Genomic DNA, 57,671 nt, shown 5'->3' with positions numbered 1-57,671 from the left:
AGGTCGTTTATCTGATTTGCGGCAATTTTATGGGCAACCATTTTTCTGTATCTATCCATCTGATCTATGTAAGAAGAACATAGGTCGGCAAAGATGCTGACATACTCCTCTTTTGTCTTATTTGCTTTGTGCAAATCGGCATTAAGCTCGGTTAATTGAGTATTCAGTTTTCGCAGTTCGTCTTGTTTACTGTTTAATACCTTCACTTGTCCATAGATGTATATAATGGTTGCAACAGTCAATAAAGCAAGAAGTGAAATGATAACTAAAGATATCTTTAATTTGCCATTTTCCGCATCTACCTTATCCTGAAAGGCAGATACAATAATAGGTAGCTTCTGCCCTATTTGCACAGCCCTTACTCGATTATTGTAAAATTGAGCGTCACTCATCGAAAACTGGATATATCTATGTGCTCTATCCAGATCCTCTGGGCTATATTGATATAGGTAAAAAGCTAATGATTGTAAGGCTAAGTTCTCTTTTAAGGCGCATTCTTGATCTGATATTGCTGACCTGATCAGAAATTCTTCATATTTATCTATATTCCCCTTTTTCATATAGATGGTGGATAAGTAGTAAGTAATAATAGCGTATATACGGGTATTTACCGCTGTTTTATTATACACTTCCAGTAAGGCCTCCTCTGCTTCATCTATTTCGTTTCTTTCCATTAAAATGTATCCTTTAAGATAGATTGATTCGATTGTATTGGGAGGTGTATGTATATAGGCCGAATCAGTATATAATTGTCCAGTCTTTAGATAGCTTGGAGCAAAAATAGAGTCATTTGCATAGGTGCTTGCTTTTCTGTAAACCCAGGATAGAGTCTCATAGTATTTGGAGAGCATATCTTCCGAAACATCAGCACGATTGATTGTTACGATTACATCCATCGCTTCCTTTATGAGCCCTGAGGTGGAAAGCAATTCGGCATAACATAGTTTATTATCTACCAGCAGAGCAGGACTGTTTAGAGAATCGGTAAGAATTTTATTCTTAAAAATATATTGAGAAGCGAGCTCTGCATTGTAATTTGCATATTCGTCATATATTTTTCTATTTATTCTGTATTGTTCAATCAAAGGCAAAGAATGAGAAAGCATGTTTTTGAGACTGTCTACTCTTTTTTCCTTCAGGTTCATATAGTATTCTCTATTCGAAAGCTTCGAATCCAGTTCTTTAAGCAAGAGTTCAGTATTATTTGCTTGAACTGCATTTGAACAGAAAAGGATAATAAATAAGGTAGTAATGTGCTTCATTTTCTCGTGCTTTTAATGTTAAATAAATCTACTTAAGAGATGACGACTAGCAGGTGTAAGTTATAGATATATAATTATTTATAATTTATTGTGTGTATTACAAGCTACTTTGATTGCCTCCCGATCGTTTATCGTATTATATAAGTTTTAACTTCGCAAAGAAAGGAAATAGTTTTCTTAAAAGCTAAAACTTGTAGAAAATACTGTCTACTTACTATGAAAACGGAAACGCGACTTTTTTATATGTACCTAAAATCACTGAATATATGAAACCTCTCTTTGCTATAAGACCAAAGACATTGAAAGTAAAAGCTCTTCTTCTTGCCTTCTTATCTATCTTTTTACTTCTAACAACACAATGTGTAAAGAAAGACGACTCCAAAATTTTTTATGAAGATTTTAGTTCCGATACTGAACAAATAGCTAAATGGAAAATAAACGAAGAGGAGTTTAAAGATAATTTTTCTTTGTTGACAGACGGAGGAGTTGATAACTCAGGTTGCTATAAAATAACCAATACAGAAAGAGGAGAATTGTATATTAGTCAGGTTGTCGAAAACTTAGAGCCGGGCACTCTCTATCGCATGAAGGCTAAGATAAAAACCGAAAATGTAGAGGAGGGTAGAGGGGCGATATTAACAGTCAATATGGAGAATTCGAACCAGATATGGAATGCTTCGAAGTTTATACATGGGACTAATGATTGGCAAGAGGTTTATATTGACTTTATAGCGAATGAAACAGGCAAAGCCGAGTTGTGCTGTAGATTGGGCTTTCATGGAGGAACAACTAATGGAGGTACAGCCAAAGGCACAGCATGGTTTGATGATGTAATATTGGAGAAAACTCCGGCAGATCAGATTCAGGTTTTCGAAGGTGAACATGTTCGTTTCATGGTAGATGTAGATAAAAAGAGTATTTCTGATGAAGAAATACAGTCTTGGGTTACCAAGCTGGATCTTATCTATAAATCGTATGAGAAATTAATTGGAGGAGTTCCTTACCAAGGCAAAAAGCTGGATATATTAACAACACCGGGAGTAGAGAAAGGCTATTGGGCACTAGCTGGAAATCCTATTCTTTGGAATAATAATGTGAAAATAGCAGAATCTCTTGAAAAATATAGAGACAATGATGATTGGTCTTTTGGCATTTTACATGAGATTGGACATGTTTTTTCAGTAGGAACTGCAATGGGATGTAATTATTGGAATTGGAATGATGAGATTTTTGCTAACTTTAGGATGTCATATGCTATAGAGGATTGTGGTGGTACTGTAAGCCAGCGAGATGTTCTATATAAAGGTCGTGATATAATTGATTATTACAAGATCTTTTACGATGAAACCTTAGGTCAGAAAATTGCGAAAAACAATGGAGATGCCCTGCATTATACATTCCTTCGTATAAAGGAAAAGTATGGATGGGAAGTTTATGAGAAAGCCTTTAAAAAGCTATATGACTGTAATAATATGCCCGAAAAAGAGTTAAAAACCTCATATGAAAAATTGCTCTATTTCTTAAGTCATGTGTCTGAAGCTGCCGGAGAAGATGTTGTTATTACATGTTATACGCCGGAGGAGATGAAATTGATAGAGCAATCATTAGCAGAAAAATAGTTTTGTTTTCTTAAATCTTATTGTATGAAAAAATTAATGTTATTGTTTGCCTGTTTGCTAGCTGTATCTTCAGTTTTTGCAAAGATCGAATTACCCCTACTTGTTGGAGACCATATGGTGTTGCAACGTAATACCGAAGTGAAGCTTTGGGGAAGTACCACACTGAAAAAAGATGTAACCATTACAACTTCATGGAACAATCAAACTTACAAGGCTAAGTCCGATAAGGATGGTAACTGGATTGCTACCGTTTCTACGGGCGATGCCGGAGGACCTTATACGATTACGATTAGTGACGGAGAAGAACTTGTCCTCAGAGATATTCTTTTAGGCGAGGTTTGGATCTGTTCTGGTCAGTCAAACATGGAGTTTCCTATGTGTGGCTTCATCAATCAACCTAATAAAGGAGGACTTGAAGCAATTCTTGAAGCACCGAAATACCCAAATATCAGAATGTTTACAGTGCAAAGAAATTCTGTAGATGAACCTCAGACTGACTGTAAAGGAGGAAAATGGCTGGTATCTAACTACGAATCGGTTAGTTCGTTCTCTGCTGTTGCATATTATTTCGGACGTGTGTTGAATCAAGCATTAGATATTCCTATCGGCCTTATTACTACCAATTGGGGAGGTTCTAAAATAGAAGCATGGATGTCCGAAGAGAGCATAAAGAATACAGCGGGTATCAGACAAGACTTAGCTTTTTCGGGCAAAGGAGATGAATCCAAGCCTGCACGTCTGTTCAATGGAATGGTTCTTCCTTTGATAAACTATACAGCTAAAGGATTTATCTGGTATCAGGGAGAATCTAACAGAGAAGCTTATTTTGATTACAAAGAATTACATAAATCGATGATTTCTCTATGGAGAAAATTGTGGGGTGATGAGAAAATGCCATTTTACATGGTACAACTTGCGCCTTTCAACTACGATGGTCCAAACTACCGCTCATTGGCATTGACGATTGAAGCTCAGACTCAGGTAGTATCTGAAGTACCATATACAGGTATCGCCGGCTCTACAGACATAGGACATCCCACAAATATACATCCTCCTTTCAAAGAAGAAGTAGGACAGAGATTGGCATTCTTGGCTTTGAGCAGAGATTATAATATATCTGGACTTCCTCTTGGATCACCTACCTATAAGAGCATGGAGAAAACAGAAAAAGGCATATTGCTTTCTTTCAATAATGTATCTACTTCGGGCGATGCTATGGAACCTAACAGCTTGGCAGGATTTACTGATACTGGGGTAATGGCTATTAAAGGTTTTGAAATAGCAGGAGAAGACCAAAAATTCTATCCGGCAAAAGCCAGATTTCTTTGGTGGAAAAACCAGATAGAAGTTTCGTCCGATCAGGTTTCTGATCCGGTTGCGGTTCGATATGCTTTTACAAACTTTTCGGAAGCTAATGTAGTAACAACATTTGGCATTCCATTATTACCATTCAGAACAGATAATTGGGAGATTCCCCAAGAAGAAATATTTAAACCTAAATAGTAAATAATAGATTTAACCGTTCGAAAATGAAAAGATTAACATTCATCTCTTTCTTCCTTTTGTGCATTACAACAAACTTTATATTTGCTCAAAAAAACTACTCGCTGAAATCACCTGATGGTCAGATTGAAGTCAAAGTAGAAGTTGATAAAGAGAAAATACAGTATGCAGTATCTCACGAAGGAAGTGAAATGATTGCTAATTCTCCTATTGCCCTGCTGTTTCAGGGAGGAGGTGGATTTGGTATAAATCCTAAAATAGCAAAAGCTAAAACGAAATCGGTAGATGAAAAAATAACTACGGCTATTTATAAGAAAAAAGAAATTGAGAATCGTTATAACGAACTAACAATACAATTCAAAGGAGGTTATGATGTGATTTTCAGAGCTTATGAAGATGGTGTGGCCTATCGTTTCGTATATACACAAAATAAGCCTTTAGTTATTCAGGATGAGATTGCTAAATTTAATCTTCCTTCCGATCAGAAGGTATATATTTCATACTCCAAAGCCAGAAGAAAGGATGGATCTATTGAGTCTCAATTTTACAGTGCTTTCCAAAACACATACACGCATTTGAATGTTTCGGAATGGGATAACAAGCGAATATCTTATGCACCTGTTGTGGTTGAGGCTAATAATGGGAAAAAACTTTGCATTACAGAAGCCGATTTGATGGACTATCCTGGAATGTATCTGTGGAATTCGGATAATTCCCTTTCTATAAAAGGCGTTTTTGCAACTTATCCCAAAGCAGAGAAAATTGCCGTAAGGGGTCTTTCGGGTGAAGTTACAGAAAGAGAATCTTTTATTGCAAAGGTTGATGGACCTACAGAGTTTCCTTGGCGAACAGTCATTATTGCTGAAGAAGATCATGAATTAGCAAATAGCGACATAGTGTACAAGCTGGCTTCGGCATCAAAAGTAGATGATACGTCTTGGATAAAACCAGGGAAGGTAGCTTGGGACTGGTGGAATAACTGGAATCTGTATGGAGTTGACTTCGAAACGGGGATCAATAATGAAACATATAAATACTATATCGATTTCGCTTCCAAAAACGGGATTGAATATGTCATTTTAGACGAAGGTTGGTCTGTTCCTAATATTGCTGATCTGTATCAGGTTGTTCCTGAAATAGACTTGGATGGTTTAATTGCTTATGCTAAAGAACGCAATGTAGGGATCATTTTATGGGCTGGATATTATGGATTTAATAAAGATATTGAAGGGATTTGTAAGCACTACTCGGCAAAAGGAGTCAAAGGGTTTAAGCTTGACTTTATGGATCGGGACGATCAAAAAATGGTGAAGTTTCATAGAGATGCTGCTGCTATAGCTGCAAAATATAATCTATTGGTCAATTTTCATGGAAGCTATAAACCTACCGGTTTGCAGCGAACTTACCCTAATGTCTTGAATTTTGAAGGAGTGCATGGACTCGAGGAAATGAAATGGGCAGTGGATACTACCGATCAGGTGGTATATGATGTAACTATACCATTCATCAGAATGGTGGCAGGACCTTTAGATTATACGCAAGGAGCGATGCGTAACGCGATAAAGAAGAACTATAAGCCCATATATACCGAACCGATGAGTCAGGGTACACGATGCCGACAATTGGCTCTTTATGTGATATTAGAGTCTCCTCTAAATATGCTTTGCGACAGTCCTAGCAACTATGAGAAAGAGCAAGAGTGTACCGATTTTATCACATCTATTCCTACTGTTTGGGATGAGACGGTTGCGCTGAACGGAAAAATAGGCGAATATATCTCTATTGCCCGCCGCAGTGGCGATGTGTGGTATGTGGCTTCGCTTACCGACTGGAATAGCAGAGAACTGAATCTTGATTTGTCGTTTTTGTCTGACGGGGAATATGAGGTAGAAATATTCGAGGATGGGGTAAATGCAGATAAGGTAGCTTCTGATTATAAAAAAACATCTCTAAAATTAAGCTCTTCGAAGAAATTGTCAGCTAAGATGACTAAAGGAGGAGGGTATATCGCTAAACTAACGAGAACTAAATAACTAAAATAGGATGAAAAAAATAATATTTGTACTGATTACCTTATGTTGTATGTTATTTAATACTTCTTGCGAACAAATAGTAAAGGAAGTAAATATGGCAGACTACATAGAGGCAGACTCTCTCAAGTCGTCAACCTTTGATGCAACTTTGGCTATCAGGGATGCTTTAGAATATTGTAAGAAAAATAAGGTCAGCAAGCTTGTCTTTCCTAAAGCTACCTATCGAGTTACACCTTCTTATGCATCCGAAAAATATGTATTTGTGAGTAATAATGATGCCGGGTTAAAAGCTTTCCTTTTCGATCTTACGGGTGTCGATGGTCTCGAAATAGAAGGAAATGATTCTGAATTCATATTAGAGGGTTTTGTTTGTCCATTCTTACTTGATAATTCTAAGTCGGTTACAATACGCAATCTTAAGATTGACTATAAGCGACCATTCCACTCGGAAGGGGTTATTGTTGGCAGCGGAAAAGGTTATGTAGACCTTACCTTTAGTGACGAGTTTCCTTATGAAGTAAGAAGTGAAGCTCTACGTTTCAAGGACGCCAACGGAACAGTTTATCCTTATGGCAGTTTGCTTGAATTTAATACAGAAAAGAGAGAAACAGAATTTAAGGCTTTCGACCGCTGGTTGTGGAAAGGAGCTTTGCAAGCTGAAAAATTAAGCGATGATGTAGTCAGAGTATATGAGGAAGGTGTAGTAGGGCGCAATGGCAATATCATCGTATTTGGTGCGGCCAACAGATTGATTCCTGCGTTTACCATATCAGATTCAGAGAATGTACTTCTTGAAAATATTAATATCTACCATTGTGGAGGAATGGGCGTTATTGCACAACGAACAAAAGACATTGAACTGAATAAGGTGTTTGTTTCTCCTCGTCCTGATGGAGGTCGCATGATTAGTGCTACAGCTGATGCTACTCATTTTGTGAACTGCTCGGGATACTTAAGAATGATTGATTGTTTATTCGAAAATCAAAAAGACGATGCTACAAATATACATGGTATCTATGCTGTGATTGACAAAATCGTTTCACCTACCGAGATTATTGTAAGATTGAAACATCGTCAGCAACATGGATTCGATTTTATAAAGAAAGGAATGACTTTAGAGTTCGAAGACTCTAGGAGCTTAATCTCTATGGGTACACGTACAGTTGCTGATGTGAGACGTCTTAATAAGGAAACAACGCTTGTTACATTTACTGAGGCAATACCTGCCGAAGCCAAATTAAAAGACCCTGTAGCTAATGTAGATTTCTTTCCTGAAGTTCTGATTCAAGGATGTACTATTCAAAATAACAGAGCCAGAGGATTATTGTTAGGGTCGAGAGGTAAAATAGTAATTGATAAGAACTATTTCCACACTCCGGGTTCTGCAATCCTATTCGAAGGTGATGGCTATTACTGGTACGAACAATCGGGGGTACGTGATGTGACAATCACTAATAATGTCTTTGATAACTGTAATTTTGGAAATGACACATGGGGTATTGGCTGTATCGGAGTAGGTACACGTATAGATAAAGACAGAGAAACAAGTCGTTATCATAGAAATATTAAGGTCGAAAATAATACATTCAAAATCTTTGATCCTTGTATTGCATACTTATACTGTGTTGACGGATTCACTTTTAAAAATAATAAAGTAGAAATGTCAGATAAGTATGAATATGTTAGAGACGAAACGAGGCGGTTTGCAATAACAACAAGCGATAATATAACAATCGAAGAATAGTTCTTTAAAGTTAATAGTTTGATTAGAAGTGGTGAAGCCCAAGTCGTTCTTTTATGACTTGGGTTTTACTTAATAAAAAGCTCAGACTATAACCATAGTCTGAGCTTTTTAGATATATTAGTAGGGGAAATTATCCCATGTATCCTCTGACAATTCCTCGTGGAGAATTCTTAACAAAATCAACAATGATTTTCATCTCTGGAGTTTCTTCAAAATCTTTCTCAATTTTATTCATTGCATCAGAAACATTAAATCCTGATTGATAAATAGTCCTGTATATTTCTTGGATCTCATTGATTTTCTCATTTGAGAAAGCATGTCTTCTTAGCCCAATAAGGTTTACCCCTGAATAGCAAACCGGCTCGCGTCCTGCAATAATATATGGAGGGATATCTTTGCCCAAGCGGGTTCCTCCTTGTATCATTACATGTGCTCCGATTCGGGTAAATTGGTGAACTAAAGTTCCTCCACTCAAAATAGCGTGGTGATCTACTTCTACTTCTCCAGCCAGTTGTGTTGCATTTCCTAAGATAACAAAGTCGTTTACTTCGCAATCGTGCGCTACGTGGCTATATGCCATTAACAAACAGTTGTTACCTACTGTGGTATGACCTTTAGATGCAGTACCCCTATTTATAGTGACGCATTCTCTTATAGTGGTATTATCTCCTACGATTGCAAGAGTTTCCTCTCCTTTAAATTTCAGGTCTTGAGGGATTCCGGCTACTACAGCTCCGGGAAAAACACGACAGTTTTTGCCCATACGAGATCCGGATCTTATATTCGCTCCAGACATTATATGACAACCATCGCCTATCTCAACATTTCTGTCAATAAAAGCAAAAGCTTCAACAATAACATTTTCTCCTAATTTAGCTTCAGGATGAATGAATGCTTGGTTAGATATATTTGACATATATAATAAAACTGATAGTTTATTTATTCTTAATGATTTGAGCCGTAAACTCTGCTTCAGATACTAATTTATCTCCGATGAAAGCATAGCCTTTCATGATTGCTATACCTCTTCGTATTTCAGAAATTAAGTTTAGTCTGAACACCAGAGTATCACCAGGGACTACTTTATTTCTAAACTTGACATTGTCTATTTTTAGAAAATAAGTAGAATACTTTTCAGGTTCTTCTATTTGAGATAAAACAAGTAAACCTCCCACCTGAGCCATGGCTTCTACCTGAAGAACTCCGGGCATTACAGGTTCTTGCGGGAAATGCCCTTGGAAGAATGGTTCGTTAGTTGTTATATTTTTAATACCGACAATATACTTTTCTCCAATTTCAATAACCTTATCAACCATAAGGAATGGATATCTGTGAGGTAGTAATTCCTTGATACGATTGATGTCGAATACAGGTTCTTGGTTTGGGTTGTAGATAGGAGGCTGCACTTCGTTTAATTTTAATTGCTTACGAATTAAACGTGCCAGTTTGTTGTTTATTTTATGTCCAGGGCGTGTTGCAATGATACGTCCTTTGATTGGCTTGCCTATCAAAGCCATATCTCCGATGATATCAAGAAGCTTATGTCTTGCCGGTTCGTTAGGGTAATAAATTTGCTTATTGTTTAAATATCCTAACTCAGATGCATCCTTGTGTGGAACTCCAAGCAAGTCAGCTAAGCTGTCAAGATCTTCCTGAGATATTTGACGCTCGTATATTACAATCGCATTATCCAGGTCACCTCCTTTTATAAGTCCTGCATCTCTAAGCTTCTGTATTTCACGAACAAAAACAAACGTTCTTGAGTTTGCAATTTCGGTTTCGAAATCATCAAGATGTTCTAGTGTTGCCGATTGATTTGGGATGTATTTTGATTCAAACTCAATAAAAGAATTGATACAAAAACGATCGTCTGGTAATAATGTCAATTTCGATCCGGTTTCTTCGTCTACTACCTCCATTTTGTGGCGTACGATGAAATAGTCTCTTTCTTCCGTCTGTTCTTGTAATCCTACTCTTCTTATTTCATTTACGTATTGAATAGAACTACCGTCTAGAATAGGGAATTCAGGAGCATTTACTTCAATCAAACAATTGTCTACTCTCAATGCATAAAGAGCGGCCATTGCATGTTCGATTGTACTAATGAAAACATTATCTTTGATTAGTACTGTTCCTCGTTGGGTGTTTCCTACATTTTCAGCGATTGCATCGATGACAGGTTGCCCTTCAAGGTCTATTCTTTTTATTTTGTATCCGAAATTATCTGGTGCTGGATTGAATGTGATAGTGATAGGTAGTCCTGTATGTAAACCTTTTCCGTTTAGCGTGAAACTGCCTTTAAGCGTATGTTGTTTGCTCATTTCTATGCTTTACTATTTATTTTGGTTCGATTTGAGTTCCTCAATTTCTTTTTGTAATTGAGCTAATTGACGATATATTTCAGGTAGTTTTGGAAATACAACACTTGATCTGAAGAAATCTTTTACAGGAATCGCTGGTGATCCTAAAATTTTAGCATCAGGTTTTATATTACTAATGATGCCCGATTGTGCTCCAATATTGACATTATCTCCAATTGAAATATGTCCGCCCAATCCTACTTGACCTCCAATCATACACTGTTTCCCTACTTTTGTAGAACCCGATATCCCTACTTGGGCAGCCATCACAGTGTTTTCTCCAATTTCAACATTATGAGCAACCTGTATAAGATTATCTAGTTTAACCCCTTTACGGACAATTGTTGCATCCATAACAGCTCTGTCAATAGTTGTGTTAGCTCCTATTTCAACATCATCTTCTACAATAACAATACCCAACTGAGGTATTTTTTTATAGGTACCATCGTCTTGAGGAGCAAAACCAAAGCCATCGCTTCCGATTACAGTTCCCGCATGTATGATACAGTTGCTACCTAGTTTACAGCCGGAATAAATTTTTACTCCAGGATATATAGTTGTATTAGTTCCAATTTCAACATTTTCGCCAATATATACTTGTGGATATATTTTCGAATTATCTCCAATTTTCACATTATCAGCAATGTAGGCGAAGGACCCGATATAAACATTCTCCCCCAGTTTAGCACTTGATGCAATGTGAGACATTTGTTCTATTCCACTTTTCTGAGGTTTCGACTTTTCTACGAGATCTAACAAAATAGCCAAAGCTGCATACGCATTAAAACAACGAATTAAAGTAGCCTTTATAGGATGCTCTGCTTTAAAATCGTTATTCACTAGCACAATACTCGCTTCTGTAGTATATATGTAATGTGTATATTTCGGATTTGCTAGAAATGTTAAAGTGCCTGGCTTTCCTTCTTCTATCTTGGAAAAATTATTTACTACGACAGAAGAGTCGCCTTCTATCGTCCCGTTTAATACTGTAGCAATTTGCTCTGCAGTGAAGGATATATGCATAAAAATATTCAAAAAATATTTGGCTTTCCTTTTCAGGAATGCGAAATAAATAATAATTTTCCAAATATATGACTTTTATCCCTAAAAAACGGTGAAAGAATCTGAAATAATATTATTTATTCTATTTGCCCATAATAGGAAATAGATTGCCTTCTATTGTCTTGAACATTTAATGTAGCCTTCCCGCTATTGCCAATCTTTAAGAAAAGGCGATATTTTGATTGGCTGTCATTTATCTTGATTTTGATATTCCAAGTGCCATTTTTCTCAGGGCTGAGAGAATACTCGAAATCTGTACTAGTGAATTTTACTCCGGCATCATCATTAGATATAGGAGCTGTATATGCTCTTCCAAAATAAGGGAGATAGGCCGAGATAGTGTCTTTAGAAACTTTTAATTGATAGCTGTAGTTTATGTCAACAGAGCGTCCGGCTAAAGGTAGAGCCTTTTGTGCGTTGAAAATATATGCTTGACCCTCTATCTTTTCTGTCATTTGAGCAATTTTTTGCTCTTTAGATAGACCATCACTCGTTTTACAACTAAAAAGAAAAAAACTGAAGAGTGTAAAAATGAAAATGTTTCTCATGTTTGTGGTCCTTTCATTAAATTAGCGTAAAAGATTAATTATTAAACGCTACTGCCTATAAAATGTTCATCCTGTTATAAAAAAGGGAGAAAGACTTACTGCTAGATATAGTAATAAGACAAAATAAAAGAGGATGTTTCCGGTTCTCGTTTCCACCAATGCAAAAAAGTGTGAGAGCATAAAAGCACCGGCTGTGAAAATAGCAAATAGATGCAAATGCGAATTAATATTCAAAAAGAGGAATATGATAAAAGTATAAATAACTAATGTAAAAAGCAGATTAAAGTAGTTCCTAATCTTTATTCTATCCTTGTGGCGGTTGATATAGTAGTCACTGATTGTAATCAGCAATAATAATAGTCCGCAGGCTAGAATTACCCACTCATTAATATTATAAGAAAGGATAGGTATGGTGGAGAAATTAGATGCAAAAGTATTTGTAATAGGAGTGAGAAAGTCCTGCAGCTGGTCTGTTAGTAAGAACCAGGAAAAAGCAGGGAAATATATGATAAATATACCTAGTATAGAAGCAAGAAAAGCTCTGAAGTTAAATGATCTTATAACTGCCATTCCCACCCATAATATAGGAAGGTAAATAATAGCTGAGATAGAAAATAGACTAGACAAAGCTAGCATAAAGCTCGCTTGGAATGCTATATCTTGTTTGCGCTCGATATTGTATGATGCAAATAACATCGACAGGATAAACACTGTGATTAATGCACTGATAAATTCTCCCGACATGCATACGAACGAAGGCTGACTGCTGAAAAGCAGTATGATAAAAGCTGATGGTAATAATGTCTTTTGCCTTATCAGCAGGTATTTATTGTTGATGTGTGCAGCCAGAAATGCGATAATTGCAACAATGATAGAACTACAAGCCAGTGAGATATAACCATTATTAAACCAGTCAGCTATAGGATCCCATAGGTAATTCTCGCCATTGTTAGTTACCGGAGCACCAAAGTTTAGAAAATAGAAGCAGCGGATGAAAATGGCATAGAAAATGGCAAAGAACAGGAAGCCGTTTCCTGTAGCAATATATTTTCTATAAAATCGAGGTGCTGCTGCCATTTATTATTTTAGGTCGAATCCTATATCTTTTCTATAATATTTTTTATCGTATGTTATTTTTTCAGCATTTTTGAACGATAGGTTAAGGGCTTCTTCTTTTGTATTTCCATACGAACTGATAGCTATAACACGCCCTCCGTTTGTTAAAACTTTATCGTCAGATAATTTTGTGCCTGCATGGAAAAGAATACTGTCTGTAACAGACTGCAATCCTGTTATTTCTTTGCCTTTCTCATAATCACCAGGATAACCTCCTGAAACAAGCATAACAGTAACGGCATATCTGCTGTCAATCTCTAAGTCCTTTTCATGTAGAGTCTTAGTCGCAACCCCTTCTAGTAAATCAACAAAGTCAGATTTGATGCGTGGCATTACCACCTCAGTCTCGGGGTCTCCCATTCTCACATTGTATTCTATTACCATAGGTTCTCCTTTTACCTCAATCAGGCCAAGGAAGATGAACCCTTTATAGTCGATTTTATCTTTTTTCAGACCTTCTACAGTCGGGATAACAATGCGCTGCTCTACTTTTTGCATGAAAACATCATCAGCAAATGATACAGGAGAAACAGCTCCCATACCTCCCGTGTTTAGTCCTGTATCGCCTTCTCCTATTCGTTTATAGTCTTTGGCTACAGGAAGTATTTTATAAGATTCACCATCTGTAAGAACAAAAACAGAGCATTCGATACCCGAAAGAAACTCTTCTATTACAACAGTCTTGCTTGCATCTCCAAACATTCCGCTAAGCATTTCTTTCAGTTCTTTTTTAGCTTCGTCTAGGTCATTGATGATTAATACACCTTTTCCTGCGGCTAAACCGTCTGCTTTGAGTACGTAAGGTGCTTCCAGTTGTTCAAGAAAAGCATACGCATCGTTTAGTTGATCTAAAGTAAAGCTCTGGTACTTTGCTGTAGGGATAGAGTGACGAGCCATGAACTGTTTAGCGAAGTCTTTACTTCCTTCTAGTTGAGCGCCTTCTTTTGATGGACCTATAACCGGAATGTGTTTGATCGTTTCATCATTTATGAAAAAATCATAGATTCCTCTCACTAAAGGTTCTTCTGGTCCAACTACTACCATGTGAATATCATTGTTTAAAACGAAGTCTTTTATGGCAGGAAAATCTGTTGAAGAAAGGTCAATGTTTTGAGCAATCAGATGTGTTCCCGCATTTCCCGGTGCAACATAAAGATTGTCTACTTTCGAGCTTTGTTTGATCTTCCATGCTAAAGCATTTTCGCGTCCTCCGCTTCCTAATAATAAAATGTTCATATGGTAATGTTAGTATTTTGTTTAGTAAGCAAAGATACATGATTATTTTTTTGTAGGGACATTTTTTTTTGTAATTTGCACTGATCTTGTGTATGCTATTATCCATTGCGCAATAACAGGTTGCAAGCCCCTTGTCGCTTCTTTGGATAATATATACGTTTTTGATTTTATGTGAATGCCCTAAAATGTTATGATTAGTATAAATTCCAATATAACTCTAACCTAAAATCGTATTATGAAAAAGACTATCGTATCGCTTATTTTACTCTTTACTTCTTTTTCTTTCGTGATTCATGCTCAGGAAGAAAATGTTCCGTCGTGGGCAAAAGAAACAAAAGCTGAAAAGGAAAAACGGATGGAGTGGTGGACACACGACCGCTTTGGGATGTTTATTCATTGGGGCATATATGCATTACCTGCCCGCCACGAGTGGGTACAGAACCGTGAGCGTATCTCTAAATCAGAGTATAAAAAATATCAGGAACTTTTCAATCCGGATCTTTATGACCCGAAAGAATGGGCAGCAAAGGCTAAAGCTGCAGGAATGAAATATGTTGTATTGACGACAAAGCATCATGACGGTTTTTGTATGTGGGATACTAAGCATACGGACTATAAAATAACGAATACACCATACGGAAAAGATATTCTAAAACCTTTTGTAGATGCATTCAGAGCGGAGGGCATTCGGATCGGTTTTTATTATTCGTTGATCGATTGGCATCATCCGCACTTTACATACGATAATATGCATCCCGATAAACCGGAAAATTGGAAAGAGGAGAATAAAAATCGTGATATGACGAAGTATCGCCAATACATGAAAGATCAACTGACAGAGTTATTGACTGAGTTCGGGCAAATAGATGAACTCTTTCTCGATTTTTCGTATCCGGGAGAAGGCGGTAAAGGACATAAAGAATGGGACTCTGAGTCTTTGTTGAAACATGTGCGTAGCCTGATGCCTAATGTTATCGTAGACAATAGAATGGACCTGAACCATACGACATGGGGATGGGATTATTTTACGCCCGAACAATTTATGCCAAGCGAATGGCCTACGCTGAACGGAGAGAGAATCCCTTGGGAGACATGTCAGACATTTTCAGGTTCGTGGGGCTATTATCGTGACGAATATACATGGAAAAGCCCTCATCAGTTGATAACGATGTTGATAGAAACAGTTAGCAAAGGAGGTAATTTATTATTAAATGTAGGACCAACAGCAAGAGGTGTTTTTGATGATAGGGCAAACGAAAGACTTGATGCTATTGCTCAGTGGATGAAATTTCATAGCAGATCAATATATGGATGTACGCAAGCTCCCGACGAATTTTCTAGACCGCAGAACTGCTTCTTAACTTATAATCCTGAAAAGAAAAGACTGTATATTCATGTCTTAGAGTGGCCTTTCAAATCTCTTCAGCTAAAAGGCTATAAGGGGAAATTCAAATATGCCCAACTTCTCAATGATGATTCAGAGCTTAAGTTTAGCAGTCCTAAAGTGTCGGGTATAGAAGCCGGAGGAGGCAATATGACGGAGTTCGGTCAGAGTGACGATGTGTTTATTCAGCTTCCGGTAGAGCGTCCGAATGTAGAAATACCAGTGATTGAACTGGTACTAGAGTAAGGACTTCCAAGCTTCCGGCTCTATTGTTAATATTGATAGAAATATAACACAACCAAATGTGTTATAGCTAATTTGTTGTATTTTTGTCCCCCTGAAAAATAAAACATTTAATACAATTATGTATAGCGATATTTTTGATCGTACAGAAAGATTACTTGGACAAGATAAGATGAATGATCTCAGACAGGTACGAGTTATATTGTTTGGTGTAGGGGGAGTCGGAAGCTGGTGTGCCGAAAGTTTAATCAGGGTTGGAGTGAAACATCTGACTATTGTTGATGCCGATAAGGTATGTGAAACAAATATCAACAGACAGTTGATGGCTACTACTAAAACCATAGGGATAAATAAGGTAGATGCTCTGAAAGAAAGATTATTGGATATTAATCCTGAAGCCGAAATTACAGCTATAGCAGATGTGTATAACGAAGATACATACGAGTCGTATCAACTCGACTCGTATGATTATATAATCGATGCAATAGACAGTCTTAAATATAAAGTCCATTTGATCCGTACAGCAACACGCACCAAAGCGAAGCTTTTTTCCTCGATGGGTGCAGCCCTTAAGATGGATCCTACGCGAATCAAAGTTGCAGAATTTTGGAAGGTACAAGGTTGTCCTTTGGCAGCAGCTCTTAGACGAAAGATGAAAGAAGGAACTAAGCCTTCCAAGAAGTTCTTGTGTGTCTATAGTGACGAATTGTTGGAAAATAAAGGTGATGTTTACGAGACAGACGAATCGAAACGATCTGCTTTGTTGAAACTAGACAATCCTAGTAAAAAAGCTCAAATCAACGGCACGTTAGTTCATATAACTGCCATTTTTGGTTTTACTCTAGCGGGCTTGGTTATTAAAGATATTTGTAAATAGACGAGGTCTTTAAATTTTATATTCTTTAATGCTTTTGTATTAATAATAGGGGAGAAAATATTTTAAGGTTTGTATCTTTGAGAAAATGCTCAATGTAACTAACCTTAATATTTTATACCATGAAAGAGTCTGGCTATAAACGAGAAAAATTAGTAAAAAGAATAGTTTATAAATTCTCGCTTGTTATATTACTCCTATTTATAGGCACTACTGTCGTTTGTGCTCAAAAGAAAGCTTCCTCCACGCCAAAGAAAAAATATGATATAGCAGCTTTTTTGTATCCAGCCTATGCGTCGGATGATCCTCGTCTGCGCCCGTTTTGGCCTATGGGAATAGGCGAATGGGAAACTGTTGCAACTGTTCAACAGCGTTACCCTGGACATTACTGGAATCGTAAACCTCTGTGGGGATATATCAATGAAGCAGATCCTTCTGTTATGGAAATGGAAATTGAGGCAGCAACTAAGCATGGAGTAAATGTTTTTATTTTTGATTGGTATTGGTACGATGGGCGCCCCTTTATGGAGACAACCCTTAATAATGGTTTTTTGAAAGCTGCTAATGTCGATAAAATGAAGTTTTATCTGATGTGGGCTAATCACGAAGTTGTGAACACATGGGATACCCGCATTTCAAGACTTGATGAGCATAACGTCATATGGACGGGAAAAGTTGACAGGCAGGAATTTGAGAAAATATGCAAACGTAATATAGAAAAATACTTTAAGCATCCTCAATATTATACCATAGATGGTAAGCCCGTTTTTATGATTTATGATGTTCCTCAATTAATAGAGGGCTTGGGTGGAATAGATGAAACGATTGATGCACTGAAGTGGTTCGAATCGGAAACTAAAAAAGCTGGATTTCCGGGTTTGGATTTACAGCTGACAATGTGGAGTGTAAATGTAAACTATAGTGGTTTTGATGGAAGTAAAACCACAAACCCTCAAAATGATTTTGTTAAAAAACTAGGGTTTACGAGTGCAACGCATTACCAATTTGCTCACTTTACCAATGTAAATGAGGATTACATGACCATAATGGACGCAGTGAAAAAAGAATGGACTCATATTGATAATACTTTCGATCTAAAATATTATCCACACATCAGTGTGGGATGGGATAATAGTCCGCGAATAGAAAAGAGTGCTGTTGTGAAAAATAATACTCCCGAGAACTTCGAAAAAGCACTCCGAATGGCAAAAGAATATGCGGATAATCATCCAGATCAGGTGCCTCTGATTACGATTAATAGCTGGAACGAATGGACAGAAACAAGTTATCTGCAACCATGCAATGTGTTTGGTTATGGATATTTGGAAGCAATTAAAAAGGTTTTTGTAGAGTGAAAAAGGTTGATTTTATAAACTTATTGAATAAAGAAAGTATAGAATATCTCTGTATTTTTGCATCTTTGTATAAAAAGAAACAATTATGGAAGAATTAACTATAAATTACGAAATATCTAAAAAAGGAAGAGTTGCTAATATTATTATCTTCTCATACTTTGCCGCTTACGGGCTTTATAACTGTGTGAAAGAAGGGCTAGCAGACAATTTCAATGTCCTGTTTTATTTAGGGCTTCTCTGCTTTGTGGCAGGAGCGATTCTTATCCTTAAGAATACGGTTTGGCAGCCTGCTCCAATATTGAGTATGAGTAATAACTCTATAACATCTAATATTCCGGGTAAGAAAAGTTTTGCTATCGATTGGGTGAATGTCAGCAGAGTGAATATAGGACCGGGATACATTACCTTTCAGCTAAATGGAGGACAAAAGCAACAAAAACTGGATTTGCTACCGTTAAAATATGAAGATCTTCTTGCTGTAAAAGCAAAAGTGATGGAATTGTGCGAATTTAAAAATATCCCATATCACAACGATTAAGAAGAAAAGTTTAGAAATATATAGGAAGCCATCTTAGGATGGCTTTTTTCTTTTCAAGAAAAAACGTAGTTTTGTGTTTCTCTAAAAGTGAACCAATTGTATCAAAATCAATTAATCTTAATAAAATAGCTAACGAGTGAAAACAGAGAATGAAGAGAAAGTAGCCGGATTGCCGGAAAATGCTTTCCGCGAACTGAAAGAAGGGGAAGAGTATCAGCCGATAATGTCTCCCAATAAAGTATATAAAGAAGTAACGCCGTGGTCTGTGTTTTGGGGACTGGTAATGGCTGTGATATTTAGTGCAGCTGCGGCCTATCTGGGGCTGAAAGTAGGACAGGTGTTCGAAGCAGCGATTCCTATTGCCATCATTGCCGTAGGTCTTTCAACAGCCACTAAGCGTAAAAATGCTTTAGGTGAAAATGTGATTATCCAATCTATTGGAGCCAGTAGTGGTGTGATAGTAGCAGGAGCTATATTTACATTGCCGGCTCTTTATATATTACAGGCAAAATATCCGGAAATATCTGTGCAATTTTTTCAGGTATTTTTCAGCTCTCTGCTTGGAGGGATATTAGGTATACTGTTTCTGATACCTTTCCGTAAATACTTTGTATCAGAGATGCATGGGAAGTATCCATTCCCAGAGGCAACAGCTACAACTCAAGTATTGGTTTCGGGTGAAAAAGGAGGCGATCAGGCAAAGCCACTTATTTTTGCAGGTTTGATAGGAGGTCTTTACGATTTTATTATTGCCACCTTTGGAACATGGTCCGAAGTGTTTACTTCCAGAGTATTACCTTTTGGTGAGACTTTAGCAAATAAAGCCAAAGTTTTATTCAGTGTAAACGTAGGTGCTGCGGTGCTTGGTCTTGGTTATATTGTAGGATTGAAATATGCAGCTATTATCTGTGCGGGTTCTGCACTTGTATGGTTTGTGTTGGTTCCTCTATTCCCATTCTTAGGTGATACACTATTAGAGACAATTAATCCTGCTCCGTATTTAGCAGGAGGAGATCTTGTTGGAGGAATTGCAGGAGCTAGTCCAGAAGTGATCTTTGCTACTATGGCTCGTCATATTGGTATCGGAGGTATAGCGATGGCGGGTATAATTGGTATCGTTAAATCGTGGCCAATCATTAAGAGTGCTGTAGGTTTGGCATCTAAGGAACTAAAAGGAAATAAAAAAGAATTGACGAAAGAAGAGAAACGCACCCAGCGTGATATTTCTATGAAGATTATCTCTATTGGAGTAATCTTGGCGTTGATAGCTACATTTATATTCTTTTGGTTAGGGGTTATTCATAATCTGTTCTTTGCAATTATAGCGATATTGCTTGTTGCTATTATCGCATTCTTGTTTACTACAGTTGCAGCCAATGCAATTGCCATTGTAGGAAGTAATCCTGTTTCGGGGATGACGCTGATGACACTGATATTAGCTTCTGTTATTTTGGTGGCTGTAGGACTGAAAGGAACTACTGGAATGGTTGCAGCATTGATTATCGGAGGTGTAGTATGCACCGCGTTGTCGATGGCGGGAGGTTTTATTACGGATCTTAAAGTGGGCTACTGGATAGGGTCTACTCCGGCTAAACAGCAATCTTGGAAATTCTTGGGAACTCTGATTTCTGCTGCGACTGTTGGTGGAGTGATGATTGTTCTTAACGATACTTTTGGTTTTACAGGAGAGGGTGCTCTTGTTGCACCTCAGGCTAATGCTATGGCCGCAGTTATAGATCCTCTTATGTCCGGAACGCGTGCGCCTTGGGTGCTTTATGGAATTGGAGCCCTGATAGCTCTCGTTCTCAACTTCATGAAAGTTCCGGCTCTAGCTTTTGCTTTAGGTATGTTTATTCCTTTCCACTTAAATATTCCGTTATTGATCGGAGGTGCTATAAACTCATATGTAGGTAGTCGTAGTAAAGATCAGGATCTGAATGCGGCGCGTCTAGAAAGAGGAACTCTTATTGCCTCCGGCTTCATTGCCGGTGGAGCATTGATGGGTGTGATAAGTGCGTTGTTGCGTTATTTCGAGTTCAATTTCGTGAATGATGAATGGACAAATGGAAATTTAGCTCAAATTCTTTCATTGGTTATGTATGCTGCAATAATATTCTACTTTGGAAGTGCTGCGATGAAAGCAAAGAAAAACTAAGCATTGATTAAGTTTTATAATATAAGAAGAGGTGAGATTTCGCAATCTTGCCTCTTTTTTTGTTTTTATCCTTGTTACAAATTGCAATAGAAAAGTTATATTTGTAGATCTTTTTTTATGCAATACCATGAATCAGAATGAAGTTTTCTAGGACTACCAAGTCTGAATTTCATTTTATCCATATGTGGAAGATAAACTAATATCGAAACACTATAATCTAATTAATTAAAAATGAGAAAAATTCTTACATTACTCTTGGTCGTGTTTGCTGTTGGTACAGTAAATGCCCAAAAAGCCAATACTTTAACTGCTGAAGAAGTTAAAGAAGGCTGGAAATTATTATTTGATGGAAAAACATCCACAGGATGGCGTTCTTATAACGGCACCGGATTCCCTTCTGCATGGACTACAGATGGCGGGGAATTGAAATTTAAAAAAGCTGAAGGTAAAAAAGGCGGTGATATTGTAACAGAAGAAGAATTTGATAATTACGATCTTCGTATGGAATGGAAGATTAGTAAAGGAGGGAATAGCGGAATCTTTATAGGAGTAAAAGAGCAACCTGATTATAGATGGGCTTTTGTTACAGGTATCGAGATGCAGGTTCTGGATAATATAGATGCAGCAGACAGACACGATCCGAGCCACTTGGCAGGATCAATGTATGACCTGATTGACGCAAAAGAAACATCAAAACCAAAAGCAGTAGGCGAATGGAATGAAGTAAGAATATTGAAAAAAGACGGACAAGTTACTTTCTGGCTAAACGGTGTTGTTACTGCAAATGTGCTTCTTGGTGGAGCTGAGTGGAAAGAGTTGGTTGATAACAGCAAATTCAAAGGTAGTGACTTTGGTAAATTCCAAAAAGGTAAAATTGCATTACAAGACCACGGTGATGAGGTTGCCTTCCGTAACATAAAGATTAAACCTATTACTAAGACAATAGGTTTGCAGCTTTATTCATTGAGAGATGATATTAAGAACAATTTTGACGGCGTGATTAAGGCTGTGGCAGATATGGGTTATAAACAAGTTGAGGCTGCTAGTTATGGCGATGGACGTTTTTATGGTATGTCGCCAGCAGAATACAAAGCTAAACTTGAAGCAGTAGGACTAGAGTCTTTGTCTTCTCATACTGGTAATATCCCTTCCAATCCGGATGAACTGTTTTCTGATGCAACAATGAAATGGTGGGATCAATGTATTGCTGCTCATAAAGAAGCTGGGATGAAATATCTGGTGGTTCCAGGCATGCATCATCCTAAGACTTTAGATCATCTAAAGAAAGTTTGCGATTTATTTAATATAATAGGAGAGAAATGTAAACAAGCCGGAATTAAATTCGGATATCACAACCATGCTTCGGAGTTTACTACTAAGCCTGAAGGAAAAGTAATGTATGACTTTATGTTAGAGAATACAGATCCGGAGTTGGTATTCTTCGAACTTGATATTTATTGGTCTGTGATGGCTCAACAAGGTCCGGTTGAATATTTCAAAAGATATCCTGGACGTTTTAAACTATTGCATGTGAAAGATCGTAAAGAACTTGGTGAAAGTGGTCTTGTAGATTTTGCAACAGTATTCAAAAATGCAGAGTTGGCTGGTGTTGAAAACCTTGTTGTAGAAGTAGAACAATATGATTATAAACCAATAGAAAGTGTAGAAATGAGTTTAGGCTATTTGCTAAATCATCCTTATGTGAAGGCTAAATTCTGATAAGCAGAATCTTTAAATAATGAAGCGAGGGCGTTATGCTCTCGCTTTTTCTTTATATTATTGCAGTAATTATCATTAACTCCTATTATAGAACAGAATATGCCTTTTACTCTTTCTCATCCTTCTCTCTTTTTGCCAATGCTCTATGTACAGCGAAAGTGGTTTTCTGTTACAGCTTTGGCTATTGGAAGTATGGCGCCTGATTTTGAGTACTTTATAAGGATGAGGATACAGAGTGACTATAGTCATACACTATTGGGTGTGTTTTGGTTCGATCTACCTCTGACAATTTTGATCGCATTTGTTTTTCACAGTTTGATTAGGAATAGTTTGTATAATAATATTCCTTATACTCTTCAGGCTAGGTTGAAGCCTTTTAACCGCTTTGATTGGAAGAACTATTTTATAAAGAATTGGCTTGTTGTTGTAACTTGTGCTTTGATTGGAATATTTTCTCATCTATTATGGGATAGTTTTACGCACGAAACGGGTTTCTTTGTAGAGAAAGCATCTTTTTTAAGCAGTGACATTTTAACTGTACCTGTCTACAAGGTTTTACAACATAGCAGTACCCTCTTGGGAGCTTTTGTTATTTGGAAGCTACCATGTAATGACTCGGTTAAGAAAACGGAAGTTAATCCTTATTACTGGATCTTTTTTGTATCCATCGTTTTGCTTATAGTCGCTCTAAGGTTATTGTTCGGATTGAATTATAGGCAATATGGGCATGTGATTGTAACAGCTATATCAGCCTCTTTCATAGCTCTTGTGATAACTCCAATCCTGATGAGGGTGTTCTGCTCTAGGAGTAGTTCATAGTGTATTTAACTTACAGAAGAAAAGAGACACCTGAATGGTATCTCTTTCTTTGGAGTATAATTAGTGGAATTTATTCAATAACTTTTATACAACGCACATTTGCTGCAGCGCCATTTTTCCTGAATTCATCGCCCCATCCCGAGATGTTTTTCTTCCCAGTTATCAACCCTATAGCTCCATTTTGTTTTTCTATTAAGGCGGCTTGAGCACCAAAGTTACAGTCTAATCCTCGTGGAGGAATACCTGCTCTATCTATGACATCCATTCTGAGAAGACCTGCCGGATAAATGTTCATTCCTGAATTATTCTTATCCCCTGTCGGATATCCCCCCATATTCGTCGGAACTCTTGTGTACGGAGAAGCATTTGCATCAGGATGAGGCATATCTAACTGCCCAAATGAGTTTAATTTGTCTGGTGCGAATGCTTCTCTTGCATCACTTGGCTCGTATAAATCATTGCTTTCAAACAAATAAGGGATAGCTATATTTGCTGAACCGCCACCAGAAACTCCGGTTATTTCTTCAAATAAGCCGACCCACTCCTCTATTCTGGGTACTTTCCAGCCTTCAGGACATAATCTTTCGCCATTTTCGGTAGCACCTGAACCAAAAACTGTAGTGTAGTTGTACTGTAATCCAAATTTAGAGACGAATGCATCTTCTGTAACTTTTATTTCTTGTCCATTTAGTAGATAGGACATCACCTTTGTTGTAGATATATCACTTTTACTTTTTACTCGATGAAGATTGGCTGTACTATTTTCATCGTAAGGATAATCCTCTACATAAGATATTGCTGCTGAGAAATATGCAGGATGTAGTAAAGATGAGCCATCGTTATATCTTGTTGTTCTCAAGTTGCTTGTAAACCAATATGTGCCTCGTTTACACCCTTTTTTATTGAAAAGCTTTGCCGTATAACTGTTCCCGTCGATATCTGTTACAGTGATAATATCGGGTATCCTCGAAGCATCTGTATTTAGTCCCTGCCATTCAGTGCCTGTCCATACATACACCCCTGGGCAACTGTTCTCAAATTCCTCCGGGACATAAATAGTTAGCCCAATGTGCTTGTCTACATCTAGTCCGGGATCTATATCCTCTAGTGTGTAGATAGTTGTTAATTGTACTCTGGGAAGCCCTAAGCCTTTAGTGGAATTAGCCTCAGATTTGTCATTTTCTTTCAGATCCAATAAAGCTCCTTTGTTGGGTTCTATTCCCGATCCGATAGTTACTTGTGCGTGTGCTTGCCCCATTATAAACAAAAAGGCAAAAAAAAGTAAAGTTTGTCTCATGTTGGAAAGTTTTATGATCACAAGGAACCCTACAATATAAAAACTCAGTTCCTTCTGAGACACGAAGGAAATATTATCAAATAAAACAAGTGTCTTATATCAGCAATCTATTTTTTCAAATAAGCAATCGTTTAATATACATGGCATTAGATGGGTCTGTATGCTCGTTTTTATTTAGCGTCAAAGCTACAAATCATCCATCTCTTCTTCTATTATTTCTTTTTGAAGAGATATGGAAGCTAGTTTAAGTTCATGTGGTGCCATCCCATAATATTCTTTAAATAGGCGATGGAATGTGGATCGAGAAGAATATCCACATTCTACAATGATGTCATCAATTGATATATCCTTATTTTCTAGTAGTAGTTTTCTGGCATTTTCGAGCCTGTACTTGTTGATGTATCCTGTAAAAGTTAGCCCTGTTTCTTCTTTGATAGCAGAGCCTAAATATTGTCTATTGGTGCCTAAGGTTGAAGCCAGATCCTCCCTGTTTATATTTGGGTCTTTATAGGCTTCTTCTTTAAGCATGTATTCTTCTAATTGTTGAAAAAGAGGGTTGATGTTAATAGAATTGGTGTTTGCCTTATCTATTATCATTTTTTTATAGTAATTTATATTCTTACTTAATTCCTCTTGCTGTTTAAAAAGGACATTGTTTTTAGTTTTTTGCTTTGCAAAGTTATTCCTAATAATCAGGGCAATAGTTAAAAGAAGAATAGCAACAACAATGAGTGCAATTATAATAGTTTGTGAAAACTTTAATTGAGTTCTAGTTCTTGCAATCTCAGCCTCTTTCAAATTAAGCTCGTATATGGTTGCTAACTCGTCTAGTTGTATGGCTGAATGACTATCATTTATTGAGTCGGCAAGATTTGTAGCTTTAAGAAGTTCATTATAAGCGAGCTTGTATTTCTGTTTGTCATATAATAAAGAAGCCTTTTCTTTAAAATAAGGAGGCAATACAAATATTCTTTGCTCTGCGCCGTATTGGTCAATATTTTGTTCTATATAATCCAATGCTTTGTCGTATTCATGCGTTGCAGAAAAATAAGAAGCAAGAATCTTGTTATAGTCAGGCTTTAGTGATTTTTTAATCTTATCGTCAGACTCTTGCGAAAAGTTTTTAATTAGTTCTTTCGCTTTTTTTAAATCTTTCAATCCAAGACTGATTTGTATATCAAGTATATCCGCAATGGCTTTTTGCGTTGAAACAAATTCGGGGGAAAATGTAGTTCCAAATTCATTTAGAATTTGTCTAATGGAATCATTATATTGTGTAGCCTCTTTATGATTATTGGATTGGCTGCTGCTATGTGCTATTAATGATAAAATTGCTACTTCGTTTAGTTTTTCGTTTTTACTCAGTCGGCTATATTTTAGAGCCTCTTTGAACTTTCTTTGAGCTTCTCCATATTTTTCCATTAGATAATATGTGTTACCTAGATTCATGTATATGCCGAGGTGTATTTTGGGGTCTACATCTCCTGCTTGCTCTACTCTTTCCAAATGTCGTTTTTGATTGATTAAAGCTAAGTCGTATAATCCTCTTAGCAGATAGGAAAGCGACTTATTGTATTCATAGCGATTTACCGCCTTATCGGTAAATGGCAATATTCTGGCTATTGGTTCTGATAATTTTATATAATGATTGATGCTGTCAGGATTGTACACCCGAAAATAATATCCCATCTTGTAGGTGTAAGCTGTCAGTAAATAGTGACTATCTTTTTGTTTCTTGGCTTCATTCTCTATGTCTTGTGCTCTGGATAGCAAATTTGGAGTAACAAATTCTATTCGTCCAAGTTCCGTTAACGCCTCCAGCTTTTCTTTTCCTGAAAGAGTTTCTACTCTTACTGTTAGACTATCAATTACTTTTTTTGAACCTTCTTGTGCTAAAAGGTTGTACGAAGTTAGGCATAGGGATAGAATGAGGATGATTTTTGTAACTGATTTCTTCGTATTTACTTTTTGTGTAGTTTGGGGTAAGTCTTTTGTCGGATTCATTGTAGTGTTATGTGTGAATGTGCTTTTGTTGTAAAGTTAACAAAATTTGCTCATAATTTTTGATATAGGGAAAAGAGACTATTAGTGATTCTCTTTTATTAAATAAAAAAGCAGCTAAGATATTTATCTTAACTGCTTCATATTGAGTGGTCCCACTTGGGCTTGAACCAAGGACCCCATGATTATGAGTCATGTGCTCTAACCAACTGAGCTATAGGACCTGATTTTTGGGTTTCCCTGAAATCGGATGCAATATTACTGTTTTTTGCCGATATAGACAAGCTTTTGGACGAAAAAATGATAATATTGTATGTAAAATATACTCTATTTACTGGTTGCCGGTTGAGTACGACTGTTTATTATTGACAAAGAAATGTATAATAAGATTCCTCCTGCGATACCTAAAATCCCTAAGAAATAGATAAGTACAATAAAGAATAGGGCTAGGAAATAACGTTGTTCGTTTCCTTTGAACTTTAAGCTCTTTATTTTGAGTGAAAACATCGGAATCTCAGATACCATCAGAGAGGAGAATACTAATATTGCCACTAGGACAAGATAAATTAGCATTGGTGATATAACGGGAACGGTGTTGACTAATCCGTAGCAAAAACTAATCCAGAACAAGGCATTTGCAGGAGTGTTTAATCCTATGAATGATTCTGTCTGTCGTTCGTCTATATTGAATTTGGCAAGTCTGAGAGCTGAAAAAATTGCTAACAGAAAAGCTATATATGGTAGATATTCCGTAATCAGTGGATTGTCAGTTATTATACTTAAATGCCCTCGAAGGAAAGTGAATACTGTTAAGCTGGGCGCAACACCAAAACTTACCATGTCGGCAAGAGAATCTAATTCCTTTCCCATCGGAGAGTATGCTTTTAATAAGCGAGCTGCGAAGCCATCAGAAAAGTCAAAAAGGGCTGCGATAATTACAAATACAACCACCCATAGATATTCTCCCTGAAAAGCCATAACTGAGGCGATGCATCCTGAGAATAGATTGAGAGAGGTTAGTAGATTTGGTATATGTTTTTTCATTATTCTTTGAATTTTGCAATCACCGTTTGGTTGCCGGTTACCTTCTGGTCCATTTCTACCAAGATCTCAGTTCCTAATGGTAGATATACATCGACACGTGAACCAAGTTTTATAAAACCTAAATGTTCATCAATATGTGCTACTGTTCCTTCCTGAGCATATGTAACAATACGGCGAGCCATTGCACCTGCTACTTGTCTTAGCAGCAATTGATGCTTCCCGTCTTCGGTTTCCATAACCACTGTCGAACGTTCATTTTCTGTACTCGACTTAGGTAGATATGCTGCCATGAAGCGTCCATCGTGGTGTTTCGACATGAGTACTTTCCCATTGATGGGGTACCAGTTAGCATGAACATTAAATGGCGACATAAAGATAGAAACGATAATTCTTTTGTCTTTAAAATATTCCCCCTCGTAAACTTCCTCAATCGCCACTATCTTTCCATCGGCAGAAGCTACAACTGTATTCTTAGTATCTCCTTTAAAGCGCCTGTATGGGCTTCTGTAAAAATTTAATACGACTAAAAATAGAGCAATAGAAACAGCTCCAATGATATATGATAGAGCATGAAGACGAAAGAAATACCACAATGCTCCATTCAGAAGCAGTAGTATGATAAAGTAAGTAACTAAAACGTCGCGTCCTTCGTGATGAACTTTCATTAGTTTGTTTTATGTAAGATATTTCATGTGACATGCAAAAATATCTTTAATTGCTGATATATACAAATTTGACAAATGAAAAAGAGAGGCTCAAGGCCTCTCTTCTATATTCATTCGTTTTTCTTTTTTTATAATACGTATAGCGAACTGATCGATTCGTTAGAAAGAACTCTACGGATAGAGTTAGCAAATACATCTGCTACAGAAAGAACAGTTACTTTTTCGCATTTCTTAGAGTAAGGAATACTGTCAGTAAATACCATTTCTGTCAATCCGGATAGATCTACACGTTCCGATGCAGGGTCAGACATAACGGCATGACTGGCAACTGCACGAACCGAACGAGCTCCGCTAGCCATCATCAGGTCAGCCGCTTTTGTTATAGTTCCCGCAGTATCAACGATGTCGTCAACAAGAAGTACATCCATTCCTGTAACATCTCCGATGATTTGCATCTCAGATATTTCGTTTGCTTTTTTTCTTAGTTTGTAGCAAATAACCATTGGTATTCCAAAATACTTAGCGTATGAGCTGGCACGTTTTGTTCCACCTACGTCTGGTGTTGCTATTACTAAATTTTCTTTGTCTAATGTATTAATGTAATCAACAAAAATAGCAGAAGCATAAAGATGGTCAACCGGAACATTGAAGAAGCCTTGGATCTGGTCTGCATGTAAGTCCATTGTGATAAGACGGTCGATGCCGGCTGCACTAAGCATGTCTGCAATAAGTTTTGCTCCTATAGATACACGAGGTTTATCTTTTCTATCTTGTCTCGCCCAACCAAAATAAGGGATAACAGCTACGATAGAATGAGCCGATGCTCTCTTTGCTGCATCTATCATTAGCAATAGTTCCATTAAGTTGTCTGACGATGGGAAGGTAGATTGTACCAAAAATACTTGAGCCCCTCTGATAGACTCTTCATAAGAAACAGAGAATTCTCCATCGGCAAAACGCTCAATGTTCATTTTCCCAAGAGGACATCCTAAACTAGCACAAATTTTTTCAGCTAAATAACGGGAATTTGTCCCCGAAAAAATCTTAAAAGGTACGTTACTTTCCATTCTAACAATAAGTCTTTTAGATATGAGTTTGATATGTATTTATATAAAGTGCAAAATTAGCAAAAACAAACCACTTAAGGGATGTTAATTTGCATAAAATTTAATGATTTTTCCCGAATAGGGTTCTAACTCTATTTGCAACTCTTTATTCCAGCCGGATTTTAGGGGAAATTTCTTCTTCGAGAATAACTCTTTTGCTTGATTAATTTGTTCCGGATCTATTTGCATATAATCGTATGCCTCCTCCGGAATTTGCACGGCTACATTCTCGGTTTGAGACGAAAAGTTAGCTATTACAAGTACAAATTCTTTACCTTCCGAGCGTAGGAATGCGTACTGCTTGGTTGAGTCAAAACTTGGGTTTTCATAATTCGCATACATCAGATCGAAGAACTTACCCGAAGTTATAGAAGCTTCTTCTTTTGCTATTTTTATAATTTGAAGATACTGTTCGCGTAGCTTTTTCTGGCTGTCAGATAATCCCGTATTTCCATATGCTCCATTGTTTCGCCATTGGCGTATTGTATCTACTGACCAATAATCGAAGATAGTTGTTCTACCATCAAGCCCACTAAAGCCTTCTTTGTCCATTCCTCTTTCTCCTAACTCTTGACCAAAATAGACCATTACAGGGCTTGTACTTATTGTGGCACTAATAAGCATTCCCGGTATAGCCTTGAACGGATCGCCTGCGAAAAAGTCCGAAGCAATTCGTTGTTCGTCATGGTTCTCTAGGAAATTGAGCATCTTGTCTTGCAGCCCATCTATGCGTTGCCAGCAAAAAGTAATATCCGAAGTTGGTTTGTATCCGCAGATCACATCTCGCAAGGTGTCGTATAGATCAACCTTGTCGTACAAATAGTCAAATAATCCCCAGTGAACATAGTTGTTGTATTGAGCAGGATTGTACACTTCGGCGATAAATATCAGGGACTTGTTCTTTGCCTTAACTTTAGGTATTACCCAATTCCAAAATTCAACGGGAACCATTTCTGCCATATCGCAACGGAAACCATCTACGCCTTTGGCTGTCCAGTATAATAAGATGTCTCTCATCTTAAGCCAGGTATCGGGGATGGGAGTAAAGGTAGTCGATCTATTGTTGTTGTAGTCTACTCCGTAATTTAGTTTGACTGTTTCGTACCAATCGTTTATCGTAGGCTTGTTGGTAAAACAGTCGTTTCCTGTCACTTTAGCGGGGAACTCCTTATATGCTTCTTCTCCTTGTAGCACAGGAAATTGAAGTTCTAACTGTTGATTGGGTATATAGTAGAAGTTGTTGTCCGGATCGAAGGATACATCTGTATTGTCTTTCTTCCCGAAATCATTTACTTTCTTAGGTTTTGCATCCGAATGATAATATCTGGCTACATGATTAGGAACAAAATCGATAATCACTTTCATTCCATTCTTATGTGTACGTTCCACCAATTGTTCAAATTCCTTGATGCGATGGTCTATATTGTCTGCTAAATCGGGAGAAATATCATAATAATCACGTATTGCATATGGTGAACCCGCAATTCCTTTTACCACATCGGGATGATCGGCAGGAATCCCATGAGCAGAATAGTCTGTTTTAGAAGCGTGTTCGAGCAAGCCTGTGTACCAGATATGAGAGAATCCCATCTTCTTGATCTCTTTCAGGGCTTTAGTATCAAAAGCCGAAAGTTTACCTACCCCGTTTTCTGCTAATGTCCCATTTTCTATGTTTGTGTTATTGTCGTTACCAAACAATCTGGGAAGAACTTGATATATAAATATTTTCTCTTTCATATTGTCTTAATTTGTAAAGTCTTATTTTATATAAATATATGAGGAAAATCTTTCTTAAACAAGGCTTCCTTTTCTTCAAGGAATTTTTTTGTAAGATCATAGCCAGTGAGGTAAATCTCTTCTACATGATCCAGATCGAACATTGAATATCCGAATAGGTCGGACGATTCTATCAGATAATCGCAGAGGTTTCTGTCCAGAAGGGTATTTGACCCCGACATGTAATGAAATGAACGCTCTGCCACATATTTAATAGAACTTTTGTATTCCGATTTAGTTAACGGACTAACATTGACTCCGATAATCTTCATGCACTCCTTTCGGATAGTAGAGACAGGGAAGTTCTTAAACAAGCCGCCATCTACATAGTAATGTCCCTTGATCTCAACCGGTCTGAAAATAATGGGAACAGAGCATGATGCTATGATTGTAGGAATTAAAGCTCCGGAAGAGAAGGTTTTACTTTCGCCAAACTCTATATCAGTAGCCGTAACGTATAAAGGGAGTTTCAGATCTTCGAAGGTTTTTGCTCTGAGGTGTTTTTTCAGAAAGGAGTGTAAGCCATCACTCTTGAAGAATCCTCCATGTGGAATTGAAAATCCAACAAATTCTCTGAAAGCTTTATTCTTGAAAAAATGAATGATTTCGTCAGGCGCATATCCGTCTGCATAAAAAACGCCGGCAAAGGCCCCGGCACTGGTTCCTGAAATAACCTCAGGGTAAAGCCCTCTGTCGTTTAGTGCCTTTAATGCTCCCAAGTGTGCAAATCCCTTTGCTCCTCCTCCGCTCAACGCAATACCTAACTTATATTTGTATTTCGTATCATTCATCTTGAAACGATGTCGTATAATTTGAGGCAAAGGTAATGATTATCTATCTGATAAAATATTTATAAAGAATTAAAAAGGGCTGTTTGTTACAGTTCTGTTATCTAAACATTTTGTCGATAGTTTCATCTTCCAGCAGCGAGATGATTGTCTTTCCGTCAGGAGTATATTTATGTGAAGGGGAAGCAAATAGCTGATCTACTACTTTATTCATTTCTTCATCAGACAACTTGTGCCCATAAGGAATAGAGGCCACAGTAGCCATAGACAAGGCTAATGTTTCTTGTATTTCTTCCTTTATATCGCTACCCGAATCTACACTTTTCCCAATCATGTTATGTATCAGTTGTACTGCATCGATATTTGAAATTTCGGATGGAACCCCATTGATGGCAAAAGCATTATTGCCAAGGTTGCTGAGATCGAATCCTACGGCTTCCAGATCTTCAATGAGATATGGTATCATGGCTGCTTCGGAAGGCGAAAGTTCTACTATTTCGGGAAACAGAGTACGTTGGGAAATGCCTCTTTTTTGTTTTATCTGAGCCAAAAACTGATCGAACAAGATGCGTATATGTGCACGGTGTTGATCTATCAGCATCAATCCCGATTTGACAGAGGTGAGTATATATTTACTCTTATATTGATAGTGAACGATAATGTCTGTAGATGTAGTTTCTACATTCTCTTCTTCTTGCTCACTATTTCCACTGCTGAAAATATCAATGTCTTCATCCGATGAGAAAATTGTACTTTGCGTTTTCTTTTCACTCTCAAATCCTTCATAAAATTGTTCCCAATCGAGTTTCGGACGTTGATAGCCTGTACTTGGCGCCGTACTTTTGAAAGGATTGTATGACGGGTCTACATTTACTCTGGGTTGTGCAACATTTTTAGATGGGTCGTGGATAGGAATATCGATAGCACCTTCCGTATCGAAGTCGATCGTCGGTACTTCATTAAACTTGCCGAGAGCTTCCTTTACAGCAGCGGATAATATCTGCCATATAGGTTGCTCATTTTCAAACTTAATTTCTGTCTTGGTAGGGTGTATATTGACATCTATCGTCGACGGGTCGACGGTTAAGTAGATGAAGTAGTTCGGGTTTTCGCCCGAAGGAATCAGTGGATCAAAAGCATTTGTTATGGCTTTGTTGAAATAAGGGTGACGCATATATCTCCCGTTTACAAAGAAGTATTGCAAAGCTCTTGTTTTGCGTGCCGACTCAGGCTTACCGACGAATCCTGTTATTTTAGCCAGAGATGTTTCTACATCAATGGAGATTAGTTGCTGGTTGAAATTTTTACCTACAACATTTACAACCCTCTGGCGTAAGTTGCATGCAGGGTATTTGAGCACCTCAATATCATTATCTATGAAAGAAAACTCTATTTGAGGATTGACCAATACAATACGTTCAAGTTCTGTGAGTATATTTCGGCGTTCGGTGTCGTTCGACTTTAAGAATTTGCGGCGAGCTGGTACATTGAAGAATATATTTTTGACAGAAAAATTGCTTCCTACCGGGCAGGCAATACTTTCCTGAGCCTCTACTCTTGAGCCTGCTATCTGAATGTAGGTGCCTAGCTCATCTTCTTCCCTGCGGGTTTTTAGCTCAATCTGCGCAATAGCCGAAATGGATGGAAGAGCTTCTCCTCTAAAGCCCATCGTTCTCAGTGCAAAAAGATCATCTGCTTGTCTGATCTTAGAGGTGGCATGACGCTCGAAAGCCATGCGAGCATCTGTAGCAGACATTCCTTTTCCGTTATCGATAACCTGAATAAGGGTTCTGCCGGCATCTTTTATTATCAGTTGTATGCTGTCGGCTCCGGCATCAATTGCGTTTTCAATTAGCTCTTTTACAACAGACGCAGGACGTTGGATAACTTCTCCGGCTGCAATCTGGTTAGCTATTGAATCGGGTAGAAGGTGTATTATATCGCTCATTTTGTATGTGTACTTAATCTTCTCTGTCGAAAATGGCAGAGCGTTTTGGTCTAACATCTGTACTCTTTCTGACAGACCTTCGGAAAATGTCGTCTTTGTTGAGAGGGCGAAGGTAGTCGTACCAGAAAAATTCTGTCAGTCTTAATTGATCGGGTGTGGCTAAGTGAAACGGTGTTGTTTTACCAACAGGCTTTGGCCAGGCTGCGAGACGTTCGAATTTACCATCTTTCATGTTGATGCGAAGATAGCTTCCCTCGAGCCAATTAAGCAAGCCACTTAGTTGCCCATCTTTCTCTTCGGGGTATGTGATTGTTTCTACATTTCCTTCAGCTAACACTTGATTTACTTTTTTATTCTTGAAGAATATTTTTAAAGATCTACTCTTTAACTGGTTAAAATGGATAGAGTCTTTTTCTTCTATAGAGAATGCATGGTTTTTTATATGCATGTAATCAATAGTGCTATCATTCATAAAGATATCAATAGTATCACCGGATAACTGTCTGTTGGTATTCCACAGAACGGGATCTTTATACATATGCAGGATAGAGTCTTTGGAGCTAAACTGCAAGGAGTCACAAATGCCTTGTATATCCGATCGATAGAATCGTACATTTCTATAAGCTTTCAGAATACGGTATGTCAATAGCGTTGTATCAGCCACAGCTAATGACGAGATAGAATCAAGTTCAGCAGGTTTTGTAGCCAAATCTTCTTGTAGTGGCGGAACGGAGTCTAAGCCTAGAGGGTTGGATATATCGAAGATCAACGAATCAGACGGACTCTCATTTATTGAAGCCGAATCTAAAGGTTTAGGCTGAATTTCCTTTTTTAACTCAAGTTTTCTTGGATAGATGCTATCTGTAACTGTTATTAGTTTCAAGGTGTCGGCATGAGCAAATAGGCTATCTCCTTGAGAATATTCGATGCAATAAGCAGAGTCTGTCGCCATTGCATAATTTTTTAGTTCATTGTAATAACCATAATTCCCTATTAGTATAACGCGGTCGGTTGTGTCTTGTAAAAACATATGACCAAATACTTCTCCATATCCTTCATTTTTATAATAAAAGATAGAGTCTCCGCTAAGGAAGCGATTTCCCTCTTTGTTTACTATTCGCGATTGGTCAAGCAGTAGAGATTCCTCTGTGGCTGTATTATACCATCCGTTGCTTGTGTATATTGTTCCACTGTCGGACACTATCGTAGTAGGAGTGGAGAATAAGGCAATTCTTTTGTCTGTATCGTACTTAAGTTCGTCAGAATATAATTTAAAATTGGGGTTCGTCAGAATTACACTATCTCTGAATGTTGCCATTTTGAAACTAGGCTCGTATTGTCCCCAAAAAGAAGTAAGATCATTTAGGGAATCGACTAGCATACCTCCATCAAAATAATAGCCAACATTTAATGTGCGGTCGTAATTGAGGCTATCCGTGAACAAGGTTACGGGATTGCTCTTGTCAGCCGGAGAGTGTTCCAGTCTAACGTTTTCTCTTACTTTAGCCAGTCTGGTATTACCATCGTAATGGATATAACTTCCATACAGGAATAAGGTGTCGCCTTGTTCCATCCTAACATTATCGAAAGCCTCGAATGTATTCATGTTTGAATAATAATAGGCGCTATCGCAATACAAAAAGGCTCCTTCGTGAAAGAGTACAACGTTATGTTTTAGTATCTGTAAACTTTGTCCTCTGTTCCAGAATCCAGAGTCCGCTTTTATTATTTCAATAACTTTTACGGGTGATTTCGGGTCGTCTTTCTTTTTCTGAGGGTTTTGAGGTGTTTGCTGTACGGGCAACTCTTCGAGATCGAATCTCGGAGAAATAGCTGTTTGAGCAGAAACATAAAGAGCAATGAGGCATAGAACACTCACAAGCGGTATTCTATGCCTTTGCAAAAAATATTTTAAGAATTTGTCTAGCACGTTTTTATGATCAATTGTTCTCTTCTTCGTCTTTTATCCAACCTGAATATTGAAAGTCGCAATTTCTCCAATCCTTGTCAATGTATATATATGTGTCTTTAATTTTGTCTTGTAGCCATTTAGCCAGAATTTCTTGTTGTTTCTTTTGTTCCACAATCTCCTTCAATATCTGATAGTCGTCGGAAACGTTAGCTATATGTCGGTCTACTCTGTTTTTGAGTTTAACGATGGCTATAACTTCTTTGTTGTTCTTTTCTAATCTTATTTTGAATGGGGCTGATACCTGTCCTACTTTCATTGTATCTACAACGAGTGCCATTTCTTTAGAAAGGTCTTCCATCTGGAAGCGAGGAGTACCGTAATTTGAACTTGTACCTTTGCGATTTACCATCAGCCCGTTATTGTTCCGTGTGTCTTTATCGAAAGAAAAAGGAGTTGCATCTTCGAATGTGATCTCTCCTTTGTGGATAAGGTCTACTATTGTATCCATTTTTGCAGTCGCTTTTTGGAAAGACTCTGCCGGAACTTTTGGTTGCAAAAGAATATGACGTGCATTGAGCAGGTCACCTCTACGCTCTATCAATTGGATGATGTGGAATCCGTATTCAGTCTCAACTATGTTCGAAACTTTTTTAGGGTCGGTAAGAGAGAATGCCATGTTGGAGAATTCAGGTACCCATTCGGCTCTACCTCTGAATCCTAATTCGCCTCCGGTTTGTGCTGCACCCGGTTCTTCTGAATACATAATAGCTAAAGAAGAAAAGCTTTGTCCGTTGTTTACTCTTTCAGTAAAGTCGCGCAGACGTTCTTTTACCTTGTCTATCTCAGACTGAGGTACAACAGGCTCATTCGTAATAATTTGCAGTTCTACTGTTGTTGGGATATAAGGTAAGCTGTCTTTTGGCAACTGAGCATAATATTTTCGTACTTCAGATGGAGTAAGAGCTCCTTTTTTGCCAACGATGTTTTTTTGAGCTTCTTCAACCATAAAGTTGTTCTTGATCTCTTCTCTCCATTCCTCTTTCAGTTGAGTCATTGTTGCATTAAGATATTCTTCTGCCTTTTCTTTCGAACCCAAATTATCTATAACGTTTTTCTCTTGCTGAGCAACGGCTCTGTTGACATTTGACATAGGTACAGTTATACTATCTATCTTTGCTTGGTCGAGGAATAGCTTTTGTACAGCCAACTGTTCAGGAATAAAACAGTATGGGTCTCCTTCGATGCGTCCACCTCTAGATAAAATAAGCATACGGGACTTCTCTATATCCGACTTAAGGATAGCTTCGTCGCCCACTATCCAAATTATTTTATCTACTACATTGTCATTACTGTCCTGAGCTTTGCCAAGAAGGCTTGAGCCAAGGAATAGAGTGAATAAAACAAGTTTTCCTGCTTTTCTTATCATGTTTATGTATTTCATTAAAAATTGCGTAAATATAGTGAATATGTCTCACTTTTTCTCTTAACGAAGAAAAAGAAGTTATATTCTATTTATTATAAAACTTAATCTCATCTTCTGCGATTGCTTTTTCGTAAAGATCCTTTTGAACCTGTTTTAAGAAATCTGCTTTTCGGTGTTCAATAAATATTTCTTTCAACTGCGTTTTTACATATTCATATGGAGCTTCATCTCCCCCCAGTTTGTATTCTTTGATATTCACTAGATAGACAAATGCAGAGTCTTTGGCTTCTACATTTTTATTTGTTTTTAGGAACTGTCCCCTATCTGCTATGTCGGAAGGGATGTTGTCCATTATGTCGTCAAAGTCTACCCATCTATCGTAAAAATATTCATAGGCAACAGCATTTTGCAATGTGTTTTTTTCAATGTTTTCGATTGCATCACTAGTCCCTTGTTTATACCATTTCTCAAAATTCTTTAACTGAGAAGATTCTACCGGAATTTTTAGAAACAACCCTTTTATGATATTATCTTCGAGCTTTATTTTATCTTTATTTTGTTCATAAAATGTTTTCAGTTCATTCTCACTGATTGATTGTGAGAGTTGTTGTTTCAATAGTTGTTCCTGATATGTATTGGATATTAATGATTTCCTATAATTTTCTACCAAGGTATTTATTTCGTCCTTGTTTGTAATGTTTTGCTGAGCTTTATCATACATCAGCTGCTCCCCGATCCACATATCGATATACGTAGAAGCATACTTGGTGCTGTCCTCTTTGGACAGACCTTTAGGGATGACTGTTTCTATGTCAGCCTTATATAGCGTGTTCTCGTTTACTGTAACTATAGGGGACTGGTTCATATCAACGCTTTCCCCCTTTTTTTCACTACATGAAAAAAGACAGAGCAGGATGGCTGTGATAACTATTGTAATTGTTTTTTTCATTTTATAGACTCTATTACAGATTTATTCATAGAGACTTTGTATTTGTTCGATAGATACGTATCCCATTCCTTTTCCAGCTCTTGTTGATAGTCTGCTTCAACTGCCGTTCTTACATCGCGATAATCTTCCGGAGTCTTTATTTCTTTGCCTACTACAGAAAAGAAGGGAAGGTCAGGTAAAGCTTTAGGCTTTTTACCTCCATATATTTTATAGTCTATATACTGATTCTCTCCTTTTTCCCATACTCCGGGTCCTATTTTTACCACGATAGAGTCTTTGTTTAGTCTTTTTATTTTATCTAAAATCTTCTCTATGGTCTTTTCTTTTGTCGCAATTTTTTCAGCATCAGCTAAGCTTTTTTCATCCTTTGCGAAAATTATTATCCCTTTGTATTTAGGGTTGTCTAGTTTGTATTTTTTCTTGTTCGCTTTGAAACATCTATCGAGACCCTCTTCGTCCGTTTTGCTACGCGACCATATGTTTTTGTCCTTTACGGCATATAATAAAAGCCCATCGGAGAATTCATCCATTATCTGTTTTACTTCGGGCTGAGTATCTTCTAACGAATCTTCTATATAATCCAGCGTTACTATGCTTAAGAAATTGTTGAAATATTCTTGAAGAATATCGGTAGACAGATTGTGAGGGAGAGTTTCTGTAACACTCATCATTTCAATGTCATCCTTGTTTTTCTTCAACAGGTTTTGTCTGTAATCTATATATCGGGCAAATTCTCTTACCGGAACATCTCTTTTTCCCTCTATAACTATCAATGTATTGTTATCGTCCTTTATCGTAGTTGTAAATAGAGAATCTCTGGGAGATAAAGTTTCTGCAATTTTATTGATCTTGGAAAATTCATCTTGGTTGATCTTAATTTGCATTTTCTCATACAGACGAGCTCTTTTTTCTTTATTCAGATCGTAAGTTCTGTTACTGCTTTTTATTTTTTGCAGCAATTGTCCTCTCATTACTTCGTAAGACGGAACCGGAATCTTTCTCAACAGTCTGATTATATGAAATCCGTAGTCGGATATTACGGGTTGGCTTATGTCTCCCGGATTTTCCAAGTTGAATGCCGCTGTGAGAAATTCTGGAGATAGGTTAGAATCTAACCCTACAATACCAAAATAACAACCTTTATCTCCCGTTTTGTATGCTTCGGAAAAAGCATCGCATAAAGTCTGAAAATCTTCCGTTGAATTTATGCGATTGTACTCTTTGTGCGCTATAGCCTTTACACTGTCTATATGACTCTCGGGAGCAGGTATTCTAGAAAAGCGGAACATAACCTGTTCAATTTCGGCAGAGCCAATAGCTTTCCGTCTGTCCAATACCTGTATAATATGATATCCGTTAGCAGTACGTATGGGCATACTGATTTCGTTGAGGGGCGTTGAGTAAACTGCATCTTCCACTTTTGGGGAGAGGATGAATGGAGCAACCCACCCTATGTATCCATTTTTGCTTTCCATGCCTAGGTAATGGTTTGCAATATTGCTCCTTTTCTCTAACAGATTTTCCTTAAAACCTTCTTTCGTTATTTTCTCTCTTATTTCAAGAGCCTTGTTGAAAACAGCGGCAGTGTCGGACGGTAGAATCAATTCTTTATCGAAAGGAATGAGAAAATGGTTTATCTCAACATTCTCAATGAGGCGATTGTACATCTTTTGTGTGTACATCCTTTCTGAGATTGTATCCGTCAAATAAGGTTTTGCAATAATGGATCTATAAGCCTCCAACTCATCTTTGTGTCGTGTTGTCGTATCTAAAAGTTGAGCTCTTGCTTCTTCTACATTCATTTTAAGTTCGATATACGATTGGGTAAAATCTTCTATCGTTAATTTGATGTCGGCATTTTCGTTGCTCTTTTTATAGGCTTTTTGAAGCTCCGATTTGTAAACAGGCTTCCCGTTTATGGTAAAAGCTATTTGGTCTGCATCTTGAGCATGCAGAGATACGAGGTATAATAAAGAGATTAATATAAAATATAATCTTTTGTTCATATATGCTAAATCGTTGAAAATAAACTAGGGGCAAAGATACAAGAAATATATGCGTATAATATTTAAAATATTTAAAAAAGACCGAATGAAAATTCTCTAAATTATAAGAATATAAAATAAACGCTAGATTTCCGGTTGGCTTGAATGAGAAAGGAGAAGTAATAATCCTGATAAAGATAGTTAAAATTTAAAGGTTGTCTAAAGAAATAGACGAAAATGCTTTGTTGTCTAAATTTTTAGACATACATTTGTGAAAACATAGTTTATTGATCTCGAAAAATAAAAATATAAAGATATGCAATTGACCAAAGCCGAAGAACAGATAATGCAAATACTCTGGAATATAGGAGAGGGTTCTGTTCAGGATATTCTTAAAGGGTTTGAAGGGAGTAAGCCGGCAAGAACAACGGTAGCCACTATTTTGAGCATTTTGGAGAATAAAGAGTTCGTTCAGCATCGCTCTGAGGGGCGGACTAATATCTATTATTCCCTTGTCTCTAAAGACGCTTATTCGAAGAAACAACTATTCGGATTTGTTAAGGATTATTTTAATGGTTCATTTTCTTCTATGGTGTCGTTCTTTGCAAAAGAAACGAATCTCTCTCTCGAAGAAGTAGACCAGTTGATGAAAGAGACAAAGAAAGCGCTAGAGGAAGAGGACTCTAATGAGGGTAAACTCTAAAAAAAATATCATCATGGAACCATTTATTATTTATATAGGAAAAGTAGCTGTCTGTTTAGGAATATTCTTGGCAGTATATGTTTTGTTTTTGCGTAATACAACATTTTTTCGCTTCAACCGGATATATCTTTTGTTGGGCTTTTTGGCTTCGCTGGTGTTGCCTCTGATAAATCCTACATATGATGTTGTGTTGACCGCACCTGTATCAACTCTAGAATCATCAGGTTCTGTAGATGTCGCTGTCGCAGTAGATAAATCTGTTGATGTATGGCTCTTGTTGGGAAGTGCTTATCTTATTGGGCTTGTATGCATGGTTGTAAGAAATATTTATTCCTATATCAAAATTGGTAAATTGATTAAGAGCGGTTGTGAGGAATCGTTGGGGCGCTCTACTATTGTCGACAATAGGGCGGTTAAGTCTCCTTTTAGTTTTCTGAATTATATTCTCATCAATTCAGAGATGATGAGTGCAAAAGAAAAAGAGTTGATTATAAAACACGAACAAATTCATATAGAACAACGGCATTGGATAGATCTCCTATGTAGCGAATGCATGCTCCTGCTGCAATGGTTCAATCCTCTGGCTTGGATATATGTACGTAAGTTAAAGGAAAATCATGAATTCTTAGTTGATAAGGCTGTTCTTGCATCGGGTGTATCACCTTATGTGTATCAGGCAGTATTGGTCAATCAGGAGTTTAAGGGCCCGATGTTTTCCTTTGCTAATTCATTTAACTATTCAAAACCATTAAATCGTCTAAGTATGATGAAAAAAGAAAAAAGTGCATGGTGGAAAAGACTAACAGCTTTGGCTGTAGTCCCAATGTTTGGCTTGTTTTTATGGGCCTCGGCAGAGCCAAATTATATTGTTGATTCTAGAGTATATCAGGCAATCGGTCAAGATACAATAAAGCCGATTGAAAAAAATAACTCTGCAACTATAACGGTGAAAGGAGGACAGACTTTGGATATGGAAGATGCATTAATATTTGTCGATGGCACGAAGGTGTCAAGCAAGGACAACCTGATCGCAGATGATATTGCGAGCATGGATGTGCTGAAAGGTAAGTTAGCTATGGATAAGTATGGCGAAGACGGAGGGAAAGGAGTTATTCTTATTACAACCAAAGAACATGCAAAGAAGAAAAGTCAATCACCTGTATTGGATCAAAAAGAAGCCTTAATACTTGTTGACGGGAAAGAAATATCATCTATAGATGATGTTAATCCGGAAGATGTAAAGGATATAAGCTTTTTGAAAGATATGGATAAATCGGCTGTTGAACTTTATGGGGAAAAAGCTAAAAATGGTATTGTGTTGATTACATCAAAGAACAAAGGTTCTCTAAGTGTTGGCTTAAATAATAATGAGAAAGGATCTTTGGAGATAAATCAACTTGTAGGCGATGCGAAGCCTTTGTATATCGTTGACGACAAAGAAGTGTCATCAATTGACGATATTAAGCCGGAAGATATTGAAAGCGTGTCGGTGTTGAAAGATAAATCAGCTATAGATGTTTATGGTGAAGAAGGCAAAAATGGTGTAATTGTTGTGAAAATGAAGAAAAAATAAAGAAAAAATAAAATATAACTCTTTAAACTACTACTTTATACTATGTGATGAAAAAAAGCTGCACGATCTTTCTTGTAGCTTTTTTATTGTATTGATAATTGATGTATAGAGCATGATTAGAGGGGAGTTTGCGATTTCGACTTCTGTTTAACTAAAAAATAAGGAGTTAGCAGTGATTTTCTGCTAAAAAGTAGTACCTTTGCACCCTCAAAATATATATATGCAAAATATTAGGAATATTGCGATTATCGCACACGTCGATCACGGTAAGACAACCCTTGTTGATAAGATCATGCTTGCCGGAAAACTTTTCAGAGACAATCAATCTACAGCTGAATTTACATTAGATAATAATGACCTGGAACGTGAAAGAGGGATTACTATTCTTTCTAAGAATGTATCAATCAATTATAAGGGGACTAAAATCAATGTGATAGATACTCCCGGACACGCCGACTTTGGTGGTGAAGTAGAGCGTGTACTTAACATGGCTGACGGATGTTTGCTATTGGTCGATGCATTTGAAGGACCGATGCCTCAAACTCGTTTCGTTCTGCAAAAGGCAATCCAGATGGGATTGAAGCCTATTGTTGTTATCAATAAGGTGGATAAGCCAAACTGTCGCCCCGATGAGGTGTATGAAATGGTGTTTGACTTAATGTTCAGCCTCGATGCTACAGAAGAACAATTAGACTTCCCTGTTGTATATGGTTCGGCCAAACAAGGATGGATGTCTACTGACTGGAAGACACAGACTGAAGATATAACCCCGTTGTTGGATGCTATTGTTGAGTATATCCCTGCTCCGGAAATTCTAGAGGGTACACCTCAGATGCTGATCACTTCGTTGGACTACTCTAAATACGTTGGGCGTATTGCTATCGGTAGACTGCATAGAGGTGAACTGAAAGAGAATATGGATGTGTCTCTGTGTAAGCGCGATGGGAGTATTGTTAAAACCAGAATAAAAGAAATCAATACATTCGAGGGTCTAGGAAGAACTAAGGTCTCGAATGTTCAATGCGGCGACATCTGTGCGCTGATAGGTATCGAAGGATTCGAAATTGGAGATTCTATTGCAGATCTTGAAAATCCTGAACCGCTACCAACAATTGATATTGACGAGCCTACAATGTCAATGATGTTTACAATCAATGATTCTCCATTTTTTGGAAAAGAAGGGAAATTTGTAACATCTCGTCATATTCACGACCGTTTGGTCAGAGAGTTGGATAAAAACTTAGCTCTACGTGTAGAACTGACGGAAAATGCTGACTCATGGATTGTTTATGGTAGAGGAATATTGCACTTGTCGGTCTTGATAGAAACAATGCGTCGCGAAGGATATGAACTTCAGGTAGGTCAGCCAAAAGTGATTATCAAAGAGGTTGACGGAGTGAAGCATGAGCCGATAGAGCAATTGACAATCAATCTGCCGGATGAAACAGCAAGTAAGATAATCGACTTGGTTACAAGACGCAGAGGAGAGCTTACTGCTATGACCAGCAAAAAGGACAGGACATACTTGGAATTTAAAATTCCATCAAGAGGAATCATTGGTCTAAGTAACTTGGCTTTGACTCTTTCTGCCGGAGAAGCTGTAATCGCTCATCGCTTCCTTGACTTTGAACCATGGAAAGGTGATATTGAAAAACGTTCTAATGGATCTATTATTGCAAGCGAGTCGGGTAACGCTTATGCCTATGCTTTAGATAAGTTGCAGGATAGAGGTCGATTCTTTGTAGAGCCTCAGACTGATATATACATGGGTCAAATCGTAGGGGAGAGCAACAAAGAAGGAGATTTGGTTGTGAATCTTACAAAATCTAAAAAGCTGACCAATGTGCGTGCTTCGGGTACGGATGATAAGGCAAAACTTGCCCCTGCAATTATTTTCAGTTTAGAAGATGCACTTGAGTATATCAAGAGTGATGAATATGTGGAGGTTACCCCTAGCTCAATTCGTCTCAGAAAAATATACTTAGATGAGAATGATAGAAAAAGAATGACTAAAAAATAATAACGATAGTTCGTTTATACAGAAAAGAGATCCTTGATTCGAGGATCTCTTTTTTGTTTGAATAGCTTTGATATCAGTATTTTATTTTGTATTATTGTTAGGTAAACCGTAAAAATACATTGCTATGAAATCAATATTCACATATCTTCTATTGCTGATGTTTTTCACGTCTTGTGGTTCAACCTATTTCTTATCAACGCTTGATTCTAAAAATACTGATGTAGAAAAACAAGACAATGGCGACTTTCTGATAGAAACAGATAGTCTGTGGATAGCATACTGTTTCAATGGACAAGATGCTCCGGTGTGGATAACAGTATATAATAAATTAGATAAGCCTCTCTATGTAGATTGGAAAAAGTCCGCATTGGTTATCAACGATGAAGCTTTCTCTTATGCCGGAGGTAAGCTTGATATCTCCGGAAGTGGTGATTTCTATCAATATGATACAGGCTATGGGACTAGTTCTTTTGGAGGAACAATGGAAAAAAGAGAAGATATTACTTTTGTGCCTCCTAAATCGAAAGTGAGCTTTTCATCGTTAAGCCTAAACTTTAATTTTAATAACTTAGATAAAGAATTGTACGAGAAAGGTTATATGTTGGATAAAGAAAAAGGTGCATTTAAGGTAAATAGGATTTCCTTTAATGAAGAAACTAGTCCTATCCTTATCCAGAGTTTTTTGACCGTTTACGAAAAACCTGAAAAACCGATGTTATTCAAACAAGATTTTTTCATGACGGAAGTTGTTAAGACAAAATCAGTTTCGCCTCAAAAATTGTCGACAGAACAAATGAATCGAGGAGATTTCTTTTATTCAATCAAGCCCTCAAATAATGATGTTACTATGACTATTATCGGAGTTGCTGTTGTCGGGGTTGCCGCAGTAGGATTGATTGTTGGGGGAGGTTCAGATGTTCATTTAGCAGAATAAAGTACAGTAAAGTATCCGGCATCTAATCAGCTATTTCTAAATTCAAAATCATAGATAAAGAGAAGTCCTATAAATAGAAAGATGGTGTAAAGATAAATATTTTTGTTTTTTAGCCATCTGTAAATAAGATAAATACGATTAATTGGTTACATAGCAAAGAGTGGTTTTGGAAGAATTGATAGTAATGGTTTAACGCAAAAAAGATGCAATCCGATAGAGAAATACTAAAAAAGAGACAGAATCAAATAAAATCTCTAAAGCAGAACAAAGCTCTTGTCTTTCTATTTTCTTTAAAGTCTTTTGATTATACTTTAATCTAAAGAAATAATTATCTTTGCGTCATTAAAAACGCAAGAGTATTATAGTTATGGAGTACAACTTTAAAGAAATAGAAAAACGTTGGCAAGAATATTGGGTAAAAAACAATATATATAAGGTTACAGAAGATAAAAGTAAACCGAAATATTATGTGCTCGACATGTTTCCCTATCCTTCGGGGGCGGGCTTGCACGTAGGACACCCTCTGGGTTATATCGCTTCCGATATATACTCTCGCTACAAGCGTTTAAATGGTTTCAATGTGCTTCATCCTATGGGGTACGATGCCTATGGTTTGCCTGCTGAACAATACGCTATACAGACAGGGCAGCATCCGGCTATTACTACCGAACAAAACATTAAAAGATACAGAGAACAGCTAGATAAGATTGGTTTCTCTTTCGACTGGAGCAGGGAAATACAAACCTGCGAACCAGGCTATTATCATTGGACACAATGGGCATTTATCCAGATGTTCAATAGCTACTATTGTAACGATGAACAACAAGCCCGTCCGATTGCTGAACTTGTTAGCGCATTCGAACAAACCGGAACAGAGGGGTTGAATGTTGCTTGCAGCGAAGATTTAGACTTTTCTGCTGCGGAATGGAAATCTTATTCTGAAAAAGAGCAGCAAGAAATCTTGTTGAATTACCGTATTGCATACTTGAGCAATGCAACTGTAAACTGGTGTGGTGCATTAGGTACCGTATTGGCTAACGATGAGGTTATAAATGGCTTGTCGGAACGAGGAGGACATCCGGTAGAACAGCGCAAGATGCGTCAATGGAGTCTTCGCGTATCGGCATATGCTCAACGCTTGCTTGAAGGCTTGGACAAGATTGACTGGAGTGATTCTATAAAAGAAACACAACGCAACTGGATTGGTCGTAGCGAGGGTGCTGAAATGAAATTCAAAGTGAAGGATTCTGATCTGGAATTTGAAATATTCACTACCCGTGCCGATACTATTTTCGGAGTTACTTTCATGGTTTTAGCTCCTGAGAGCGAATATGTATATCAGGTGACAACCCCTGAGCAGAAAGCAGAAATAGATGAATATCTGGCTGCAACAAAACGTCGTACAGAACGCGATCGTCAAATGGATAAGAAAGTTTCGGGTGTATTTACCGGAGCTTATGCTATCAACCCGCTTAATGGGAAAGAAATTCCTATTTGGGTAGCAGACTATGTATTGGCCGGATACGGAACGGGTGCCATTATGGCTGTTCCTGCACATGATAGCCGCGACTATGCATTTGCTAAACACTTCGGATTACCAATAATTCCGTTGATTGAAGGTGCTGACGTTTCGGAAGAAAGTTTCGATGCAAAAGAAGGAATCATGATGAATTCAGGATTCTTGAATGGCTTAACTGTAAAAGAAGCAATTGAAAAAACAAAAGAATATATCAAAGAGAAAGGTTTAGGTCATGTTAAGACAAATTATCGTCTTCGCGATGCCATATTCTCTCGTCAACGTTACTGGGGAGAACCGTTCCCTGTGTGCTACAAAGACAATATGCCTTATATGCTTCCTTTGGATAAATTACCATTGGAGCTTCCCGAGGTAGATAAGTATTTGCCTACAGAAAGTGGCGAGCCTCCATTAGGTCGCGCTACTAAATGGGCATGGGATACAGTGAAAAATGAGGTTGTAGATAAGTCTTTGATAGACAATAAAACAGTATTCCCTTTAGAGTTGAATACAATGCCCGGTTTTGCAGGATCTTCTGCCTATTACTTGCGTTATATGGATCCAAGCAACGATAAAGAGCTTGTGTCTAAAAATAACGATGAATACTGGCGCAATGTTGATTTATATATCGGCGGGACAGAACATGCTACCGGTCACTTAATCTACAGTCGCTTCTGGAATAAATTCTTATTCGATTTAGGTGTTTCTTGCGAGGATGAGCCTTTCAAGAAGTTGATCAATCAGGGAATGATTCAAGGGCGCAGTAACTTTGTTTACCGCATCAACGGAACAAACAAATTTGTTTCTCTTGGCTTGAAAGATCAATATGAAACTACTCCTCTTCATGTGGATGTAAATATTGTACACAACGACTTGCTGGACTTAGAAGCATTTAAAGCGTGGCGTCCTGAATTTGCAACAGCAGAGTTTGTATTGGAAGATGGCAAATATGTTTGTGGATGGACTGTAGAGAAAATGTCAAAATCGTACCACAACGTAGTTAATCCGGATGATATAGTAGAAAAATACGGAGCTGATACGTTGCGTATTTACGAAATGTTCCTTGGCCCATTAGAGCAGTCTAAGCCTTGGGATACAAATGGTATCGATGGTGTAAACCGTTTCTTGCGCAAGCTTTGGGGAATGTTCTATAAGGACGACTCTTTTGTTGTAACAGATGAGGCTCCGTCGAAAGAAGAACTTAAGGCTTTACATAAACTAATAAAGAAAGTATCGTCAGATATTGAGACTTTCTCATTCAATACTTCTGTGTCGGCATTTATGATTTGTGTAAATGACTTGACAGCGCTTAAGTGTAATAAGAAAGCGATATTGAAAGAGTTGCTGGTGTTGTTGGCTCCTTTCGCTCCGTTTATTGCAGAAGAGTTGTGGCATGCTCTGGGAAATACAACATCGGTTTGTGTTGCTACATGGCCTGAATTCAAAGAGGAATATTTGGTAGAAGACTCATTCAAATACGGAGTAGCATTTAATGGTAAGGTTCGTTTCGAATTGGAGTTTGCTGCCGATGCAACTCAAAGCGAAGTGGAACAAACCGTGATAAATCATGAGCTTGCTCAAAAGTGGATGGATGGAAAAATGCCTAAGAAGGTAATCTTTGTACCGAAGAAAATGATTAATGTCGTTTTATAAGAAACATAAATGCTTTTTAACTCCCTCGAATTTGTTGTTTTCTTTCCGATAGTCTTTTTTGTCTATTGGTATATTTTAAAAAACAACTTAAGGCAACAGAATATATTTCTACTTGTAGCGAGTTATTTCTTCTATGGTTGCTGGGATTGGCGTTTCTTGTTTCTATTGGCAATATCAACATTTTTATGCTATTACGGGGGACTCAAAATAGATGAGGCATCCTCCCGTAGCAAGCGTAAAATGTGGATGGCAATATCTGTGATTGTCAATATCGGCTTTTTGGGATTCTTCAAATACTTCAATTTCTTTATTGATTCATTCCAAGATTTCCTCCGGTTGTTTGGTCTCACACCTCATATACATACCTTGCAGATAATCCTTCCTGTGGGGATTTCTTTCTATACTTTTCATGGCTTATCATATGTTCTGGATATTTACAATGAGAAGATTAAGCCTACCCGTAACTGGGTTGATTACTCCCTGTTTGTAAGCTTCTTTCCTCTTTTGGTTGCAGGACCTATAGAACGGGCAACACACTTGCTTCCTCAGATCGAAAAACTTAGAACCTTTGATTATAAAAGAGCAGCAGATGGTCTGCGTCAGATCTTATGGGGACTGTTCAAAAAGGTTGTCATAGCGGATGGTTGTGCCGAGTATGTTAATCAGATATTCGACAATAGTGCCGATCAGCCGGGAAGTGCTTTGGCACTTGGTGCTGTATTGTTTGCTTTCCAGATATACGGAGACTTTTCGGGATATTCAGATATTGCATTGGGTACGGCCAGACTGTTAGGCTTTGATCTGTTGCAAAACTTCAAATTCCCTTATTTCTCCAGAGATATAGCTGAGTTCTGGAGACGTTGGCATATATCCCTTTCCTCTTGGTTCAGAGATTATCTTTATATCCCCCTGGGCGGAAGTAGAGGAGGTATGGCTCAGACAATACGAAATACATTTATTATATTTCTAGTTAGTGGTTTTTGGCATGGAGCTAACTGGACTTTTGTGGCATGGGGCGGACTTCATGCTTTATTTATGATGCCGTCTATTGTAACCAAAAGAAACAGAAGGAATCTGGAGATTGTAGCGCAAGGGAAAATATTGCCGAACCTAGTAGATATTTTTCATATAACTATAACTTTCTTACTTGTTGTATTAGCGTGGATATTTTTCCGAGCCGATACGATACAACATGCATTTTCTTACATTTCCGGATTGAAAGATGATATTTTTACGCTTCCATACCTCTCTCCTAAAACAATAATTTATATCTTGTTGGTTGTTTTTATGCTAGTAGTAGAATGGATAGGACGAGAAGGGAAGTATGCGCTCGAACATTTTGCAACGATAAAAAGCTCCCTCTTTAAATGGATCTTTTACTATGTGATATTGATGTTGATATTCCTGCTTGCCGGAGGAGATCAAGTATTCATTTACTTCCAGTTTTAACCGAATGAAGAAGTTTATAAAACGTTTAGCCTTATTCTGTCTGCCAATCCTGATTCTGGCATATCCTGTCGATCTGTTCATATCGAATGGATTGAGGAATTCCACTTATAGCGATGGTGAGATTGAAATATGGAATGATCTTTACAATGGAGACTTGCAGGCAAAGCATCTTTTTTATGGATCATCCAGAGCATGGGTTCATTTTAGTCCGGCAGTGATGGAGCAGGAGACGGGTGTCCCTTTTTACAATCTGGGTATGGATGCTCATAATTTTTATATGCAGCGCCTTAGACACGAAGAGATGTTGAAACACAATCCGAAGCCGGAACTTATAGTGTTAGGGTTGGATATGGGATCTTTAGAAAAAAGACCGGATTTGTACAATAAGAATATGCTTTTGCCTTTCATGTTATGGAACAAGACGATTGCGGATGCTGCTCTGACATACAAAGGATTTACGAAGGCTGATTTTATGATTCCTCTTTATCGTTATTTTGGAGAATTTGAAGCCGTAAAATCAGGACTGAAATATTACATTCAGCCCGATGATAGGTTCCGTTACAGAGGATACAAAGGCAGAGATGAGGAATGGAATAGTGACTTGGATAAAGCGAAGGCCGAAATAGGAACATATACAGTAAATTTGGATAGCCTTTCAATCGAATTGTTTAAAGAGTTTTTAGTGCAGACTAAAGCTGATTCTATTCCCGTTGTACTTGTCTATACTCCGGAATATATAGAAGGGCAAGGCTTTGTGAGTAATAGAGATGAAATAATGCGAATGTATCGAGATTGGTCGAAAGAGTATGATGTACCTTTCTTGGATTATTCTCAGGACTCCATCAGTTATCACAAAGAGTTCTTTTATAATACCATGCATATGAACCGTAAGGGGAGTGAGCTTTTTACCGAAAAATTAGCAAAAGATTTAATCAAATATGAATTATTAAAATAACGAGTATGCCTAAAAAATATTTAAAAGAATTTTATTGGAAAGACTATGTGACTATTACATTTGGTCTTCTTCTTTATGCAATTGGGCTTATTGGGTTTATCAAACCTGTTGGAATTGTTACGGGAGGTCTAGCGGGTATTGCTCTACTTATCGAGTATGCGGTAAACATACCTTTACAGTATACTTATTTCTTGGTAAACTGCTTGCTTTTGGTTGTCGCTCTTAAAATTTTGGGTGTAAAGTTTCTTATAAAAACAATATATGGCGTATTTGTCTTAACAGGATTATTGACCGTATGTCAGATGTATATAACAGCTCCAATAGTAGCCGGAGAGCCTCTTCTTTCGGGTGTTATCGGTGCTATGATGTGCGGTACGGGAATTGGTTTGGTATTCAGCTCTAATGGTAGTACGGGAGGTACAGATATTATTGTAGCTGTAATCAACAAATATAAGAATATCGCCTTTGGGAGAGGTATGCTGTTGTGTGACTTTGTTATCATAAGTAGTTCTTACTTCCTGTTTTATGATTATCAAAAGATTGTGTATGCTCTGATTGTTATGGGGGTGATGACATACTGTATAGATATGGTTATCAATGGTTTTCGTCAGTCAGTTCAATTGCTTATTTTCTCAGAAAAATATGCTACTATTGCAACAGCAATTAATTCTGAGCTAGGAAGAGGATGTACTGTTCTTGATGGTACGGGCTGGTATACGAAACGTCCAACAAAGGTTTTGATTGTATTAGCCAAGCGTACAGAAGCTGTTGTAATCTTTCGCCTAATAAAAAGTATTGATGAAAAAGCCTTTATTTCTCAGAGTACAGTAAGGGGAGTATATGGAGAAGGTTTTGATAAAATAAGAGGATAATAAATCTGACTTTTATAATAAAAAATAGGCACTCATGCGAGTGCCTATTTTTTATTATAATTAGTTCTTTAAGTTATTTAGCAAACTCTAATTTGTCTAACTTATTCCATGCTCCACGTGTAAAGTCAGGTATTTCTACTGGAGCAGAATTGTTCTCTAAAGAAAGTGCTGTTAGCGGGATTAAAGAACACCATTCAGCAAGGTCGTATACGTCCATGTCTAGATGTAAACCGTTTTGCAGACAGTAGATCAGACGGTAGTCCATGATAAAGTCCATTCCTCCGTGTCCTCCTACTTTCTTCGCAGTTTCTTCCAGCTCTTTAGCTATCGGGTGTTTGTATTTCTCCATCAACGCTTTGTATGTCTGATAGTTTTTGTCATCATCTCTAGGAATTCTGTTCGAAATAAAAGTGTGTGCATCAAGATTTTCGTGGTTAGGAATATCTCCGTCGTTCAAAGTGCCTTTAGCAAAACTAAAGCCTTGGATTGGGTACTTATTTGCAAAGCCTTTAGAACCAGTTAGTTGATACATTCTGCTGTAAGGACGAGGAGAGTTCACATTGTGCTCTATAAGGATTGTTTTTCCTTTCTCAGTCTTTATCAAGGTTGAAGTATGTTCTCCGTTTTTGAAGTCAGTTGCATCCTCTCCGGTTGTTTCTTTGATATGGTTGATGCTTGAGATTTGTTTTCCATCAACACAAACTAAATAGTTTAATTTGTCACCACGGTGTATATTCATTGCTTGGCATACAGGTCCTAATCCGTGAGTAGGGTATAGGTCGCCTCTGTGGTGTCTGTTGTAGTTCATACGCCAGTTGTTGTAGTAAGTGTCCCAGAAGCCTTTCAGTTCGTGGATATAAGCACCTTCTCCGTGAAGAATTTCTCCCAATACTCCTTGTTGTACCATATTAAGAGTTGTCATTTCAAAGAAATCGTATACGCAGTTTTCTAGTTGCATGCAGTGTTTGCGTGTTTTCTCTGAAGTGTCTACAAGACCCCAAATTTCATCTAGTGTCATCGCTGAAGGGACTTCTATTGCAACATGCTTGCCATCTTTCATAGCCTGTATGCCTATCATGGCATGGCTAGACCAGTCTGTTGCAACATAGATTAAATCAACATTTGGGAGTGCGGTCACTTGGCGCCAAACGGCTGTGTCGCCGTAAAATTCTTGGGCTTTAGCTATACCTTTCGCTTCCAGTTTTTTGTTAACTTTCTCTACTCTGTCTTTTTCAATGTCGCATAAAGCAACAATTTCTACTCCCGGAATGTGAGTCATGCGCTCTACGGCTCCCGGTCCTCTCATACCCAGACCGATAAACGCTACTCGTACGGTAGGGATAGGATCGGCTTTTAGTAATAAAACGTCAGTTTGTCCTGCGGCACGTTCTGGTACAGGGGTACTGATAACTCTGCTTAGTTCTTTCTCGTTTTTGGTCGTATTACACCCTACAAGAATTAAACAAATGAAAATGGCTTGGATAATCTTTCTCATGATGTACTTGAATTTTTTAGGTTTTTCCATTAAGTATTAGTTCTTAATTATTGAAAATAAGTATCTAATATCATTATTTTTTATCAAATATAGATATAATTATGAGTATATAATATTTTTATTTTGTTAATTAACATATGGATTCTCGTTTTGTTCTAATTGAAGCCTTTGCTGAATGAGGTATAAGCTTCTGGTTCTATTGAAAATGCTTATTTGACCTGTAAAAAATCATTGCTCTGAATTTGATTTTTAACAGTCTGTTGAGATTTGCTATGAGATGACCTTGTGTAATCCTTTTGTCTAATTTTTTCTATCTTTGCTTATTCGATATAATAGAAACAAAATATATAATAAGCTGTGTCAAAAAAGATAGTTGAAACTCCGTTAATGAAGCAATATAATGAGATCAAGAGTAAACATCCTGATGCTATATTGCTGTTTAGGGTTGGGGACTTTTATGAAACCTTTTCCCAAGACGCTATTGACGCTGCTGAAATATTGGGTATAACTCTTACTCGCAGAGGGAATGGTACGGCTCAGTTTATAGAGCTGGCAGGTTTTCCTCATCATGCTCTTGATACTTATCTGCCTAAGTTGGTAAGAGCAGGACGGAGAGTTGCTATTTGTGATCAACTGGAAGATCCTAAGCAAACAAAAACTCTGGTAAAAAGAGGGATAACAGAATTGGTTACTCCTGGTGTTTCCACAAATGATAATATCCTTAATCATAAAGAAAATAACTTCTTGTGTGCAATACACTTTGGAAAGAATATTTGTGGTATTTCCTTATTAGATATCTCTACCGGAGAGTTTCTTGTAGCAGAGGGCTCTAAAGAATATATAGACAAGCTCTTGACTAATTTTTCTCCCAAAGAAGTGTTGATAGAACGAACAAAGAGAAAATTCTTTGAGGAGAATTTCGGATCTCGCTTCTTTATCTTCGAACTCGAAGATTGGGTCTTTACAGAGGATACGGCAAAGGGAAGATTATTAAAACACTTTGAGACAAGGAATCTAAAAGGTTTCGGAGTAGAGCATCTGAATAATGGTATTATAGCTGCCGGCACAATTTTACACTACTTGGATGTAACTCAGCATCATCAAATAGGGCACATTACATCATTATCTCGTATAGAAGAAGATAAGTATGTTCGTCTGGATAAGTTTACAGTTCGTAGTTTGGAACTTATTTCTACAATGAACGAAGGAGGCAAAAGCCTATTGGATATTCTTGATAAAACCGTATCTCCGATGGGAGCCCGTATGTTGAGACGATGGCTGCTCTTCCCTCTTAAAGATGCAAAACCGATTAACAATAGATTAGCAGTAGTTGAATATTTCTTTAAAGATTTAGATCTGAAAAATTTACTAGAAGAACAGCTGTCGTTGATTGGAGATCTAGAGCGTATTATTTCTAAAGTAGCGACCGGAAGGATTAATCCTCGAGAAATAGTTCAACTAAAGATTGCTTTGAAAGCGATAGAGCCAATTAAAGAAGCTTTTTTGAATTCAGATGAGCCAAGTTTGAGAGAAATAGGAGAGAAATTGAACCCTTGCTCTGAAATTAGAGATCGAATAGAAAGAGAAATTCAGCTCGATCCTCCATCCATGATTAATAAAGGAAACGTTATAAATACCGGAGTAAATGCAGATTTGGATGAGCTTAGAAGTATTGCTTATTCAGGAAAGGATTATCTGCTCAAAATTCAGCAAAGAGAGACAGACGAAACCGGTATTTCTTCTCTGAAGATCGGATTCAATAATGTATTCGGTTATTACATAGAGGTTCGGAATACACATAAAGATAAGGTTCCTGCAGAGTGGATACGTAAACAAACTCTTGTCAATGCGGAGCGATATATTACTCAAGAACTAAAAGAGTATGAAGAAAAAATTTTAGGAGCGGAAGAAAAAATCCTAGCTCTAGAAAGTAATATTTTTAACGATCTTATACTTGGTTTAGTTGAATATATACCAAGCATACAAGTAAATGCTAATTTAGTAGCTCAGACTGATTGTTTGCTTTCTTTTGCTAAAGTAGCTAAAGAAAATAAATATATAAGACCAGAGATTAATGACTCAGATGTTCTCAAGATAAAAAAAGGGCGTCACCCTGTAATTGAAAAGCAGCTCCCTATAGGAGAATCTTATGTTGCTAATGATGTAACGCTTGATAGTGAAAAACAGCAAGTTATTATTATAACAGGACCCAATATGGCGGGTAAGTCAGCATTACTTCGTCAGACGGCACTGATAACACTGATGGCGCAGGCAGGAAGTTTCGTTCCTGCAGAATCAGCTCAGATAGGGCTTGTCGATAAAATATTTACCAGAGTTGGGGCTTCTGATAATATATCATTGGGGGAATCTACCTTCATGGTTGAAATGAATGAGGCCTCTGATATATTGAATAACCTTTCACCAAAGAGTTTAGTGCTTTTTGATGAATTAGGGCGAGGCACAAGTACATACGATGGTATTTCTATCGCCTGGGCTATTGTAGAATATATTCACGAGCATCCCAAAGCAAGAGCTAAAACCCTTTTTGCAACTCACTATCACGAGTTGAACGAAATGGAGAAGTCTTTCAAGCGAATCAAAAATTTTAATGTTTCGGTGAAGGAAATAGACAATAAGATTATCTTTCTACGCAAGCTTGTCCCTGGAGGAAGCGAACATAGTTTTGGTATCCATGTTGCAAAGATGGCAGGTATGCCTCAGAGTATCGTCAAACGAGCAAATTCAATATTGAAGCAATTAGAGTCTGATAATCGTAAACAAGGTATATCCAAACCTATAAAAGATATTAATGAGAATAGGGAAGGTTATCAATTGAATTTCTTCCAACTGGATGATCCGGTATTAAGCCAGGTAAGAGATGAAATAAAATTGTTGGATATAAACAATCTGACACCAATGGAGGCTTTGAATAAATTGAACGAAATCAAGAAAATCGTTTCGGGCAAAGGTTGATAGGCAAACAAGAATAATTCCTTAAAAATATGTAAAATACATTCTTTTTTTGTTCCTTTGCATGTAAGTACAAACTTACATGAGATTTAAGCTTAAAAGATGAACCATAAAAAGATATTAGTAACCGGAGGTGCTGGTTTCATAGGATCACACCTATGTGAAAGATTGTTGAATGAAGGACATGAAGTCTTGTGTTTGGATAACTACTTCACCGGTTCCAAAGATAATGTGATTCATCTTCTGAATAATCCCTATTTCGAACTAATAAGACATGATGTTGTTCATCCTTTTCATGTGGATGTAGACGAAATCTATAATTTAGCTTGCCCTGCTTCGCCGGTTCATTATCAGTATAATGCTATAAAAACAATAAAGACTTCGGTAATGGGAGCTATAAATATGCTCGGTTTAGCCAAACGCGTTAGAGCTAAAGTGTTGCAGGCTTCTACTAGTGAAGTGTATGGTGATCCTCAAGTTCACCCTCAACCCGAATCGTATTGGGGTAATGTTAATCCGATAGGTATCCGTTCTTGTTATGATGAAGGGAAGCGTTGTGCCGAAACCTTATTTATGGACTATCATCGCCAGAATGGAGTGAAAATCAAGATCGTTCGTATCTTCAATACATATGGTCCAAGAATGAACCCAAATGATGGTAGAGTAGTTTCTAACTTTATTGTTCAGGCATTGAAAGGAGAAGATATTACAATATACGGAGATGGTACACAAACACGTAGCTTCCAGTATGTGGATGATTTGGTAGAAGCTATGATCAGAATGATGAATACAGATGATTCTTTTATCGGACCTGTAAATACGGGTAATCCGGGGGAATTTACTATGCTCGAGTTAGCTGATTTGGTGGTTGAACTCACAGGGTCTAAATCGAAAATTGTATTCAAGCCGCTTCCTAGTGATGATCCAAAACAAAGAAAACCCGATATAAGCTTAGCAAAAGAAAAACTAGATTGGGAGCCAAAAATAGCTTTAAAAGATGGTTTAATACAAACTATTGAGTATTTTGATAAATTATTAAAGTAGAACACTCTGAAAACAAAACTATA

Annotated in this window: 42 protein-coding genes and 1 tRNA gene (2 of these 43 only partly in view); 22 read left to right on the top strand and 21 right to left on the bottom strand. The window is 37.4% G+C overall.

From position 1 onward, the window contains the following. On the bottom strand, window positions 1-1,262 hold the 5' portion of the coding sequence (locus tag DHU68_RS01205; RefSeq protein WP_108821145.1) for a DUF6377 domain-containing protein. Its footprint begins 337 nt before the window's first position; only the first 1,262 of its 1,599 coding nucleotides appear in the window; the start codon lies at window positions 1,260-1,262; the stop codon falls past the left edge of the window. Window positions 1,263-1,528: 266 nt separating this feature from the next. On the opposite strand from DHU68_RS01205, the gene DHU68_RS01200 reads away from it, so the two are divergent. Genes DHU68_RS01200 through DHU68_RS01185 form a run of 4 tightly spaced genes read left to right on the top strand, consistent with a single transcriptional unit; the run spans window position 1,529 to window position 8,161 of the window. Further along, entirely contained in the window at window positions 1,529-2,881 is a 1,353-nt protein-coding gene (locus DHU68_RS01200) for a M60 family metallopeptidase (RefSeq protein WP_108821144.1), read from the top strand. A 24-nt stretch (window positions 2,882-2,905) separates the two neighbouring features. Continuing rightward, window positions 2,906-4,384 (top strand): sialate O-acetylesterase, encoded by a 1,479-nt coding sequence (locus DHU68_RS01195; protein WP_108821143.1) that lies wholly within the window; start codon window positions 2,906-2,908, stop codon window positions 4,382-4,384. A gap of 26 nt (window positions 4,385-4,410) precedes the next feature. Then, window positions 4,411-6,417: a glycoside hydrolase family 97 protein gene (locus DHU68_RS01190; protein ID WP_108821142.1), complete on the top strand. Its 2,007-nt coding sequence runs from the start codon at window positions 4,411-4,413 to the stop codon at window positions 6,415-6,417. A 10-nt stretch (window positions 6,418-6,427) separates the two neighbouring features. After that, window positions 6,428-8,161 (top strand): right-handed parallel beta-helix repeat-containing protein, encoded by a 1,734-nt coding sequence (locus tag DHU68_RS01185; RefSeq protein WP_108821141.1) that lies wholly within the window; start codon window positions 6,428-6,430, stop codon window positions 8,159-8,161. 130 nt (window positions 8,162-8,291) lie between these two features. Here DHU68_RS01185 and lpxA read toward each other — a convergent pair whose 3' ends face one another. The 6 genes from lpxA to purD form a co-directional block, all read right to left on the bottom strand. Further along, window positions 8,292-9,077: an acyl-ACP--UDP-N-acetylglucosamine O-acyltransferase gene (lpxA, locus tag DHU68_RS01180; RefSeq protein WP_108821140.1), complete on the bottom strand. Its 786-nt coding sequence runs from the start codon at window positions 9,075-9,077 to the stop codon at window positions 8,292-8,294. 19 nt (window positions 9,078-9,096) lie between these two features. Then, entirely contained in the window at window positions 9,097-10,482 is a 1,386-nt protein-coding gene (locus DHU68_RS01175) for a bifunctional UDP-3-O-[3-hydroxymyristoyl] N-acetylglucosamine deacetylase/3-hydroxyacyl-ACP dehydratase (RefSeq protein ID WP_108821139.1), read from the bottom strand. A gap of 12 nt (window positions 10,483-10,494) precedes the next feature. After that, window positions 10,495-11,538, bottom strand: a complete 1,044-nt coding sequence (gene lpxD, locus DHU68_RS01170) for a UDP-3-O-(3-hydroxymyristoyl)glucosamine N-acyltransferase (RefSeq protein WP_185117489.1) — start codon at window positions 11,536-11,538, stop codon at window positions 10,495-10,497. Window positions 11,539-11,660: 122 nt separating this feature from the next. Next, entirely contained in the window at window positions 11,661-12,131 is a 471-nt protein-coding gene (locus DHU68_RS01165) for a DUF4251 domain-containing protein (RefSeq protein ID WP_108821137.1), read from the bottom strand. A 66-nt stretch (window positions 12,132-12,197) separates the two neighbouring features. After that, complete coding sequence (locus tag DHU68_RS01160; protein ID WP_108821136.1) at window positions 12,198-13,208, bottom strand: hypothetical protein; 1,011 nt, start codon at window positions 13,206-13,208, stop codon at window positions 12,198-12,200. Between the two features lie 3 nt (window positions 13,209-13,211). Further along, window positions 13,212-14,483, bottom strand: a complete 1,272-nt coding sequence (gene purD, locus DHU68_RS01155) for a phosphoribosylamine--glycine ligase (protein ID WP_108821135.1) — start codon at window positions 14,481-14,483, stop codon at window positions 13,212-13,214. A gap of 235 nt (window positions 14,484-14,718) precedes the next feature. On the opposite strand from purD, the gene DHU68_RS01150 reads away from it, so the two are divergent. From DHU68_RS01150 to DHU68_RS01120, 7 genes are all read left to right on the top strand, one after another. Next, complete coding sequence (locus DHU68_RS01150) at window positions 14,719-16,113, top strand: alpha-L-fucosidase (protein ID WP_108821134.1); 1,395 nt, start codon at window positions 14,719-14,721, stop codon at window positions 16,111-16,113. A gap of 118 nt (window positions 16,114-16,231) precedes the next feature. Beyond that, the gene (locus DHU68_RS01145; protein ID WP_108821133.1) at window positions 16,232-16,987 is read left to right on the top strand and encodes a ThiF family adenylyltransferase; all 756 of its coding nucleotides are present in this window, start codon (window positions 16,232-16,234) and stop codon (window positions 16,985-16,987) included. Window positions 16,988-17,106: 119 nt separating this feature from the next. Beyond that, window positions 17,107-18,339, top strand: coding sequence for a glycoside hydrolase family 99-like domain-containing protein (locus tag DHU68_RS01140; protein WP_108821132.1), 1,233 nt, complete (start codon window positions 17,107-17,109; stop codon window positions 18,337-18,339). Window positions 18,340-18,424: 85 nt separating this feature from the next. After that, window positions 18,425-18,877 (top strand): hypothetical protein, encoded by a 453-nt coding sequence (locus DHU68_RS01135; protein ID WP_108821131.1) that lies wholly within the window; start codon window positions 18,425-18,427, stop codon window positions 18,875-18,877. Window positions 18,878-19,013: 136 nt separating this feature from the next. Continuing rightward, window positions 19,014-21,032, top strand: coding sequence for an OPT family oligopeptide transporter (locus DHU68_RS01130; protein WP_108821130.1), 2,019 nt, complete (start codon window positions 19,014-19,016; stop codon window positions 21,030-21,032). A gap of 231 nt (window positions 21,033-21,263) precedes the next feature. Further along, entirely contained in the window at window positions 21,264-22,751 is a 1,488-nt protein-coding gene (locus DHU68_RS01125; protein ID WP_108821129.1) for a family 16 glycoside hydrolase, read from the top strand. Window positions 22,752-22,850: 99 nt separating this feature from the next. Next, entirely contained in the window at window positions 22,851-23,570 is a 720-nt protein-coding gene (locus DHU68_RS01120; protein WP_108821128.1) for a DUF4184 family protein, read from the top strand. 70 nt (window positions 23,571-23,640) lie between these two features. Here the strand turns inward: DHU68_RS01120 and DHU68_RS01115 are convergent, their stop codons facing one another. From DHU68_RS01115 to DHU68_RS01055, 13 genes are all read right to left on the bottom strand, one after another. Further along, window positions 23,641-24,867: an FISUMP domain-containing protein gene (locus DHU68_RS01115; RefSeq protein ID WP_108821127.1), complete on the bottom strand. Its 1,227-nt coding sequence runs from the start codon at window positions 24,865-24,867 to the stop codon at window positions 23,641-23,643. Window positions 24,868-25,053: 186 nt separating this feature from the next. Further along, window positions 25,054-26,871: a helix-turn-helix domain-containing protein gene (locus DHU68_RS01110; RefSeq protein WP_108821126.1), complete on the bottom strand. Its 1,818-nt coding sequence runs from the start codon at window positions 26,869-26,871 to the stop codon at window positions 25,054-25,056. A gap of 147 nt (window positions 26,872-27,018) precedes the next feature. Then, window positions 27,019-27,092: transfer RNA gene (locus tag DHU68_RS01105), tRNA-Ile, on the bottom strand. A gap of 103 nt (window positions 27,093-27,195) precedes the next feature. Continuing rightward, complete coding sequence (locus DHU68_RS01100) at window positions 27,196-27,912, bottom strand: phosphatidylcholine/phosphatidylserine synthase (RefSeq protein ID WP_108821125.1); 717 nt, start codon at window positions 27,910-27,912, stop codon at window positions 27,196-27,198. Next, window positions 27,912-28,577, bottom strand: coding sequence for a phosphatidylserine decarboxylase family protein (locus DHU68_RS01095; RefSeq protein ID WP_108821124.1), 666 nt, complete (start codon window positions 28,575-28,577; stop codon window positions 27,912-27,914). The genes DHU68_RS01100 and DHU68_RS01095 overlap by 1 nt, the downstream gene beginning before the upstream one ends. Window positions 28,578-28,705: 128 nt before the next feature. Then, window positions 28,706-29,644, bottom strand: a complete 939-nt coding sequence (locus DHU68_RS01090) for a ribose-phosphate pyrophosphokinase (protein WP_108821123.1) — start codon at window positions 29,642-29,644, stop codon at window positions 28,706-28,708. 84 nt (window positions 29,645-29,728) lie between these two features. Beyond that, the gene (locus DHU68_RS01085; RefSeq protein WP_108821122.1) at window positions 29,729-31,420 is read right to left on the bottom strand and encodes an alpha-amylase family glycosyl hydrolase; all 1,692 of its coding nucleotides are present in this window, start codon (window positions 31,418-31,420) and stop codon (window positions 29,729-29,731) included. A gap of 26 nt (window positions 31,421-31,446) precedes the next feature. Further along, a complete protein-coding gene (locus DHU68_RS01080; protein WP_108821121.1) occupies window positions 31,447-32,250 on the bottom strand; it encodes a patatin-like phospholipase family protein in 804 nt (267 codons plus the stop codon). Window positions 32,251-32,347: 97 nt separating this feature from the next. Further along, window positions 32,348-34,195, bottom strand: coding sequence for a DNA mismatch repair endonuclease MutL (gene mutL / locus DHU68_RS01075; RefSeq protein WP_108821620.1), 1,848 nt, complete (start codon window positions 34,193-34,195; stop codon window positions 32,348-32,350). Between the two features lie 13 nt (window positions 34,196-34,208). Continuing rightward, on the bottom strand, window positions 34,209-36,074 hold the full coding sequence (locus tag DHU68_RS01070) for an OstA-like protein (RefSeq protein ID WP_255412396.1): 1,866 nt from the start codon (window positions 36,072-36,074) through the stop codon (window positions 34,209-34,211). A gap of 61 nt (window positions 36,075-36,135) precedes the next feature. Then, window positions 36,136-37,533, bottom strand: coding sequence for a peptidylprolyl isomerase (locus DHU68_RS01065; RefSeq protein ID WP_108821120.1), 1,398 nt, complete (start codon window positions 37,531-37,533; stop codon window positions 36,136-36,138). Window positions 37,534-37,615: 82 nt separating this feature from the next. Next, window positions 37,616-38,479: a peptidyl-prolyl cis-trans isomerase gene (locus tag DHU68_RS01060; RefSeq protein WP_108821119.1), complete on the bottom strand. Its 864-nt coding sequence runs from the start codon at window positions 38,477-38,479 to the stop codon at window positions 37,616-37,618. After that, entirely contained in the window at window positions 38,476-40,485 is a 2,010-nt protein-coding gene (locus DHU68_RS01055; protein ID WP_108821118.1) for a peptidylprolyl isomerase, read from the bottom strand. Before DHU68_RS01055 ends, DHU68_RS01060 begins: the two co-directional genes overlap by 4 nt. 295 nt (window positions 40,486-40,780) lie before the next feature. Between DHU68_RS01055 and DHU68_RS01050 the strand changes: the two genes are divergently transcribed. From DHU68_RS01050 to DHU68_RS01015, 8 genes are all read left to right on the top strand, one after another. Continuing rightward, window positions 40,781-41,167, top strand: a complete 387-nt coding sequence (locus DHU68_RS01050) for a BlaI/MecI/CopY family transcriptional regulator (RefSeq protein WP_108821117.1) — start codon at window positions 40,781-40,783, stop codon at window positions 41,165-41,167. Between the two features lie 13 nt (window positions 41,168-41,180). Next, the gene (locus tag DHU68_RS01045) at window positions 41,181-42,740 is read left to right on the top strand and encodes a M56 family metallopeptidase (protein WP_160111037.1); all 1,560 of its coding nucleotides are present in this window, start codon (window positions 41,181-41,183) and stop codon (window positions 42,738-42,740) included. Window positions 42,741-42,960: 220 nt separating this feature from the next. After that, entirely contained in the window at window positions 42,961-44,760 is a 1,800-nt protein-coding gene (gene typA / locus DHU68_RS01040) for a translational GTPase TypA (protein ID WP_108821115.1), read from the top strand. A gap of 124 nt (window positions 44,761-44,884) precedes the next feature. Further along, window positions 44,885-45,694, top strand: coding sequence for a hypothetical protein (locus DHU68_RS01035; protein WP_108821114.1), 810 nt, complete (start codon window positions 44,885-44,887; stop codon window positions 45,692-45,694). 367 nt (window positions 45,695-46,061) lie between these two features. After that, complete coding sequence (gene leuS / locus DHU68_RS01030; protein ID WP_108821113.1) at window positions 46,062-48,863, top strand: leucine--tRNA ligase; 2,802 nt, start codon at window positions 46,062-46,064, stop codon at window positions 48,861-48,863. 9 nt (window positions 48,864-48,872) lie between these two features. After that, window positions 48,873-50,312 (top strand): MBOAT family protein, encoded by a 1,440-nt coding sequence (locus DHU68_RS01025; RefSeq protein WP_108821112.1) that lies wholly within the window; start codon window positions 48,873-48,875, stop codon window positions 50,310-50,312. Between the two features lie 4 nt (window positions 50,313-50,316). Then, window positions 50,317-51,267, top strand: a complete 951-nt coding sequence (locus tag DHU68_RS01020; RefSeq protein WP_108821111.1) for a hypothetical protein — start codon at window positions 50,317-50,319, stop codon at window positions 51,265-51,267. A 5-nt stretch (window positions 51,268-51,272) separates the two neighbouring features. Further along, window positions 51,273-52,139: a YitT family protein gene (locus DHU68_RS01015; RefSeq protein ID WP_108821110.1), complete on the top strand. Its 867-nt coding sequence runs from the start codon at window positions 51,273-51,275 to the stop codon at window positions 52,137-52,139. Between the two features lie 73 nt (window positions 52,140-52,212). Here DHU68_RS01015 and DHU68_RS01010 read toward each other — a convergent pair whose 3' ends face one another. After that, window positions 52,213-53,634 carry a Gfo/Idh/MocA family protein gene (locus DHU68_RS01010; RefSeq protein WP_108821618.1) on the bottom strand — a complete coding sequence of 474 codons (1,422 nt, stop codon included), beginning with the start codon at window positions 53,632-53,634 and terminating at the stop codon, window positions 52,213-52,215. 387 nt (window positions 53,635-54,021) lie between these two features. On the opposite strand from DHU68_RS01010, the gene mutS reads away from it, so the two are divergent. The 3 genes from mutS to DHU68_RS00995 form a co-directional block, all read left to right on the top strand. Next, window positions 54,022-56,607 carry a DNA mismatch repair protein MutS gene (gene mutS / locus DHU68_RS01005; RefSeq protein WP_185117487.1) on the top strand — a complete coding sequence of 862 codons (2,586 nt, stop codon included), beginning with the start codon at window positions 54,022-54,024 and terminating at the stop codon, window positions 56,605-56,607. Window positions 56,608-56,706: 99 nt separating this feature from the next. Further along, entirely contained in the window at window positions 56,707-57,648 is a 942-nt protein-coding gene (locus tag DHU68_RS01000; RefSeq protein ID WP_108821108.1) for a UDP-glucuronic acid decarboxylase family protein, read from the top strand. Window positions 57,649-57,670: 22 nt separating this feature from the next. Further along, window position 57,671, top strand: partial view of a glycosyltransferase family 2 protein gene (locus DHU68_RS00995; RefSeq protein WP_108821107.1) — a 1-nt sliver only. Its footprint extends 716 nt past the window's final position; just 1 of its 717 coding nucleotides falls inside the window; the start codon is cut by the window's right edge — 1 of its three bases falls inside, at window position 57,671; its stop codon lies beyond the right edge, outside the window.

Source organism: Dysgonomonas sp. Marseille-P4361 (genome assembly GCF_900343125.1).
Lineage (GTDB): Bacteria > Bacteroidota > Bacteroidia > Bacteroidales > Dysgonomonadaceae > Dysgonomonas.
The sequence above is the reverse complement of the archived record's forward strand: the minus strand, read 5'-3'. Positions and strand labels throughout refer to the sequence as shown.

What these genes read in the sequence shown, in the direction of transcription:
- DHU68_RS01165 (WP_108821137.1), bottom strand. Translation starts at nt 12,131, where the DNA reads ATGAGAAACATTTTCATTTTTACACTCTTCAGTTTTTTTCTTTTTAGT.
- DHU68_RS01050 (WP_108821117.1), top strand. Translation starts at nt 40,781, where the DNA reads ATGCAATTGACCAAAGCCGAAGAACAGATAATGCAAATACTCTGGAAT.
- DHU68_RS01115 (WP_108821127.1), bottom strand. Translation starts at nt 24,867, where the DNA reads ATGAGACAAACTTTACTTTTTTTTGCCTTTTTGTTTATAATGGGGCAA.
- DHU68_RS01080 (WP_108821121.1), bottom strand. Translation starts at nt 32,250, where the DNA reads ATGAATGATACGAAATACAAATATAAGTTAGGTATTGCGTTGAGCGGA.
- DHU68_RS01200 (WP_108821144.1), top strand. Translation starts at nt 1,529, where the DNA reads ATGAAACCTCTCTTTGCTATAAGACCAAAGACATTGAAAGTAAAAGCT.
- DHU68_RS01135 (WP_108821131.1), top strand. Translation starts at nt 18,425, where the DNA reads ATGGAAGAATTAACTATAAATTACGAAATATCTAAAAAAGGAAGAGTT.
- DHU68_RS01125 (WP_108821129.1), top strand. Translation starts at nt 21,264, where the DNA reads ATGAGAAAAATTCTTACATTACTCTTGGTCGTGTTTGCTGTTGGTACA.
- DHU68_RS01090 (WP_108821123.1), bottom strand. Translation starts at nt 29,644, where the DNA reads ATGGAAAGTAACGTACCTTTTAAGATTTTTTCGGGGACAAATTCCCGT.
- DHU68_RS01150 (WP_108821134.1), top strand. Translation starts at nt 14,719, where the DNA reads ATGAAAAAGACTATCGTATCGCTTATTTTACTCTTTACTTCTTTTTCT.
- DHU68_RS01100 (WP_108821125.1), bottom strand. Translation starts at nt 27,912, where the DNA reads ATGAAAAAACATATACCAAATCTACTAACCTCTCTCAATCTATTCTCA.
- DHU68_RS01110 (WP_108821126.1), bottom strand. Translation starts at nt 26,871, where the DNA reads ATGAATCCGACAAAAGACTTACCCCAAACTACACAAAAAGTAAATACG.
- DHU68_RS01160 (WP_108821136.1), bottom strand. Translation starts at nt 13,208, where the DNA reads ATGGCAGCAGCACCTCGATTTTATAGAAAATATATTGCTACAGGAAAC.
- DHU68_RS01145 (WP_108821133.1), top strand. Translation starts at nt 16,232, where the DNA reads ATGTATAGCGATATTTTTGATCGTACAGAAAGATTACTTGGACAAGAT.
- lpxA (WP_108821140.1), bottom strand. Translation starts at nt 9,077, where the DNA reads ATGTCAAATATATCTAACCAAGCATTCATTCATCCTGAAGCTAAATTA.
- mutS (WP_185117487.1), top strand. Translation starts at nt 54,022, where the DNA reads ATGAAGCAATATAATGAGATCAAGAGTAAACATCCTGATGCTATATTG.
- DHU68_RS01055 (WP_108821118.1), bottom strand. Translation starts at nt 40,485, where the DNA reads ATGAACAAAAGATTATATTTTATATTAATCTCTTTATTATACCTCGTA.
- DHU68_RS01020 (WP_108821111.1), top strand. Translation starts at nt 50,317, where the DNA reads ATGAAGAAGTTTATAAAACGTTTAGCCTTATTCTGTCTGCCAATCCTG.
- DHU68_RS01095 (WP_108821124.1), bottom strand. Translation starts at nt 28,577, where the DNA reads ATGAAAGTTCATCACGAAGGACGCGACGTTTTAGTTACTTACTTTATC.
- DHU68_RS01195 (WP_108821143.1), top strand. Translation starts at nt 2,906, where the DNA reads ATGAAAAAATTAATGTTATTGTTTGCCTGTTTGCTAGCTGTATCTTCA.
- DHU68_RS01035 (WP_108821114.1), top strand. Translation starts at nt 44,885, where the DNA reads ATGAAATCAATATTCACATATCTTCTATTGCTGATGTTTTTCACGTCT.
- DHU68_RS01045 (WP_160111037.1), top strand. Translation starts at nt 41,181, where the DNA reads ATGGAACCATTTATTATTTATATAGGAAAAGTAGCTGTCTGTTTAGGA.
- purD (WP_108821135.1), bottom strand. Translation starts at nt 14,483, where the DNA reads ATGAACATTTTATTATTAGGAAGCGGAGGACGCGAAAATGCTTTAGCA.
- DHU68_RS01185 (WP_108821141.1), top strand. Translation starts at nt 6,428, where the DNA reads ATGAAAAAAATAATATTTGTACTGATTACCTTATGTTGTATGTTATTT.
- mutL (WP_108821620.1), bottom strand. Translation starts at nt 34,195, where the DNA reads ATGAGCGATATAATACACCTTCTACCCGATTCAATAGCTAACCAGATT.
- DHU68_RS01000 (WP_108821108.1), top strand. Translation starts at nt 56,707, where the DNA reads ATGAACCATAAAAAGATATTAGTAACCGGAGGTGCTGGTTTCATAGGA.
- DHU68_RS01120 (WP_108821128.1), top strand. Translation starts at nt 22,851, where the DNA reads ATGCCTTTTACTCTTTCTCATCCTTCTCTCTTTTTGCCAATGCTCTAT.
- typA (WP_108821115.1), top strand. Translation starts at nt 42,961, where the DNA reads ATGCAAAATATTAGGAATATTGCGATTATCGCACACGTCGATCACGGT.
- leuS (WP_108821113.1), top strand. Translation starts at nt 46,062, where the DNA reads ATGGAGTACAACTTTAAAGAAATAGAAAAACGTTGGCAAGAATATTGG.
- DHU68_RS01060 (WP_108821119.1), bottom strand. Translation starts at nt 38,479, where the DNA reads ATGAAAAAAACAATTACAATAGTTATCACAGCCATCCTGCTCTGTCTT.
- DHU68_RS01175 (WP_108821139.1), bottom strand. Translation starts at nt 10,482, where the DNA reads ATGAGCAAACAACATACGCTTAAAGGCAGTTTCACGCTAAACGGAAAA.
- DHU68_RS01010 (WP_108821618.1), bottom strand. Translation starts at nt 53,634, where the DNA reads ATGAGAAAGATTATCCAAGCCATTTTCATTTGTTTAATTCTTGTAGGG.
- DHU68_RS01140 (WP_108821132.1), top strand. Translation starts at nt 17,107, where the DNA reads ATGAAAGAGTCTGGCTATAAACGAGAAAAATTAGTAAAAAGAATAGTT.
- DHU68_RS01190 (WP_108821142.1), top strand. Translation starts at nt 4,411, where the DNA reads ATGAAAAGATTAACATTCATCTCTTTCTTCCTTTTGTGCATTACAACA.
- DHU68_RS01015 (WP_108821110.1), top strand. Translation starts at nt 51,273, where the DNA reads ATGCCTAAAAAATATTTAAAAGAATTTTATTGGAAAGACTATGTGACT.
- DHU68_RS01065 (WP_108821120.1), bottom strand. Translation starts at nt 37,533, where the DNA reads ATGATAAGAAAAGCAGGAAAACTTGTTTTATTCACTCTATTCCTTGGC.
- DHU68_RS01085 (WP_108821122.1), bottom strand. Translation starts at nt 31,420, where the DNA reads ATGAAAGAGAAAATATTTATATATCAAGTTCTTCCCAGATTGTTTGGT.
- DHU68_RS01025 (WP_108821112.1), top strand. Translation starts at nt 48,873, where the DNA reads ATGCTTTTTAACTCCCTCGAATTTGTTGTTTTCTTTCCGATAGTCTTT.